Here is a 41168-nt window from a genome sequence, read left to right on the forward strand (position 1 = left end):
AAACGATCGCGGCTATAACGATATTTTAGTGGTAGATAACCTGAAAGATGGCACCAAGTTCATTAATCTGGCTGATCTAGATATCAGCGATTATATGGATAAAGAAGAATTCCTGATGAGTGTTGTCGCGGGGGATGATCTCGGTCCTATCGAAGCCGTTTTCCACGAAGGAGCGTGCTCTGCGACGACGGAGTGGGATGGTAAGTATATGATGGACAATAACTATCAATACTCCAAAGAACTCCTCCATTTCTGCCTAGAGCGCCAAATTCCTTTTCTCTATGCTTCTTCAGCGGCAACTTACGGCGGTCGCGATAGCGACTTCATCGAGGAGCGCCAATACGAGTCGCCATTAAATGTCTACGGCTATTCTAAAATGCTTTTCGACCATTATGTCAGAAGTATCCTGCCTGAAGCTGATTCGCCCGTCTGTGGATTCCGTTATTTCAACGTATATGGCCCCCGTGAAGGGCATAAAGGTAGCATGGCAAGCGTTGCCTTCCATTTAAATACACAAATTAACCAAGGCGAAAATCCGAAGCTGTTCGCTGGAAGTGAGCAATTCAAACGGGATTTTGTCTACGTGGAAGACGTCGCTAACGTGAATCTTTGGTGCTGGGAAAATGGTGTTTCCGGGATCTTCAATTGTGGTACGGGTCGTGCCGAATCCTTCCAAGTCGTTGCAGATGCTGTGTTGGCCCACCACCAACAAGGCGAAGTGGAATATGTTCCATTCCCAGAAAAACTTAAGGGCCGTTACCAAGCTTATACTCAAGCGGATCTCACTCGTCTTCGAGACGCCGGATACACTAAGGCCTTTAAAACCGTCACAGAAGGCGTCAGTGAATATATGCGTTGGTTAAATAAGCCAGAATAAAGTGGAAGCCTTACCGATGAAAATATTAGTAATCGCCCCCTCTTGGGTCGGTGACATGATGATGTCCCAAAGCCTTTATCAGACATTGAAAGCACAGTGGCCGCAGGCCACTATCGATGTAATGGCTCCCGCATGGTGTCGCCCACTACTGACCCGGATGCCTGAGGTAAACCAAGCGATAGCGATGCCGATTGGTCATGGAAGCTTAGCGCTGGGTGATCGTTATAAACTCGGTAAGGCACTACGTGACAACCACTACGATCAGGCTTACGTCCTCCCCAATTCTTTTAAATCTGCATTAATTCCCTGGTTCGCAAGAATAAAACGGCGTACCGGCTGGTTAGGTGAAATGCGTTATGGTTTATTAAATGATCATCGTCGCTTAGATAAAACCGCCTTTCCTTTAATGGTTGAGCGTTATATCGCCTTAGCCTACGATAAGAATAAAACAACTAGCGCAACCGCTTTGCCAAAACCTCTTGCACGCCCTGCCCTACTCGTGTCAGAGCGGGAGAAACTTGAAACGGCTGCGCTATTTAGTCTTCATGCCGATAGACCTATTGTTGGCTTCTGCCCAGGCGCTGAATTTGGGCCAGCAAAACGTTGGCCAGACTATCATTACGCAGAATTAGCGAAACAGCTTATTGCCAAAGGCTATCAGATTGCTTTATTCGGCTCGGCGAAGGATAACGAGGCTGGCGCAGAGATCATTGCAAAACTATCAAACGACGAAGCAACGCACTGTACTAATCTCGCAGGTAAAACAGAGCTTGATCAGGCCGTAATTCTTCTTGCACAGTGCCGCGCTGTCGTCACGAATGACTCTGGACTGATGCACGTCGCCGCGGCACTTGATCGCCCGCTCGTTGCGCTTTATGGGCCGAGTAGCCCTGATTTTACGCCCCCTCTCACGGATAAAGCACGGATTATTCGTTTGATTACCGGTTACCATAAGATTCGTAAGGGAGATGCCGAGCAAGGCTATCACCAAAGTTTGATCGATATTAATCCTTCACAGGTTACGCAAGCATTAGATGAGCTACTGGCTTGTGTTCAGGAGCAAGAATGCGCGTCCTGATCGTTAAGACCTCTTCGATGGGCGACGTTATTCATACTCTACCTGCGCTAACCGATGCACTGGAACATATTCCCTCGATTCGCTTCGATTGGGTAGTTGAAGAGGGTTTTAGTCAGATCCCGACTTGGCACCGTGCTGTCGATCGCGTGATCCCTGTAGCTGTCCGTCGTTGGCGAAAAAATTGGTTTCGCCACGATATTCGTGCAGAGCGTCGTCATTTTTATCAACAACTCACGAGCACCCATTACGATGCCATCATTGATGCACAAGGGTTGATTAAAAGCGCAGCTTTGATTACCCGAAAAAGCCGCGGGACCAAACACGGCCTCGACTGGCAAAGCGCTCGTGAACCCCTCGCCAGCTGGTGGTACACCCATACTTACCGTATGAGTAAACAGCAGCATGCTGTTGAAAAAATTCGCGCATTATTTGCAGAGAGCTTGGGCTACCAAAAACCCACTACTCAAGGCGATTACGCTATTGCTCAACATTTTGTCCGAAACCTTCCTGATGATGCCAATCAGTACCTTGTCTTTTTACATGCAACGACTCGTGATGATAAACACTGGCCAGAAAGTGCATGGGAGAGTCTGATTGATGCAGTGACGGCACGCGGAATGAGCGTAAAGCTACCTTGGGGTTCTCCGGTTGAGTACCAACGTGCCGTAAGGTTAGCTGAGGGTCGTTCTAACGTAGAAGTCTTACCGAAACTCTCCCTCAGTGAGGTCGCCACACAGTTAGCAGGGGCTAGAGGCGTCGTTTCCGTCGACACGGGGCTTAGCCATCTCACTGCTGCGTTAGACCGTCCCAATATCACGTTATATGGCCCGACTGATCCCTTACTCATCGGGGGGTACGGCAAAAACCAGTACGTTATTAAAGGACAACCAGAAGGCAAAATGAGTGAGATTGAACCCGTCCAGGTCCTGGAGAAGTTAAACTCGATTGGCTGTCTTTAGGTATGTAAGTCGTCTACTCCCCTCTCTCTGAGGAGGTGTAGACGCTTATAGCTGATTAAGGCTGATTATGCTGGAGTCTACGCAAACTTAAAAACATCCCCATCAAGAAAGCAGAGGCGATGGCAGTTTGAAAAATAAACGTCTCTTCTACCCAGCCCCTCACCAAGAAGTCCGAAAAAATAATAAGAAATAAGGTCAGGTAGCTGTATTTACTACTAGGAATAGCGTTTCGATATCCTCGCCATGCGGTAACGAGAATAGCCAGTACAACGCTGACTACAGAAAATAGCCCTAGCAGGCCACCTGCAAACCAATTTGAAAGAAAGAAGTTATGAGGACCGATAGGATCTCGGAAAAACCATTCCTGATGCTGTGGTAGGTTCGTGGCGTAAGCCTTAAGATAGACTTTATCGCCAATCCCAGTCCCTTTGACTGGATGCTGCATCACCATATCCCACGCTGCGCCTTGCGTCCCATTGCCAAAGCGGTGACTGCTTGATGTTTGCTCAAGTTTATAGGCGAGTACTGCTAAGCGATCGTGAAAAGCGGCAAAGAACCCAACACTACTAATCGCGATAATAACCGTAATAATGAGTGGCAATTTCCATTCACGGTTAAATACACACCAAAGTAATGACAATACAAATATAGCTAACCAAGCGCCACGTTGTAGCAGGCCTAACATTAGAAAACTATAAATAAGGCCTACGAAAATAAATGCAATTTTCGCCTTACTTCCTGGTGTTTTCCAAAGTAATAGAATAGCTGGCAAAGAAAAAATAAGGGCTTCAGCAATAAATCGATGGTTATAATTCGAGAAGGGATAAATACCCTGCCGATACTCAAGATAGTAAGCATAAAGTTCTTTACCCCCTGAAACGAGAAACATTATCCCCAGCCCAATCATGAGCGATCGACAAATTTCCTTACTATTCAGCTGACTAATGACCACAGCATAGACAATAGGTGTCAATATTGTCTTCTCAATGATGGTATTAGAAAAATACTTAATACTCATTGCAGAATCGATAGAGATAAAGCAAGAGTAAGTTCCCGCTATTAATAATAATACTAGAAACTTAAAAATGCTGCTCTTACATATATCTTTAATAACCCATCTTTCTTTGTAAGCAATACTCAGTGAAGTGATTATCGTTAAATAAAAAAATAGATGTTTATATCGAGTAATACCATCGACGAAAAAAAGCCCAACAAATAAAATGAATAGTAATGAGCACCATTTATTCATTCCTACTACTCGACTCAATATCGTTTTAATTTCGCTAATCATATAGTTACCTAACTAGGTCTAAGTCATATAGTATAATTATTATACTGACCATAAGGTATCACGCTAATATTACTATTCGCGTGAACTTGCCTTTCACTGTGGCAGCATACTATAAAGGAAAAATCTAGGGTATTCAAAAACACATCGATAGTAAGTGCTGCGATAATCATTTTACTCACCGCTTTCCTGCTTGAGTAGGGGGATGATGTCATACGGGATTGTAGTCGTAGTAGAAAGCGTAAAAAGGGGGGGGTTGATTCTTTCTTTCATAAACCTTAGTACTGCGATAATTTTTTGCGTATCTTGAGTCAGCTCAGAGGGCATAGCCGTCCCAGTTTGCTGATCGTAGAACCGCTGTCCGCCGTGAGTTAGGTCAAAACCAGCACAGACGATTTTTTTGTAGGCCAGAGAATAAGCCAGCTGAATCGCAGCATAAGCGACGGTTTTACAGTTGCAGTAACCAATCGTGATATCTTTAGAAAACCCTCTTATTCTTTTCTTTCTCGAGAAAGGAACCTCCATCACCACACTCGGATTCTGCGCGCAGAACAGAGCATACTTAATTTTTTTAAGCGGCCCCGATTTCTCTCGTTTATAGAGCTCTCTTAAGATAAAACAGTGTTCTACCAACCAATGTTGTAAGCTAGGCGGCGCTGAGTCGTAAACCTCTTGATTAATAAAGGTAAAGCGACTTTCCATAACGTGGCGCTTGAACTCTTCACATCGATGTAAGGGGAAGCGACCATCTGTGACCAGGTAGATGAAGGGGGCGATCCCCCGGTCAAGCAAATGACCTGCAGAGCCATTTACCGCGATAATATCTTTTGTACGCAGCAACGCCTCTGGGACTTGTGCCGCAGAGGGTCCCGAGAGAAAAAGTAAACACTCATCATGTTCTTTCTGCTCACGTAAATGCGCGAGTTGCGCTGAAGAAAAAAGTGTGGTCATCACTAACTCTACGCTGAACGCCCAATTAAACGTCCTTTGAACGCCTTGAACTTTTTACGAAACTGAGACTTTCGTTTCACCCATTGGTAGGAAAATCCGCGGTGAAAGTCACTAATACCGAAGTGCCTTTCAAGATCGATGAAGTCCTTTGCGGCCCGAAAACGTGAATAGTTTTTACCAGACAGATCGATAACTCTCACTTGGCCTTTCGACAGCATAAAGTTTTGCTTATGTGCATCATCGAAAATCACCCGATGTTCATGCAGAACCTTAACGCTTTCTAAGACCTCAGATTTGATCTTTTCGGTCAGCTCCCCTTTCTGAGCTAAGATATCCATCTCGACACCGGGTATATACTCAATAATCATGATAAACCGACTGGCGAAATTAAAAATTTTAGTCTCAGCGAGTAGATAGAAATCATTTGGAAAGGTTACGTCTCGTTGGCGGAGCATAGCTGTTTGTTTGAACAAGGTTAAATAATAGTCACCGCGGAAAAATGACTTTAAGAATCGTTCATTACGTTTTTCTTTCGGCGTAAAAACCTTCAAAACATACAGCTTGCCGTCTTTCTCCACTAAACTTACTTTGGTATCGGGAATACTCCTGAACACTTTCAGCGTAGTCAGTCGTGAATGAAGAAAATCCTCCAACATAGTCGTGAAGAATTGATCATCGCCATTGGTATAGACGGTGTAGCCTGCAAGTTTCGTTTTAGTGACCATAGCTCTTTATTTATCGCCGAGAAAGTAGTTTACGAAGTAAATATCTAAAAAAATACTCATATCCTTTAAGGATTTTTTTCTGGTATATCAGATGCTTATAGCAATATCGATATTGATATGTCGACGCTGGCAGCTGTAGAGGCTCGTCCTTCCATGGGGAATGCCTTTTCGCCTGTTGAAATGCCTGCGAGCTAGGATATTGTCCCCACAAGTGCCAAGGCTTGGTGGGGCCAATAAAATGCATGAAAATACAGTTAGGATTGAACTGCTTACGTTTCGCTGAGTTAAGCTCATAGTTCAGGCTATATTGCGTATTATAGACACTATTTAAGAACATTTTTTTGTCTGCTAGCGCTAAATTCAATAAATCTTGATCATAAAACGTCAATTTAGCATGCAGCGACTGATCGGCAACTAGCCTTAAAATGTGTGTCAGTACCGCTTCCTTACGCCACGCATCAAGGTTAATGAGCATGACTCCAGAATTAAAATAACCCTGTTCGAGTGCTTTACAGTCAAGCGTTTCGGCCTGATGCTGCCACCATATGGCATCCCTTTCGGGGACGACGGCAACAACATTATCCTGTAGATCTACCTCCAGTAACTCTGTTACATCGCCTTGGCATACAACGTCAGCATCAAGATATAGCATTTTAGATATCGAGAGAGAGAGCACCTCTGCCATCATAAAACGGTAGTAGATTGCCGAAGACCAGAGCCGGTTAGTCGGTAACTGTGCAAAATAGTCATTATCGAGTGTATAAAGCGTAATTCGCAGCTCGTGTTGTCGGGCAAGCTCGATAAGCTTTTGTTGATCGAGCTGTGACGTATCATTACTAAATAGATGGAAATGAAAACGTATTCCAGAATTACTGGCGGCTAGCGAGGCCATGGAAATTTCACACCCTAATAAAAAGTCGCCATCGGCGCCCCACCCGACATCTAGCTGAATATCGCTGTCTTCAACGCCGCAAGGGTTGAGCGTTGTACGTTGTTTAATAGCACGCTCACATGTCTGTAATAGAGGGTGAGTGTGTGTTATTTCAGCGGTCATAGCCACCCCTTCCATTAGAGGTTTTTCCTCAGCGTGCGCTGTTTAATTTTTTCGGCTCTCTTCTGCGCTTGGCGGATCAAATAGCTTTCTTGACGAAAAATATCTCGTACCGGCTGCCCGAAATATTCCGTTAAGAAATAGCAGTAGTCACGAAAGGAGAGCGCTAGAGGAAAACTCGAATAATACAACGCGATAAGATCTTTGTTTCGCCAACGCAGAGGTGTCTTCTTACGGATTTGCGCGCGATGTAGGTCAATCACCGAGAGCGTAGCATTGTCACGATTTTCATCGAAAGGGAGTGCGAGCAGGAAATGGCAGATATAACAATCCCGGTGGTTTAGCCCTGACTGGTGCATAGCGGCTACGGTTCGTGCCAATTGTTGAATAAGGTGGCGTTTAACGCGATAAGCGGGAGGTTGCGTTGCCCAGTTCGCGCAATAGTCTTCTAGACTTATCGCCGGGTTCAAGTCCTTGGTGATAATAAAGGATTCGCGCTGCAATGGGTTCCAGTGACGCTGACCATAGCCATAACAGCTCATCGTTGGGATTGCCGCGGCTTGAAGATGCTCAATCGCTTGCCACTCGTTTTTTGCGCCTAACACGGGTAAACGTAAGGTAATTAGATTCTTCAATACCTCTTTCAACGCTGTCCCGCGGTGATACTTAACGAAGTAGCTTTCACCGGCAAAATCGAAGCGCATCGTTTTCCTCGCCTCCACTTGCCGAAAGGTTTCACCTTGTAGCGCCAGAATTTCAGCATAAGGATCGCTATGCGCCCACGCTTGCTTAAAAGGCTGTTCGAGTTGCAGCATCTTTTGCTCTCTTTTCAATAATATCAGCCGCCTGTTCAGGCAAACCGTATACATCATGCTCATCGCAATAGCGACGTGCTCCCTGCGACCACGAGAGCAATTGCTCGGGATCTCTTAGCGCTGCGTCCAATGCCTGATTGAGGGTGTTCTGGCTAAACGGTTCGCCGATGACAACACCGTTCCCTGCAGCCTCAAGATAGGGCGCGTTACCACATACCTCTGTACAGATCACCGGGAGTTCGGAGGCTAAGGCTTCAATCAATACAATTCCTGCCGCCTCTTGGTATGCAGGATGAAGGAGTAGATCCGCCGCTGCCATTAATTGAGGAATATCGTCCCTACCTTGATAAAAATCAACATACGACGCTATCCCCAGCTTTTGCGCTGACTTCTGGTAAGTCACCGGACTATCCGCACCCACTACCCAAAATTTTACTCTATCCTTTCGCTCGGGAGGTAACGCAGCAATCGCCTCAAGGCTACGTTGTACCCCTTTGCGTCGAAAATCGGAGCCAACTTGAAGTAAGAATAGGGTCGAATCGGCGATCCCTAACGCCTGGCGTATCTCTTTACGGTTATGGCGTCGTTGATATGGTAAAAAAAGTTGTCGATCGATGCCTGGGGGAAGCAAATGAAATCGCTCATTAGGCGTCTGATAAAACTGTATAAAATCCGTTTTCTGTTGTGGCGTTAATACTAAAATTTCCGTACTTGCCTCAGCCGAGAAGACCGCTTTTTCTGCACGAAGATAACTACGATAACGCGGTGTTAAGGTATATAAAAAACCTTTTTCCCTCGCCGTTTTAGCGGCATAACAGACGTCTGCTGCGAAATAGAGATCAAGCCCCGGCATCTTATTGAAACCTACTAATACGTCGTCGGGAGAGTTCGCTCGATTCGCGGCAATCCACCGACTAAAATGTTGATTACGGGTATGGTTAGACATGCCTCGCTTAGGAACAATGATCACCTCAAAACCAGGACATTTTTCGCCTTGCCACTCAAAAGTATAAACGATTACCTGATGCCCCCGCTGCTGGCAAGCCAACGCAATTCGCCTAAAGTCTCTTTGTTGCCCTCCGTAAGGGAAATATTTATGCAAGCAAAACGCTATTTTCACGTAAATGTCCTCACCAAGGGCGTAAAGCGTCGACCCGTTATGCAAAGGCTATTGAGCGCAAGTAAAGTACCCAAATCCTGTAGCCATCGTCGGTCGCTGAGGTTCAGAGAACCTAGCAAATAATGACGAGTTTACACTAATTACAGGGTGGCGTGGGGGCTAATCGAGCTACCCTCTTCTCAGTATCTTGGTAAGATACACGAGCATAACGCGCTTTAGCTCGTATGTTGAGATACGCAGGGGATAATGTGAGATCGCTTTTTTTCTGGTAATATCAACGCCTTTATTCAATCTTTCAGGCCGACCGATAATATAATGCTGACTGCCGTCTATACCGTTTTACTCTATCTGATCCAACCTTTGATTTGGATAAGACTTTGGCGCCGTGGTAAGACACTGCCAGCCTACCGTTTACGATGGAAAGAGCGTTATGGATATTGTAAGGGCAAAGTTGTGCCTGGAGGAATTGTCCTGCACTCGGTCTCTGTAGGAGAAACCTTGGCAGCAATCCCTTTGGTCAGAGCGCTACAATACCGCTACCCTTCTATACCGATTACTGTCACCACCATGACACCTACGGGTTCGGAACGCGCACAATCCGCTTTTGGGAAAAACGTTTCTCACGTTTACCTGCCTTACGATCTGCCTACCGCAATTAATCGCTTTCTGGATACAGCGGCCCCCCGTCTCGTCATCATTATGGAGACCGAACTCTGGCCGAATATTATCCATACTCTACATCGTCGCCATATCCCGCTTATTATCGCGAATGCTCGGTTATCAGAGCGTTCTGCCAAGCGTTACAAAAAATTGGGGAACGAACTTGCAGAGCTTCTACAAAAAATAAGCTGTATTGCGGCGCAAAATACTGATGATGGCCAGCGTTTCTTAGCATTAGGCGCAAAACCGGAGCAACTCTCCGTGACGGGTAGTTTAAAGTTTGATATCTCCGTTACACCGGAATTGGCCGCAAAAGCTGTCGCACTGCGTCGGCAATGGGCTCCTCATCGTCCCGTGTGGATCGCTGCCAGTACGCATGAAGGTGAAGAACGCATTGTACTAGAGGCTCATCGTCAGCTACTCCAACAATTTCCTGACTTATTATTGATTTTGGTACCGCGTCATCCCGAACGGTTCCAACCGGTCAAAGAGCTAGCACATAAAGTCGGCTTCACACCGGTAATGCGTAGCGAGCAGCTCGTTCCCAGTACAAATGCACAAGTATTAATTGGTGATACGATGGGCGAACTGATGTTGTTATACGGGATTGCTGATATTGCTTTTGTAGGGGGGAGTTTAGTGGAGCGCGGCGGCCACAACCCATTGGAACCCGCCGCTCATGCGATTCCAGTGATAATGGGACCCCATACTTGGAATTTCAACGATATCTGCAGCAAGCTCGAAACTGCCCAAGGATTAATTACGGTTAACGACCAAGCCGCCTTAGTCCAAGAGATGTTACAGCTACTGGCTGATGCCGATCTCCGAAAGTATTATGGTCTGCATGCCGTAGATGTCTTACATCAAAACCAGGGCGCTCTGCAGCAGTTGTTGCAGCTTGTTGAGCCTTATCTTACTACTCACTCTCACTAGGAGTCTCTATGTCGATTGTGGCGATTTATCCGGGGACGTTTGATCCTCTAACCCTCGGGCATTTAGATATCATCCAGCGCAGCGCACGGCTTTTCGAACGCGTAGTGGTTGCGGTCGCATTGAATCCTAGTAAAAAACCTCTCTTCAGTTTAGAAGAGCGTGTGCAGCTCGCTAGGTATGCGACGGCCACTCTCGCGAACGTTCAGGTCGTCGGGTTCAATAGCTTATTAGCTCAGTTAGCGCTAGAACAGCATGCGAAGGTATTGATAAGGGGCGTTCGCTCCGTATCTGATTTCGACTACGAGCGGCAGCTGGCACAAGCCAACCAGCAACTGAACCCGCAACTCGACACTATTTTCATGACCCCTAATGAAAAGTATGCCTTTCTCTCCTCCACGATCGTGAAGGAAGTGGCGCGCCACCAAGGAGATATTACGACCTTTGTGACGTCAGAGATCCACCAAGCGGTCTTGAATAAATTTGCCCCACATTAGTGCTGGCAAGTTGGACACCAAAAGGTACTGCGCTGAGCATGTCGGCCAGACATAATCGGCGTGCCACACTGTAAACAAGGTTCTCCTGTTCGCCCATAAACATTGAGTTGTTGTGCGAAATACCCAGGTTTACCATCGCTCTGTAAAAAATCGCGTAAGGTAGTACCGCCTTGCTCAATCGAACGTTGTAGAACCGCTTTAATGCATGACACTAAGCGTTGGCTTTCTTCTTGATTCAACGCATTTGCCGCGCGATCCGGATGGATACCTGCTCGAAAAAGCGATTCGCTCGCATAAATATTTCCCACGCCAACCACTAATTTATTGTCCATTAACCAGGGTTTGATCGCGATTTTTTTAGTCGCTGACTTATTAATTAACCATTCAGCATTAAAGGCGTCGCTTAACGGTTCGGGTCCTAGGTGACTTAGGACTCGGCTTGTCGTGAGGTCAGTTTCCCATAACCAAGCGCCAAACCGGCGTGGATCGGTATAGCGTAGAGTCTTGCCATTGCTGAAGACTAAATCGACATGATCATGTTTTTCGGGCGGGGTGTCTTCGCTGAGGATACGCAAGCTACCAGACATACCAAGGTGAATGATGATCCAGCCGTGTTTGAGACCCATCAATAGGTATTTCGCACGCCGTTCTAAACTTAAAACGATTTCATCGCTAAGATGATAGATCTCTTCAGATACCGGCCAACGCAGTTGTGGGTGTCTTACCACTGCATAGAGCAGTGTCTCGCCCACAACATGAGGTGCGATACCGCGTCGGCTCGTTTCGACTTCAGGTAGTTCAGGCATCAGATATTCCCCCTTAGAAAACAAAAAACCCGACCATAAGGCCGGGTTTTTATAAGAATACTAAAATTATTTAATTTTAGCTTCTTTATACAGCACGTGCTCACGAACAACTGGATCAAACTTCTTAAGTTCCAGTTTTTCTGGCTTAGTGCGCTTGTTCTTCGTAGTGGTATAGAAGTGACCTGTACCAGCAGAGGAAACTAGCTTGATCTTCTCACGAATACCTTTAGCCATGATTCAGTTCCTTAGTACTTCTCACCACGGGTACGCATGTCTGCTAACACAGCATCAATACCCTTTTTATCGATTACACGCATACCTTTAGCAGATACACGCAAAGTAACAAAACGCTTCTCACTCTCAACCCAGAAACGGTGTGAGTGTAAGTTCGGAAGAAAACGGCGTTTCGTCGCGTTCATTGCGTGGGAACGGTTGTTACCCGCTACCGGACGCTTGCCAGTTACTTGGCAGACTCGTGACATGTCTTATCTCCAAAAATCAAAATCAGCTCGAGCTTTTCACTTAGGTTTTGGCCGCCTCGTCAGGCTTTTAACCTATCCAGGCGAGTTCAATGTGAACCCGCTGAGCAGGCCTAAACGCCAAACCCGAGATTCTCAAAGGTGGCGTAGTATACGCCCTGTCGGCCAAGTGCTCAAGACCCGAACAGATAAAGATCAGCCAGGATCGATGAAAAAGTATACTTTTTCGGTTAATTGTCTTTTTTTTAACCAATTTTTCATGGTTATAGCCATCCTCGCTGAGCAAACGAGAAAAATTCACCTCGACCAATAACAAAATGATCAAGTACCGCGATATTGAAGAGTCGACAGGCTTTTTGAATTTGTTGCGTGATATGTTTATCTGCTTCGCTCGGTTTAGCCACCCCAGAAGGATGGTTATGCGCTAAGATTATCGCCGCCGCATTATACCGTAAAGCCTCTTTGACTATCTCACGTGGATGTACCTCCACACTATTAATCGTCCCCTGAAACATCGCCTGCGCTTGTAAAACCCGATGGCGGTTATCAAGAAAGACAACCTGAAAGACTTCTCGCTCTAAATGCGCAAGTTGACTCAGGAGATAATGATAAGCCTCAGCGGGATCGGAAATCATCTCTTGGCAGAGTAGCTGCTCTTGGTAAAAACGCTTCGCAAGTTCAGCTATAGCATAGAGCTGGCACAACTTCGACTCACCTATTCCTTTGATGGCTGAGTATTGCTCTTGGCTCCCACTCATAACCGCTTGCAGGCTCCCGAAGTGAGAGAGCAGATGGTGTGCAAAATCGAGTACGGGCATTCCAGGACACCCTGTACGTAAAAAAAGCGCTAATAACTCACTATTCGTGAGGGCAGAAGCTCCCTTTGCCAATAGCTTTTCCCGCGGTTTTTCGGTCATAGTTACAGCCTCACATTGCCCTAAATACTCGATAAATTAAGTATTATTTATTCTCACTTAAAGCGTAAAATTATGGACTTGTGAGAGCACTCGTAGTTTTTTTTAGCAAAAAAAATTGACCATAAAAATCAAATAAATCATTATTATTCAATAGGATAATAGAATATCTAGAGTAACATGTTCTTTGTGATACCATATAATCCCTTTCTTTTCTGATGTTCGATTTCATACGATGGGAACCTTATGAGTAACCTGGCCAATAAACGTATTCTGCTTGGTGTCAGCGGAGGCATCGCCGCCTATAAAACCCCGGACTTGGTGCGTCGGTTACGCGAACAAGGCGCGAAGGTACGTGTCATGATGACCCATGCGGCCGAGGCTTTTATTACCCCACTCACGCTCCAAGCGGTAAGCGGTTACCCCGTATCGAATGATTTGCTCGACCCAAGCGCCGAAGCAGCGATGGGGCATATTGAGTTGGCAAAATGGGCCGATTTAGTCATCATTGCGCCAGCCTCTGCTGATCTGATTGCCCGTATCGCTCAGGGAATGGCTAACGATATTGTCACGACAACGTGTTTGGCGACAGCTGCTCCAATAGCTATTGTTCCGGCGATGAACCAACAAATGTATCGTTCCCCCCTGACAGCCAGCAATTTAGCCAAACTTCAGGAATATCGTTTTAAAATATGGGGGCCGGATCATGGCCAACAAGCTTGCGGGGATATTGGTCCGGGGAGAATGTTGGATCCCCTTTCCATTGTTGAGCATGCACTCGCTTGGGCTCACAGCGCACATGACTTAGCGCATCTTAATATTATGATTACGGCTGGACCCACCCGTGAGGCATTAGATCCCGTACGGTACATCAGCAATAAAAGTTCAGGTAAAATGGGGTTTGCCATCGCACAAGCTGCCGCGGCTCGCGGAGCGAATGTCACCTTAATCAGCGGTCCGGTTGAACTCACAACGCCCTCTGGCGTTATTCGTAAAGATGTTGTCTCGGCTCTCGAGATGCAAACCGCGGTAATGGACGATATTACCGCTCAGCATATTTTTATCGGTTGTGCGGCGGTTGCCGATTATCGTGCGATGGATATCGCAGAAGAAAAAATAAAAAAGACGGCTGATAAAGAGGGAATGACTCTCCAACTTATTAAAAACCCAGATATTATTGCTAACGTGGCGGCATTACCTGCCCCTAAACCTTGGGTGGTTGGATTTGCGGCAGAAACCCAGAATGTGGAAGAATACGCCCGACAAAAAAGAGAACGTAAAAACCTCGACTTGATTTGTGCCAATGACGTCTCTGGAACAACTCAAGGTTTCGACAGCGATAATAATGCCCTTCACCTTTTCTGGCAGGAGGGAGATAAACCGCTACCGCTGTGTAGCAAGCAACTCCTTGGCCAGCAATTATTAGACGAGATAGTCAACCTCTATGAAAAAGATCGACATAAAAATTCTTGACCCGCGCGTAGGAAAAGAATTTCCTCTACCTGCTTATGCTACCCCTGGCTCTGCAGGTCTTGACCTACGAGCATGTACTGACGGATCGGTAACACTTGCAGGGGGTAGCACCACGCTTATCCCGACAGGTCTCGCCATACATGTCGCCGATCCTCAGCTAGCCGCCGTTATCCTCCCCCGCTCAGGCCTAGGACATAAACATGGCATCGTCTTAGGGAATCTCGTCGGTTTGATCGACTCCGATTACCAAGGTCAACTGATGGTGTCTGTTTGGAACCGTAGCGAAGAGCCGTTTGTGATTGAACCTGGCGATCGCATTGCGCAGTTAGTCTTTGTCCCTGTGGTCCAAGCAGAATTCAATCTTGTTGAAGAATTCACGCAGACAGAACGCGGTGAAGGCGGATTCGGACATTCTGGTCGTCAGTAATCTTGCCCCTTTAGGTCACTTATCTCTGAGTATCCCCACCTTGTGGGGGCTCATCAGGATTTTTAGGAAGGTTAAAGGTATGGCAGAAAAGAAGAACACGCGGGGCAACCGACGTGAAGAGATCTTACAAGCATTAGCCCATATGTTGGAATCGGGTGATGGTAGTCAACGCATTACTACTGCAAAATTAGCCGCGAATGTTGGGGTTTCGGAAGCAGCGCTTTATCGACATTTCCCAAGTAAAACGAAGATGTTCGATAGTTTAATTGAGTTTATAGAGGACAGCTTAATTACTCGAATAAATCTAATTTTAAATGACGAAAAAGAGACGCTGTCGCGACTTAAGCTTATCGTTCAACTTATCTTAGGTTTTGGCGAGAAGAATCCTGGGCTAACGCGTATTATGACTGGCCACGCACTGATGTTCGAACAAGACCGTCTGCAAAGTCGTATAAACCAGCTTTTTGAACGTATTGAAGTTCAATTACGCCAGGTGCTGAAAGAAAAGAAAATGCGTGATGGTGAGGGGTTTCAGGTCGATGAAACGCTGTTAGCCAGCCAGCTTATTGCCTTTTGTGAAGGGTTATTATCACGCTATGTTCGCTCAGAGTTTCGCTATAAACCCACTGCAAATTTTGACCTTCGCTGGCCGTTAGTGGCCGCACAACTTAGCTAGCCTCATGAAGATAGCGGGTCGCCCCGCTATTATGACTAAATTCCGTACTGCTCACGGTACGCTTTGACCGCCACTAAGGCCTCAGCCATTGAGGGTTGCTCCTCAAGGTAACTGACCAAGTCGTTAAGTGTAATAATCGAAATGACCCGGCACTGATAATCCCGCTCTACCTCTTGAATAGCAGAGATATCGGCGCGTCCACGTTCTTGGCGATCGAGTGAGATAAGGACACCTGCAAGAGTTGCGTGATGAGCGGTGATGATTTCCATCGATTCACGGATAGCCGTACCTGCGGTAATCACGTCATCCACTAGCATAACCCGACCTTCGAGCGGGCTACCTACTAATAGTCCCCCCTCACCATGATCCTTAGCTTCTTTACGGTTGAAACAGTAAGGAAGGTCTCGGTGATGGTGATCGGCTAAAGCCACAGCAGTGGTCGTAGCGATCGGGATCCCCTTATAGGCCGGCCCGAACAGGAGATCAAAGTCGATCCCTGAATCGACCAATGCTTGGGCGTAGAAGCGGCCTAGTTGCGCGAGATCTCGACCCGTATTAAATAATCCAGCATTAAAAAAATACGGACTTTTACGACCTGATTTTAAAGTGAACTCGCCAAACTTTAAGACTTGTTTACGAATGGCAAATTCGATGAATTCACGCTGCCACGCTTTCATTATGTTTTCCCCATAAAAAAGCGACCCTATTGGTCGCTCGATTAACGTTATTGATTTAGCGCTGCTTTCTGCGCGGTAATGAGATCGTTGATCCCCTCTTTGGCGAGCGCCAATAGGGCAAGAAGTTCTTCGTGGCTAAAAGGCTCTCCCTCTGCGGTGCCTTGAACTTCGATCATCCGGCCATCTTCTAGCATCACGACATTCATATCTGTATCGGCCGCAGAATCCTCAACATACTCAAGGTCACAGCGCGCTTCGCCTGCAACAACCCCGACGGAAATTGCCGCAACCATCCCTTTCATGGGGTTCTTAGGCAATTTACCTTTGGCGACTAGCGCATTTAACGCATCTGCTAACGCGACACAAGCCCCCGTAATAGATGCAGTGCGGGTGCCTCCATCGGCCTGGATCACATCACAATCTAAGGTGATGGTATATTCGCCAAGCGCTTTTAAATCTACTGCAGCGCGTAATGAGCGCGCAATCAGACGTTGAATCTCCAGCGTACGGCCACCTTGTTTGCCCTTCGCGGCTTCGCGAGGCATGCGGCTATGTGTCGAGCGCGGTAGCATCCCGTACTCTGCGGTCACCCAACCTTGACCCTGTCCCTTTAAGAAACGAGGCACGCCTTCTTCAACGGTAGCGTTACAGAGAACTTTGGTTTCCCCAAACTCGACTAATACCGACCCTTCTGCGTGTTTTGTATAATGACGCGTGATGGTAACGGGACGGACTTGCTGTGCACTACGGCCTGCTGGACGCATAAATTCTCTCCGACTACGGTGAATAACGCTGCACAGTATACGGATTTCATTATTCAGTGTCTTGCTAGCGAAAAAATTTGCCGAGATTACAGATGAAAAAATTTGCCAGCTATGGCTAAATAATGCTCTTTCGCGAATGAAAAGTCTTGATATGTCGACCTTACTCCATTTTATCCTCGCCCTCGCCGTTATCGGGGCATTGGCATTACTGGTCAGCCACGATCGCCAGAACATTAGACCCCGCTACCTCCTACAGCTTCTCATTATAGAAGGCGGGATAGGCTGGTTCTGCTTACACTCCTCTGCAGGGTTGGCCTTGGTCGGCGGGGTGAGTGGCTTCTTCGAGGCGTTGCTTGGGTTTGCTGCACAGGGCACTGATTTCGTCTTTGGTGGCCTACATCAACAAGGTCTCGCCTTTGTGTTCCTTGGGGTACTCTGCCCGATTATTTTTATCTCTGCATTAATCGGTATTTTACAGCACTGGAAAATTTTACCCGTGTTGATCCGTATCGTCGGCACCTTGTTGTCGAAAATTAACGGTATGGGTAAGCTCGAATCCTTCAATGCGGTAAGTACCCTCATATTAGGGCAGTCAGAGAATTTTATCGCTTATAAAGGTATTCTTGCCGATATCCCCCCGAAGCGGCTATACACCATGGCGGCTACCGCGATGTCGACCGTCTCGCTATCGATTGTCGGCGCCTATATGTCGATGATCGATGCGCGTTATGTAGTGACCGCTCTGCTCCTAAATATGTTCAGTACATTTATCATATTGTCGATTATCAACCCAACACCTCATCACGAAGACGCGCCGATCTCTTTAGCTAAGCTTCATGAAAAACAAAGTTTTTTCGAGATGTTAGGAGAGTATATTCTTGCCGGATTCAAAGTGGCGATGATTATCCTCGCGATGCTGATTGGATTTATCGCCTTGATTAGTGCCATTAACGCGCTATTTTCAGCATTATTTGGATATAGCTTTCAACAGCTTCTCGGCTACGTGTTCTCCCCTCTCGCGTGGTTGGTGGGTATTCCCAAACAGGATGCATTAAGGGCAGGAAGCGTAATGGCCACTAAACTCGTGTCGAATGAATTTGTCGCGATGATCGATTTACAGAAGATGGCTGGCCAATTTACGACGAAAGGCCTCGGGATCCTATCCATTTTTTTAGTCTCTTTCGCTAATTTCGCCTCGATAGGTATTGTCGCGGGGGCGGTCAAAGGGCTTGATGAAAAACAGGGAAATACGGTCTCGCGCTATGGCTGGAAACTCGTCTATGGCTCAACGCTCGTCAGCCTACTCTCTGCGGCCTTCGCCAGTCTATTCCTCTAGCCACGATGTAGGCGCCCATGCGGCGCCTAAGATTAAAAGGCTACGCAAACGGGCTGATCAATACGCATGACAGAGTCTTGCGAGAAAAGCTGCCGATAACGAGCACGTATCTGGTCGATCGCCTGTGATTTCTCTTTGCTCCCCTGATAAATCAAGAGGACGCCCCGACTACTCTCTCTTACTCTTACGCCGTCATGGCCTAACCACTGCCCTGTTGCCTCGATCACCGATAATCCTTGTGGGAACGCTGGAGTGATGGCTTGATCAACGAACTGCTGCCACTGGTGTGGCGAAATAATACGCCCACCTGGCTGGCTTAAACCAAACCACAGTTGCGTTTGTTGCAATACCGTCCCCGTCTGGCAAGATTGTTGTGCCGAGATCGCCTCTGCATGCCTATCTTGGCATCCCGCCATCAGCACACAGCAAGAAAGTAATAACCCATAAGACTTTAGATTCATCGCCCCACCTTGGTCCATAAAGAAATCCCTATCCTAAGCGCTAATCACGGTTATTCCCATCGGTAAAAATGAGACGCTGTTTTCAAATCCCCTCGACCGCTATACTGAGGCTAATATTGACCAAAATGAGTAACGATTATGATCCGCAGTATGACCGCTTTTGCACGCCACGACATGAAAGGAGAATGGGGTAACGCCAGCTGGGAGCTACGTTCCGTCAACCAGCGTTATCTTGAAACCTATATTCGTCTTCCTGAGCAATTTCGTAGCTTAGAGCCAGTGATCCGCGATCGTATTCGTCAGCGTTTAACCCGTGGAAAGGTTGAGTGCCAACTTCGTTTCGACGCCAACCCTGGCGCCCAAGGCGAATTGACCCTAAACCAAACCTTGGCACAGCAGGTGATTAACGCCGCAAATTGGGTGAAATCCCGTACCGAAGAAGGGACTATCGACCCTGTCGATATCCTACGCTGGCCAGGTGTCATGAGTGCTGGAGAGCAGGATTTAGATACCATCAACCAGCAATTACTCGCAGGATTAGACCAAGCACTGAATGACTTCGTTGAAGCTCGTGAAACAGAAGGTGCAGCACTTAAGCAACTTATTGAGCAGCGCCTAGCCGCGGTAAGTCAAGAAGTGGCTAAGGTCAGATCAGAAATGCCCGCCGTGCTAGTTTGGCAGCGTGAGCGTCTAGTCAGTAAACTCGATGATGCCGCGATACAAGTAGACAGCCAACGGCTCGAGCAAGAACTGATTATGCTCGCTCAACGTATTGATGTCGCCGAAGAACTTGACCGCCTCGATGCACATATTAAAGAAACCTATAATATTCTGAAGAAGAAAGAAGCCGTTGGCCGCCGCCTCGATTTTATGATGCAAGAGTTCAATCGTGAATCTAATACCCTCGGGTCTAAATCGATTACTGCAACCATCACCACCTCAGCCATTGAATTGAAAGTACTGATCGAACAGATGCGTGAGCAGATTCAGAACATCGAGTAAGCACTCACAAAAAATCAGCCACCCGCACCAAATCCCCATAAGCCGCGCATTGTCGCGGTTTTTTATTATTAGCTATCGTAAAGACGCAATAAAGTGCATAGTTACCGTTTACGCCTAGGTGTACCCCTAAGCATCCATATGCACTTTTAGTGTGTACAAAGGATGGTTAAACCATAGCAACGAACGTTCTACGCTAGATACACAGAATCGTTGATTACTGGAATACAATGTCAGCGTGTCGTTACCTTCGGAATGATTGGCGAGGCTCACCAACGTCCAAACGATACTGCTAAAAAGGACATTTAATCATAAACGCCCATACTCTCGTTTAAGGGAAAATAAGTACTCAACTAGCAGAAGTAGAGAAGATCCCACAACAGACCTCATAAACAGTTGGAACGAGGAAAAAACCAGACGAAGATCATTCTGTTAGAGCAATTACACACCGCAAAAGCATCTGGCTTACCATGCTTGGATAATTAATTATGTACTTAGAGATGTTAGGACATTTCAATAAATCCCCTTCCAAATATTGTTTTAGCTCAAGATATATTGAATGTTATTAATGTAAATTTTTAATTTAAAAATAATTGTAGGATGAAATTAAAAGGAACTTAGTTATGCTTGAACCGATGGAAGGAAAATTAACCTTTAGAGCTGAAGGTAACAATATAAAGGGAAGCCATGATTATTCTCGCGTGATACACTGGCCTGGCTCAGCTAAGCAATGTACTTCAGCAAAATCAAAATCTGGTGTAACCATTGGCCGTGGTTATGATATGAGCAATAGAACTAGCCAAGTGATAATCAATGACCTAAGAAATGCGGGTATTAATATTGAGCAAGTCAAAAAAATCTCATTAGCGGCAGGTAAGCATAATTGTGATGCGCTATATTTCATAAATAAATATCGGGATGAAATAGGTGAGATAAGTGAAGAACAACAATTAAAATTATTCAAAATAACATACCCTTACTATGTAAATGACTCAGCTAGGTTTTATAAGAAATATTGTACCCATAACGCCTTAGAATGGAATAAACTAAATAGTAAGATAAGAGATGTTTTCATAGATATGAAATACCAAGGATCCTTGAAAAATTCTGATGTAAAACATTTCGAGAGAAATAATATAGACGAGGTGATAGAATTCATTTCATCTTCTCCATACTTACTTATATTCGAAAATGGAAGGGGAAGAATTAAATACCTCAGGAGATGATTATGATTCGTATGTTTTGTTTATTTATAATAATTAATTCTTTCATCGTAGTTGAATGTCAAGCAGGAGATATTATGGATAAATGTTCTTCTAAACCCTGGACCAATGATACTTATGCATGTATTTCCGAAGAGTCAACCATTTTGAACAAACGATATGAAAAAAGTTTTAAAAACCTATTAATAAAAATAGAGAGTGAAAAAAAATTCGTAACGAACTACACCGAACTTAAAAATGACCTCTTTTTATCTAAGAAAAAGTGGGAGTCATGGATTGATTCAGAATGTCTTACAGAAGCTGATATTTATGAAAAAGAGACAAGATTTTATGGAAGTGTATATGATATGTGTATCATAAAAAAACATACATCAAGAATAAATTATTATAATAATTTCAAATTCAATTGAAAGTATATTTAATTGTCTTATATATATTTTTTTGAAAACTCGCAACCCTAATGGTGCACGCTATCGAGAGCTTGCTACAGTACATTACTTCTCTAATATGTCTGGCAGTATCAAGTCTTATACGCTCACTCGACAAAATTCTACTAACCAAAGACAATCGATGTTCTGTTGTAATCTCCGTAGCCAGAGCGAAAAGATAACTCGTCAGCACTGTAGCGCTCTATTATTCGATGAGTTCCGTAGGTTATCTCGCATATTCTCTTTTTACGGCCCCTATAAGCAGGTGATCGGGAAAATGATAACCCATATGCAATGCCTTCACGAATAGATTGTTAGACAGGGCATTAGAGGAGCAGATATTAGGTGATAACACGAGAAATAGTACTCATTTTTTATTGGGAGAAGCTATAAAAAACTGTATCGATAAAAACTTACTTCTTTCCGTAAAAAACGGGAAAAATTCTGGTTTAGAATTCTGGGTTGATAGCGGAATATACCGTATAACTCAAGGCGGTCACTACGAGATAAGACAATATCATTGAATAAGATAAGTATTGTTAAAGCCTGACAAGTTATGAGGATGTTGATCAATCTTTACATCAATATCCTTGGTGTTTTTATGACTCACCTCTACTCCTGCCCCCACGATAATACGCTACCGAGAGGGCGTCCTAATGGTCACGAATATTTTTTGATAAAGTCCTCAATAATCGCCGCGAGTTCTTCTGTCGCTTCCAATGGCAGTAAGTGTCCACATCCTTCGAACACCTCATATTCGTAAGGCGAGAACTGATGTAGGGTGGAGGCTAGCTGCTGTGGAAGACGAGGGACGTTATCGTCTTTTTCTCCTAGCAGTAATAACGCGGGGAGGGACGCATTCGGATAGCGGTGCTCAAAATCTTCTTGGCTAGCCGTGTTGGCCCAATAAGGAAATGCCGCAGGGTTTGCTCGAAGTACATCATTAAGTGTGCGCTGCTGTAAGTCATCGCTGAGCGGTTTTTTATGCGATCCGGCTACAAACTTTTTGCTATGCTCCGGGGTGGCTTGCCATTGATATTGCATAGCAAATTGCTGGTCAGTCATCGGTTGTGGGCATAACGGTGAAGGCGCAGTAAGGATAAGACCCGCCACGTCCTCCGGTGTGTCGAGCGCCATCACTGCGGCGAGCTTACCGGTCATGGAGTGGCCGAGAAACCAAGGTTTATTCACGCCAAGATCACGCAAGGTCTCCCTCACCAGCATTGCCTGCTGCATAATTAGCGCAGGTGAGCGCTGAGCAGAGTCACCAAACCCCGGCATATCTATCGATACACAGTAAAAACGCTGCGAAAGGATCTCTATCACGGGAAGCCACGTTTGCGCGGAACCGCCTAAATAATGCATGAAAACTAAAGGTGGATGCTGTGGGTTACCTTTCTGAATCGACGTTAAGCTCATCCTAATCTCTCTGTATTGAGTTTCGTTACTCTTAAGCGTAATCGCTGCGCCCCAGACCTGCGGATATTTCTACAACAAAATGTGTCGTTATGGCTCCATACCCAAGAAAGCGTTAAGAATGACATGCTTTGTCATACTCTTTATAGCAATCCTGCGAGTTGCCCTAAATCACCTGACATGACAGCCCCTACACTATCGTTTAATTAATACAGTCGGTTGTCAGATATATCAAATCCGCCGCGTCGGATAACGTTGGAGCTGCTATGAAATTATTCGCTAACTGGAAAACGCTTTCTCTATTGTCACTTTCTGCTTTGATGGTGAGCCAATCGGTATTGGCGAATGGACCTGGTAGAGGGCCGGACGATCATGATGACCGAGGCCCCGCTCACGGTGAATATCGTCGTGATGATGCACCGCGACACTTCTCTTATCGTGGACATGACTTTGATCGCGGTCGGCCGGTTCCAGAAACGTTCCGGGGTCCCGATTACCGTATCGACGATTGGCGTGATCGAGGCCTGCCATCACCCCCTCATGGCCAGCACTGGGCCTATATCGATGGTAACTACCTCCTTGTTGCTGCCACGACTGGGATTATTACCTCAATAATTCTTAATGGTATGCACCCTTAATCTCTACGCACCTCGGGGAACCTCCTTGAGGTGCTTAAGCTATTTTTTAACTTTCTATATGCCTAATTGGTAGTTTGGCACTTTCCTTTATTCGATTAGATTTCTAAAAAACGAATAAGGAATATCTATGAAACGTCTACTCGCTAGTTTATTGGTTGCTGCAAGTCTCCCGCTCACCGCTTTCTCAGCGCCTGTCGTTATCGGATACCAAACCGGTGTTGATCCCTCGAAAGTCGCACAAGCAGATGGTGTATTCGATAAAACACTAGGCCAGCCTTTGGATTGGCGGCGCTTTAATAGTGGGCCAGAAGTCGTGGCAGCATTAGCTTCTGGCTCCATCCAGATCGGTAATTTAGGTTCTAGCCCTTTTGCTGCGGCCACCTCGCGTAAGCTTCCAATCGTTGCCTTTTTAGTGTCGACACAAATTCACAGTGCCGAAGCCTTAGTCGTGAGGAATGGTAGCCACATCTCGAGCTATCAAGACCTTAAAGGTAAAACACTCGCAACCCCTTTCGTATCAACGTCTCATTACAGCTTGCTCGGGGCCTTAAAACACTGGGGACTCAAACCGGGAGACGTCAAGATAGTGAACCTCAATCCTCCTGAGATTGCCGCAGCATGGAAGAGAGGCGATATTGACGGGGCCTTTGTTTGGTCTCCTGCGTTAAGTGAGATTGAGAAAACGGGCAAGGTACTGACTGATGCGAAACAGGTCGGTGAATGGGGTAATCCAACATTCGAAGTCTGGGTAGCTCGCAAGGACTTCGCCGAGCAACACCCTGAGATATTGGCTAAATACGCCCATGTTGTCCTCGATAGCTTCGACAATTATGCACAGCATCCCGAAGCCTATAGCGCCACCAGCGACAACGCTAAAAAAATTGCCAAGCTTGTGGGCGTCTCGGCACAGGATATCCCGCAGCTATTAGCAGGGAGCGTTTATCCCACCTATACACAGCAGCTGAGTCCTGCATTTCTTGGCGGCGGAACGGCTACCGCGACTAAGGCCACGGCTCAGTTTCTTGTCGAACAGCAACGTATCCCTGCGGTTCTCAACGATTACCAGCCTTTTATCAGCCCACATTATGTTGAGTTGAGTAAAACGCCATGAGCCAGCTACACATTGCGGGGGGACATTTATCATTCACCCATGATGGAAAACCCCGTCAACTGTTCGATGACATAAATTTATCGATTACCAAGGGGGAGAGCCTCGTTCTACTCGGGGCTTCTGGTTGTGGTAAGTCGACACTATTGAATGTCTTCGCAGGCTTCCAAGCTTTGGATAAGGGCCAGGTTATTCTTGACCATCAGCCCGTCACCTCTCCTTCCGGTCAAAGAGCCGTTGTGTTTCAGGACGATGCGCTATTACCTTGGCTGAATACTCTACACAACGTTGAGATAGGTCTAAAAATTCAAGGGTTCGCTAAAGCACAACGTCAACAGTTAGCCTATGACTATCTTGAACTCGTCGGACTGGAAGCCCATGCTCAACAACCGATACAAAAGCTTTCTGGTGGGCAGCGCCAACGTTTAGGCCTAGCACGCGCCCTTGCCGTTAAACCTGATTTCCTACTCCTTGATGAGCCCTTTGGTGCACTTGATGCGCTGACGCGCGAGAAGATGCAAGCCCTCCTGCTTACCATTTGGAAAGAGACAGGAGTGGGTGTTTTACTCATTACTCATAGTGTGGATGAGGCACTACTGCTCGCGACTGATTTATGCGTTTTACACGGCCCGCCAACGACTATCATCGATCGTGCTCAGCCATCCTTTGCACGACGCTTTTTAAAGGGTGAAACGGTGAGGAATATCAAAGCTGATCCTGAGTTTTCAGTCGCGAGGCAACAATTACTCGATCAATTATTGGAGGTGATATGAGTCTACTCCGCCATACCTCGGCGTCTTGGCGTCTGAATAATCACCTATGGAGTGTTTCCACGCTTACTGTAGTCGCCATCATCGGTGCATGGTTCACCGCGTCTTATCTAGGATGGATAAACACGCTGTTCTTTCCCTCTCCCGCCGAACTCTTTCTTGCCTTTAAACAGCTCTGGCAGCAAGGCTATCTCGATATCACCTTAGCCCAGCATATCAATGCAAGTTTACTACGGGTATTAACCGCCTTAGGCATCGCCCTAGTCACCGCTATCCCTCTCGGAATAGTGATGGGGCTTACCCCGATCATTCGGGCGATTTTTACCCCGATCCTCGATTTCTACCGACCTATCCCGCCTCTAGCCTATCTGCCCCTTATAGTGATTTGGTTAGGTATCGGCGAGGTATCGAAAATATTATTAATTTATTTAGCGATTTTCGCCCCACTGACCATCAGTACCGCAGAGGCTGTCCGTCGTGTTGAACCTCATCGTATACAAGCCGTTCGCTGCTTGGGAGCATCGTCCCTGCAAGTTATCCGCTTGGTAATCTTACCCAGTATTATTCCTGAGCTACTCACTGGTATTAGAATTTCGTTGGGGGTTGGCTGGTCGACGTTAGTTGCAGCAGAACTCATTGCCGCAAATCGTGGGCTAGGTTTCATGGTGCAATCTGCGGCACAATTTCTCTCAACCGATGTCGTGGTTGCAGGAATCATTATGATTGCGATAGTCGCTCTCTTAATTGAGCTACTACTGAGACAGTTACAAAAAAGATTCGCACGCTGGAGCCTCTATGACTATTAATGTAACCCCCTTGACCCGCTCTCTAGGCGCCAAAGTTCAAGGGCTTGATCTCACGCTATTCACTCCCGACACGGTGCAGCAGGTTTATGATCTACTGCTTCAGTACCAAGTCCTATTCTTTCGTGGCCAGAAGCTATCCCCTGCTACTCATGCGGCTCTCGCCGCGCAATTTGGTGACTTACATATTCATCCGATCTATCCGAAGGTCGAGACGCAGCCCGAAATATTGATCCTTGATACCGCCCTTAATGATTTGAGAGATAATGCGTTATGGCATACTGATGTCACCTTTATTGAACAGCCACCGCTGGGATCCATCCTCAATGCCATTCAGGTTCCTGAGTATGGTGGAGATACGTTGTGGGCCAGCAGTAGTGCGGCTTACGATGCGTTATCGCCACCTCTACAACAGCTGATCGATGGACTCTACGCGGAACACGATATCCAATTATCCTTCCCCGATGAGCGCTTTAGCTCCACCGCTGAGGATCAACAAAAGCTGATTAACGCTCGTCAAGAGCATCCACCGGTTATCCACCCTGTTGTACGTGTACACCCTGATACCGGTAAAAAAGGCCTATTCGTGACTCCCGGTTTTACCCGCCGTATATTAGGTGTTAACGCATCAGAAAGTCGTGCTTTGCTGGACCTGCTTTTCGCGCACAGTACACGTCCAGAGTTCTGCGTACGCTGGCAGTGGCAGGCCAATGACATCGTATTTTGGGATAATAGAATAACTCAGCATTACGCCTGCGATGACTATCGTCCGCAACGACGAATTATGCATCGTGCGACAATATTGGGGGACCGCCCTGTAGGGCCTTAATATAGAAACCCCCTCAATAACCTAATATTGAGGAGGCATAGATTAGAAGTCGTAGCGTAAACGAACCAGGTTCATATCGCCTTCTTTGTCAGTCGTTGATGCGAAGACATGTTCGTAATCGACACGGAAGCCGTAGTTAGCAAATAACGCCACCCCGACACCATTATCGATACGCTTGTAGTTGCGGCCATTCACATACTCAAGACGGTCACCCATCACATAAGGCATGACTGCTTTGACGCCCATCTGCTGGACAGGGAATTTATACCCGGCAAAATATTCCACGCCCCACGCATCGCCCGCAAAATAGTTATTCGCATTTTTAAGCTTAGTTTTCAGGAAGTTTTGGTAGTATCCGCCACCTGCTGAAATCGTCCAATTACCCGGCGTCCACCCTAAGGATGTGCCTACGATATTCTGGTTGTAGTCTTTGCTTTGCCCATGAGCATGATCGTAAACCGTCGCCTTGGTATAGTTCCAAGCGGTTCCCCAAGATAAATCTTTGGTAATGTGGTAATCGACACCTACAGAGCCGCCACCTTTACGCTTATAGCGCATTTTGTCGCTTGTCAGTAGCGGATCATCACCAAACAGATAAGAGGCATAGACATCGACATCACCAACTCGACCTTTGTACTTCAGCATTTTACGAGAGCGATAGGAACCATCATAGTCGCCGTTAACACCGTTACCCGGCGCCTGCGCTAACATATCGTCATCCCAAATATCGGTTTTCGCTCCCACCGCATCGTAATAGACACTGTTTTGCTGACCGAAGGTTAACTGCCCATATTGCTGGCTCTTCAAACCGGTAAACCACTGGCGGCGCGTGGTATTCGTTGCGCCCGAGGCGTAGTGATTATCCCAATTAAAGACTTTCGGGATATTCACCCCTAATTCGTAATAGTTGGTCCAATTTATATCTTGCGTCAGCGCATAGTCGACGCTAAAACGAAAACGCGTCCCGCCATCGAAACCGTTACGCTTATAAGAGGTATCCTTACCGCCGGTTTGGTGGTTGAACTGAGGACGAATACTGCCACCGACTTTGACATTCAGACGGCTAAGCGGATCACTTGCTTGAGGATCTTGCTTAAGTAACGTGATTTCTGCTTGGCTGACCGCGGGTAATCCCAGTAAACATAACGCCAAGACGGATGGCGAGAAAAGACGCGTTTTCATTAATTTAATTATCCTGTAAGAAAAAACTGAAATAGTCGAGCAAGGTGATTATCCTTACGCTTTATGACAAAAATATTACTTAATTAGAAAATTCTTAACACTACCGCACCAAACTGGTGCCTAATGAGCTAATAAGACTCAGAAATTAATAAATTGAATCGATAATTGCTTACCGAATAGTGTTTTTGTGCCGTTCATTCGTCTAGTTTTGTCAATTTTTGCATCGTTATCCACATAATTCCTAAGAATGGAACGGTTCTTGCTCAGCCTATAAAAAATTGTGGAGCAAGACGATGTCAAAATTAAATAATGAATCACTCCTGTATGGATTGAATGACCGCATACCTGTCATACCCGCTGTCTTTACTGCCGTCCAGCATATGTTGGCAAGTATTGTTGGTATTGTGACACCCCCCCTGATTATTGGTCAGGCCTTAGGGCTGACTCAGTGGTTACCCTACCTAATAAGCATGTCGTTGTTCGCATCGGGAGTGGGTACCGTTATTCAGGCGGTGCGATTTCGGAACATCGGCGCGGGGATGATTTGTCTACAAGGGACAAGCTTCGCATTTTTGGGCGTTATTATCGCAGGCGGCTTACTGCTTAAGCGGGAGGGTGACTCTGCGGAGCAAATACTGGCGATGATTTTCGGCTGCACGGTAGTTGCCGCTATTATTCCGCTAATCGTCAGTCAATTTATCCATTCCTTCTCGCGTTTGTTAACGCCGCTAGTCACCGGTATTGTAATTGTGCTGATCGGCATCAGTCTAATTCGAGTCAGTATTACCGACTGGGGCGGCGGGTTCGGTGCCGCCGATTTTGCATCCCCGCATAATCTTGGACTGGGGTTGTTTACACTGTTTATTATCGTACTGATGAACTGTAGTCGCCGCCCGTGGTGCAAGCTTTCTAGTATCGTGGTGGGAATCGTTGCTGGGACTCTTCTCGCCTCGCTTCTAGGAAAATTTCATCCACACTTTAGTCCCGATCTATTACCGATATTACCTAGCCCATTTCGGTTTGGTATCAGTTTCTCGTGGACGGTATTTATCCCTATCGCCTTGGTCTCTTTAATTTCGATTATTGAAACCGTCGGTGATTTAACCGCGAATTGCATGCTGTCCCAGCAACCGGTGGTGGGCGCAGAGTTTCAGAAAAGGATCCGCGCGGGCATCCTGGGGGACGGTGTCAGTTGTTTAGTGGCGGCAGTGTTCTCCTCATTTCCCAATACTACTTTCGCCCAAAATAATGGCGTCATCCAAATGACTCAGGTTGCCAGCCGCTATGCCGGCATATGGATTGGAGGGCTATTTATCCTATTGGGTCTATTTCCGCCCGTTAGCCAATTACTCGAACAGCTCCCCAAACCTGTATTGGGGGGTGCAACCTTGGTGATGTTTGGCAGCGTGGTAGCTGCTGGCATACGTATCATGACGCGAGAGACTTTAGATAGTCGAGGTATGCTCATCATCGCTCTCTCTTTCAGTGTCGGCATCGGTATTGAATCACAGCCAAATTTTCTGAGTGCCATGCCCCAATTCTTTCAAACACTTTTTCAGAATGCTGTGACCAGTGGTGGAACCCTCGCCCTGTTACTTAATTTGCTGTTACCCAAGACAAAGGAAAATAATGATGGCTAAACGCCTATGGATTAAACAACCGTTAGCTTGTTTTGATGGGACTCAGCACATAGAGAGCAACGGTATCGTAATCGAAGGGAATACGATCGTTGAAGTCCTCGCCGCCCAACAGCTCCCTTCTCGCCCATGTGAGAAGGTTTTCGATGCTCGCCAACACGTGGTGCTACCGGGGCTCATCAATACTCATCATCATTTCTATCAAACCTTAACCCGGGCTTGGGGGCCGGTTATCAATCAACCTCTTTTTCCGTGGCTACAGACCCTCTATCCCGTGTGGGCAAAACTGACTCCGCAAGCACTCCGCGTCGCGAGCGAAGTTGCCCTGGCAGAGCTACTACTTTCTGGCTGCACGACCACCAGCGATCATCACTACCTGTTCCCTGTTGGCATGGAGGAGGCGATCGATATACAAGTTGCCGCCGTGAATCATCTGGGAATGCGAGCCACCTTAAGTCGAGGGTCGATGAGTTTAGGAGAAAAGTCGGGGGGATTACCCCCGGAAGAGACCGTGCAAGCCGCTGAGACCATTTTACACGATAGCCAGCGCTTGATTGATCGTTACCACGATAGTCGAGAGGGCGCGATGATCAATATCGCTCTCGCTCCATGTTCCCCCTTCTCCGTCACCCCCGAAATCATGCGGGAAAGTGCCATGTTGGCGAAAGAGAAGGGCGTACGACTGCATACCCATTTGGCGGAAACACTCGACGAAGAGGCCTTCTGCCTTCAACGCTTTGGTTTACGCACCGTCGATTACTTGGAGTCAGTCGGTTGGTTGAGTCAGAGAACTTGGCTGGCACACGGGATCCATTTCAATGATGAAGAAATTAGCCGTTTGGGGAAAGAAGGCGTTGCCATTAGCCATTGTCCAGTTTCTAATATGCGGCTTGCTTCCGGCATATGTAGGACACTGGACCTACTCGACGCCGGAGCCACCATCAGTTTAGGTGTAGATGGGTCTGCTTCGAACGATGCGTCCAATATGATGTACGAAGCACGGCAAGCGCTTTATCTACAGCGATTGCGCTACGGTACGCAAACGATTACGCCGGAGCTTGTTTTAGGGTGGGCGACACGAGGAGGGGCAAAAACACTAGGTAGGACAGATATCGGGGAAATAAAAGTCGGTAAACAGGCCGATTTCGCATTATTCACATTAGAAGATATACGTTTTAGCGGAAGCCATGATCCTTTAGCCGCTTTACTACTCTGCGGTGCCGACCGTGCCGATAGAGTCATGGTGGCAGGAAAATGGCGGGTGATAGAGGGCGAAATAGTGAATATAGATCTCCCTGCGCTCCTTAATCATCATCGCGCAGCCGCAAAAAATTTGATCAATTTATAACAACATTTTTTATATTTAGGTAGGGAATAACATGCATACATCACCGCTATTATCTCAAACAAGATATTCTGGTCATCGCCTGGCCGGTTATCTGGTACTGAGTACACTACTGCCATTTTGTAGTTTCGCCGCCTCCAGCGAGATGACCCCAGCTTCAACGCTCGAAGAGGCCATCACTCAAGGTAAGGTGAGTGGAAGCCTTCGCTCCATGTATTATTCAACACATAACGCCTATTTCGTACAAGGGTTGAATCAGGACACCATCAGCTACGGTGGCTTTTTGAAATATGAAACGGCTCCTCTTGATGGATTTAACTTAGGGGTAAGCGGAATTTTTGTACGCGGTATTAACCATGGTGCAGCCAGTCAAACTGTGGGCGAACTGGGCGATAACCAAACAAATATTGGTGAGGCGTGGTTACAATGGCAAAACGATGATTTCCGTATTACCGCCGGGAATCAACAGCTCGATATCCCCTTCTTAGGTAATTACGATTGGCGTATCACCCCAATGATTTATCAAGCAGTGGATGCCGAATACGGACATGGCGAGGATTTTATCCGTGCGACCAAGGTTTTCCGCTACAAATCTTGGGGGAGTGATCGCCAGCAGCGTTACACTGCGTATAACTCGGACGAAAAGACCAATGGAATGTGGTCGTTGGGAGCGGGGCATCATTGGGACATTAACGATGTCCACCTAAATGGGGTCGCCTGGTATGAAAATTACAACGATTATAGCGATATTTTCTATACCGAAGGCCATGCCCAATGGAATCAAGCACCAATGCAGCCCGATATCGGTATTCAATATCTGCGTGGTACGGGTAATGGTAAAGATGTTGCAGGACCGGTAAATAGCCAAAGTGTCGGCTGGCAGCTCTCATTAAATTTACTGAGTAATCTAAACTGGAAACTCGGCTATGATTACTTAGCGAATAATGCCAGTGGTCATCAATACCCATTGGTCACACCTTACTCGCATAATGCCTCCTCAGGCCCTTATTTCGCACAACCCTTCTTTACCAGTACTCAAGACCTAGGCAATGGTAACGCTTGGGCCACTAGCTTGAATTATAGCGCGACAGAACAAGTGACCGTAGGAACCCGCTATTCATGGATGGACCTCAAGCCTGCAAACAGCAGTGGTAGCTTACGTCAATCCGAATATCTGATTTATGGTATTTACAGTTTTGGCGGTGCATTGAAGGGCTTAAGCCTGACTGATTTTGCAGGAGTGCAAACATCGCCGCTCTATAAGAAAAATTTTTGGCAAAACCGTGTAGCGCTACAATACGATTTCTAATATGAGGCGGGTGCCCACCGGGCACCCGCAATATCGAACAATATATTTGAACAAAGGGAGCAAAACTATTAACTATCCGTCGTTCGGTAAATAAGCCATGCTTAATATACTCACCCTACGCAGGATACAAAATAATGAAGAAGATCATCCCTCTCCTACTCCCTATTATTACCGCAAGCGCACTGTATAGCACGGCGTCACACGCTGCGGCTCTTGACTATCAACTCGATGCTGCCCATACCTCGATCGTCGTGAGTTGGGATCACTTTGGTTTTTCCCACCCGACCGCTGATATTCCAGGGGCAACAGGGAAGATTAATTTTGACCCGCAACATCCGGCTACCTCATCGGTAAACGTTTCTATTCCGGTGAGTAATATCGACACCCATGTCCCGGCCTTAACCAAAGAGTTCCAAGGCAGTGAATACTTCGATACTACCAAATATTCTACAGCGACCTTCACCAGTACTAAAGTGATCCCACGTGGTGAGCATAAGTATGAAGTTCAAGGAAATTTAACGCTGAAAGGTATTACCAAACCGGTCACCCTTCATGCCACTCTGAATAAGATCGGTGAGCACGCCATGGTGAAGAAGCAAGCGGTAGGCTTTGATGCTACCGGTACGCTAAAACGCTCTGATTTCGGTATCGACAAGTATGTCCCTGCGGTCGGTGACACAATTGCGTTATCGATCTCTACTGAGGCCTACGCCAAGTAGTATTACATCGTTCCCAGTAATCCTCTTATTGGGAACAATTTTTCGCTCTCTCCCTTCTCTGAGCAAGAATTTGTATTATCCTTAGTATCATTCATTTTTCAAATAAGTAAGGATAATTTGTGGGATATTACGAATTCACTTTCCTCAAATTACTGATCGGCTTCTGCGTTCTTATTGCCCACCTCAATCTTACCGGTAAGACCCAGCTTTCACAGATGACGCCTATCGATTTTATTGGCAACTTCGTCCTAGGTGGGATTATCGGCGGCGTCATCTACAGTGACACCATTCCTCTGAAACAGTATGTGATCTTACTATTACTGGGAGTGTTACTGATTAGCGCATTAAATTTTGCCAGTAAGCATATCTCGTCAATACGTACGATCACCATCGGTGATCCGATTCCCATTATGAAGAATGGTAACTTTATTCTTGAGAACGTCCTAAAAAGCCGTAATAAACTCGATATTGTCAGCTTAACCTCTCAACTACATTCTTTGGGTATCAACTCGTTTGAAGAGGTGCGCTATGCGCAAGTCGAACCCGGTGGGCAACTCAGTGTGATCACCAAAGAAGCCACGATGTTTTCAGTTTTGGTGATAAAAACCGGTGAAATGCGTCAGCATGGTCTAGAGATTATTGAGAAGGATGAGGACTGGTTGAAGGCTAAGCTTGAGGAAAAAAACCTAACCGTGGAAGACGTCTTTTTAGGCGAGTTTTGGAAGAGTGAGCTAGTCCTACATCTCTATAATGGAAAGAAAGAGACTATTTAGTGACCGCATTTAAATAAAGGTAATAGAAATGAAAAATAAACTGTTACTCCCGCTTATCGGCTTAGGTTCTCTCGCTTTACTCTCGGCTTGTCAAACCCTAACACCACCTCGGGGTATTAAGCCTATCTCACCCTTTGATATTCAGAAATATCAAGGCAGGTGGTTTGAAGTCGCTAGGCTCGAAAATCGATTCGAGAAAGGTCTGACTCATGTTACAGCAACTTATCGCCTACAAGACGATGGTACAGTAGCGGTCATTAACCGCGGATTTAATCCAAAAAAAGGCCAATGGTCAGAGAGTATCGGAAAGGCCCGCTTTACAGGGAGTGCTGATCGCGCTGCGTTAAAAGTCTCTTTCTTCGGACCTTTCTACGCAAGCTACAATGTTATTGCCCTAGATGATAACTACCAGACAGCTTTAGTCTGTGGGCCGGACAGAAGCTACCTCTGGCTGCTCTCCCGACAACGCCACTTAACGCCTGCTTTGCGTCAAACCATGTTGGCTAAAGCAAAGCAGGCCGGATTTGCGACCGAGCAGTTAATCTGGACGGATCAAGAGTAAGCGAATAGAGCGGGCGAGCCACCGGTGTGGATGAACAGCAATGGACCGTCTTGCGCGAAGCGTTGGGTAGAGATACCCGTTAGTAAGCCAGCCATCGCTTTGGCGGTATAAACCGGGTCAAGGAAGATCCCCTCAAGTTGCGCTAATAAGTTTAACGCATCATTACCGCTATCATTAGTATAACCGTAACCGGGAGCATAGAAGTCATCCCATAACTCAAGCGGTTGCTTAAGCGTCACACCGAGTGCCTGAGCGACCGATTGGCGCAGCGTGTCGACTACGGAAAGTTGTTGGGCGACATCGCGTGAAACCGTGACACCCACCAAGGGAACCTGCGGTAAGTAATGTTCTAAGCCTACCGACAAGCCTGCATGCGTTCCACCGCTCCCCGATGCCACGACCACCGCAGCAAGGTCTGGGATATCTTCCACCTGATGCGCGATCTCTTGCGCGCAACCAATATAGCCTAGGCTTCCCAATAAATTAGAACCACCGACAGGAATGATATAAGGGCGAAAGCCCTGCGCTTGAAGTAACTCAGCCTGTGCAGCGAGCTGCTCGGTCAGAGACTGCCCAATCTGAGCCGCTTGTACATTAACACCCAGCAGATCGAGGAGTAAGCGATTGCCGTTCTTTAGGTAGTTATCACTGGCCTCTTGCAAGGGGTTTTCTAAAATAGCCATACATTTCAGGCCAAGCTTTGCTGCAACCGCCGCGGTTTGTCGCACATGATTAGACTGGACAGCCCCCGCAGTAACAAGTACGTCAGCGCCCTCTTGGAGCGCCTCTGCCGCTAAAAATTCCAATTTACGTAACTTGTTGCCGCCAAGGCCCAGCGGCGTTAAATCATCACGCTTGATATAGATATCGCGTTCAGCGTAATCAGAAAGTCGCGGTAAATATTCAATAGGGGTTGGTGCACCCACTAATTCTATCTTTGGGTAATTATCTATTAACATTATTATCCACCTATTCGCTTAGTGCGCCTCGTCCCAGTTATCGCCAAGACCTGTATCGACCTGTAAGGGAACCGCTAACGTCACGCAGTTTTCCATGATCTCACGGACGGTGTGAGTTGCAGTCTCTACAAGATCTTGATGAACTTCAAAGACCAATTCATCGTGGACCTGCATGATCATTTTAATACGGTTCGGATCTTGACTTGCCAACCACTGATCCACGCCGATCATCGCCCGTTTAATAATATCGGCAGCCGTGCCCTGCATCGGCGCATTGATGGCGGCACGCTCAGCGGCTTTGCGACGGATAGCATTACTGGATTTAATATCGGGTAGATAGAGGCGACGGCCTTCAATCGTTTCAACATAGCCCTTCTCTGCAGCACTCCGCCGCGTGGTCTCCATATAGGTCAATACGCCCGGGTAGCGTTCGAAATAAAGATCCATGTATTTCTTAGCTTCGCCAGGGGAAATGCCTAATTGCCGCGATAAACCGAATGAGCTCATGCCATAAATCAGACCAAAATTAATCGCTTTTGCGCTACGACGTTGCTCACCAGAGACTTTCTCTACAGGGACGCCGAAGACTTCGGAAGCTGTTGCCCTGTGGATATCTTCGCCTTTAGCGAAAGCGTCCAACAGACCTTTATCTTGAGAGAGATGTGCCATGATACGTAGCTCGATTTGCGAGTAGTCCGCGGCTAAAATTTTATGATCGGGACTCGCAATAAACGCCTGACGAATACGCCGTCCTTCATCATTACGTACTGGGATATTTTGTAAGTTAGGATCGGTAGAAGAAAGCCTTCCCGTCGCCGTAATCGCTTGATGATAAGACGTATGTAGTCGTCCCGTAACAGGGCTTATCATCAGTGGCAATTTGTCCGTATAGGTAGATTTTAGCTTCGAAAGCCCGCGATGTTCTAAAATCACTTTCGGTAAGGGATAGTCGAGTGCTAACTCCGCAAGTACCTCTTCACTGGTAGAGGGCGCGCCACCCGGCGTTTTCTTCGTCGGCTTAATTCCTTGTTTTTCAAACAAGATGGTCTGTAGTTGCTTAGGGGAAGAAAGGTTAAAACTTTCCCCAGCCAGCTCGTGCGCTTTCTTTTCTATCTCGTCTAAACGTAGAGCTAGCTCTTGAGAATGGGCAGAGAGAATCAGTGGCTCGATTAATACGCCATTACGTTCGATTTTCGAGATAACAGGAACGAGTGGCATCTCGATTTCATCAAATACTTTCTTTGGACCAGGCTCTTTTTCTAATAATGGCCAGATTTTATGATGCAGTTGTAATGTGACGTCAGCATCTTCCGCGGCATACCGCGCGGCTTGATCGAGGGATATTTGGTTAAAGGTTAGCTGTTTTTTCCCTTTACCGGCAATCTCTTCGAAAGTAATCGTCTTATGTCCTAGCCAGCGTTGAGATAGGCTATCCATATCGTGTTTACCGGCCACACTGTTGTAAAGATAGGATTCGAGCATCGTATCAAAACGAATACCTTTTAACTCAATACCATAATTAAGTAATACCCCTCGGTCATATTTTAGGTTCTGACCAACCTTTGCCAGATTTTCGTCTTCCAGTAGGGGTTTAAATTGGGCAAGAACATCGTCACGATTAAGTTGCTCAGGAGCATCAAGATAATCGTGGGCAACAGGCAGGTAAGCGGCTTCACCTGCGGTTGTCGCGAATGAGAGTCCGACGATTTCTGCAGAGTAAGAGTCAAGCGACGTGGTTTCAAGGTCGAACGAGAACAGCTCGCTAGCGCGTAATTTTTCTAACCACTCAGTCAATTGAGATTGCTCAAAAATAGTGTGGTAATTATCTGCAGATAACGTGACTTCCGCGACAGCTGGCGTTTGCTCAGGCGTACTATTTTTGGTGTTGGGGGACGATGATTTACCGGCTAACCAGCTGTTGTTCTCAACATCGCTCACCCAACGCTTAAATTCGAAGCGAGCAAAGAGTTCGAGAAGCTGTGCTTGGTCCAATGGGCTCACCTGCAATTGTTCACAGTTCAGCTCAAGCTCTACATCGGTTTTGATGGTGGCAAGTTGATAAGAGAGCATAGCCATCTCTTGGTTTTCAGCCAACTTCTTACCCATTGTTTTGGCGCCGCGAAAGCTTAAGGTTGCCACCTTATCGAGATCATTATAGATGGTCTGTAGACTACCCAGCCCCTGTAACAGTGCCTGTGCGGTTTTTTCGCCAACGCCTGCGACGCCAGGTATGTTATCCGAGGAGTCACCCATCAGTGCGAGATAGTCGATAATCAGTTCTGGAGGAATACCGTATTTTTCATTGACCTCTGCAGGGCCGAGTACCGTATTATTCATAGTGTTGATCAGTGTAATATGAGGACTGACGAGTTGCGCCATATCCTTATCTCCTGTGCTGATCAGCACGTCTCGTCCTTCACGCTCGGCCTCACGAGCAAGTGTCCCGATCACATCGTCCGCTTCGACACCAGAAATTGCGAGCAGCGGTAAGCCCATCGCCTTGACCATCTGATGTAACGGCTCTATCTGCGATCGTAAATCGTCCGGCATCGGAGGTCGGTGCGACTTATATTCCGCAAAAAGCTCGTCACGGAACGTTTTTCCCTTAGCATCAAATACCACCGCAACATGACTAGGTTGATATTGCAGCAACAAGCTACGCAACATATTCAATACACCATACATTGCTCCTGTCGGTTCTCCTACACTATTGGTTAGTGGCGGAAAAGCATGGAATGCTCGATAGAGATAAGAAGAACCATCTACAAGGATCAGTGGGTTTTGTGCGATTTGAGCCATAGGTATTAATTTCTGCGTTGGACCGTGGATAAGCGTTAGCATGCCACAGAATAGAATGAATGTTGATCGAAGTTGGGCAGTTCGATCACATAAAATAATACTTAAGATCCTGTGGATAACTCTGTGGATCTATTTATTACACTAATTACATCTTGACTTAACTAGACAATATAAAGATATATAAATCATTTTAAACAACAAGTTATGATTAATACCTAGTGCTTCATTTACATTTCGGCATATCAAGGTTATGTGAATAAATACATCATCTCTTCATCTAGAAGGAAGGGACCTCTGACGCATACAGCGCTCAGAGGCCTTAATTACGCTTACTTGTTCAACAGGAACTTAGTAACATTGACATAGTCTGCTGAGAAGTTAGCCAACGAGCTGGTATCAAGACCTGCGTTGTTGATTTGGTATTTGCCGTTAATAAATAGAGCTGGTACGCCATTGATATTAAAATCGGCCGCGGCTTTTTCTTGCTGGCTGACCAACGCTTTGACCGCGAAGCTATTCCATGCTGAGTCATAGGCTTCAGAAGTAATACCAGCCGCTTTGATGAAAACGGCTTTTAGGGTTTGTTGGTCCTTGATCGTTTGAGACTTCTGTAAGTCATCAAAAATAGGATCCATCACTTTATCCTCGACACCTAGCGCCATCGCGACTGCCCAGGCATGGGTAAGGATTGGGCCGTAATCGCCACCTAGGAAATCAACATGGTAACGCGTCAATTTTACGTTTGCCGGTAAGCCTTGTTCGACGGCTTGGTTAATTTTATAAGTCCGCTCAAAATCGTAACAATGCGGACAGAAAAACGAGAAAAATTCGACCACTTTTGGTGCGCCATTGACCGGCTTCTCAACAGCCTGATATTGCTTACCTTCGGTAAAGGTCGCCGCAGAGGCACCGAAGGCCAGCATTGCCCCAAATAGAGCAAATAATACTTTTTTCATTTTTTACTTATCTCCAAATTAATAATCAAAATTGAGGCATCACCAGCGAGGGTGGAGATTGCAGTAACGCAATTTGCGTTTTCATTTGAGCAATCTGCCGACGCCAAAAGTCCACCTCATTAAACCAAGGGAAAGCTCTAGGGAAAGCAGGGTCATGCCAGCGTCTGACTACCCATGCAAGATAATAAACCATGCGCATCGCACGTAAAGGTTCAATCAGTGACAATTCATTAATGTTGAATTCGGTCAGCTCTGTGTAACATTCTAGCAGAATATCCCATTGGACTCGCTGCTCATTCAAATCACCGCTGACCAGCATCCATAGATCTTGTACGGCTGGACCATTACGCGCGTCATCTAAATCAACGAACAATGGTTGATCACGCCACAGTATATTACCCGGGTGACAGTCACCGTGTAATCGTAAAGGTTCCCAATCTGTATGCCATACTTTCGCAAGCTGCTTGCCGAGTTCAGTCAGCGTATCGAGGAAGTCCGTTTTCAATACAGCAGGGATGAGCGAGCTTTCATGTAATAGCGCAGAAGGTTGCTGAAAGTATTCATCGAAGCCAAGAGTGGGCCGATGTTGGAAACAGTATTGTCGACCTACTTGATGGATACGCGCCAAGGTTTGTGCTGCTTGTTCCAGATGCTCGTAATTATCAATTTCATATTGCCGCCCACCTAGGCTGGGAAAGAGCGCAAACCCTATTCCTTCTACCTGTTGAAGGGTTGTCCCATGGTAAGTGAGTGGGGCAGCCACTGAGATATTCGCATCGGCAAGTTCTTGCGTAAACTGATGTTCTTCCAGGAGTTGGTCCACCGACCAGCGCTGTGGACGATAGAACTTAGCGACATAGCGCACGCGATCTTCATCGCTAAATTGCCAGACACGATTTTCGTAGCTATTAAGTGGGGTTAATCCCGATTCAACACGAATACCCGTGTTCCATAACGCGTCGAGCACGGTCTCTGGATCGAGAGTTTGGAAATTGAAGCTCGGTTGACTCATAATCTCTGCAATAATATAAGAAACTGAATGGCAGGATATCATTATCGTATCCTAGCGACCTGATTATTTGCGCTATTTATTGAGAAGGTCTTATGGTGATTAGTGGTGTTATTTTAGCCGGCGGTGCCGGTCGCCGCATGGCGGGTAAGGATAAGGGGTTACTCCTCTGGCGAGGAAAGGCTCTGATTGATCACACCATCGAGCAGTTTGCTCCACAGGTCAGTGAGTTAGTTATCAATGCAAATCGCAATCACTCCCGCTATCAGCAGCGCGGTTTTTCTGTGGTTCAAGATAAGCTCACAGAACGACTGGGCCCTTTAGCAGGAATCGAAGCAGGTTTGCAAGCCACGCTATCGCCTTGGTTAGCGGTTACCCCTTGTGATAGTCCCTTATTTCCTAATGACTTGGTAAAACGGCTCTATCAATTCGTCCAAGAAAAACAATTGCCCGTAGCGTGGGTCCGTCAAAAGGATCGCGATCATCCGCTGTTTTGTCTTATTAATCGAGCGCTACAGGCCCCATTACAAGATTTTCTTTATCTTCAAGGACGGCGTAAGGTGCTAGACTTTTTTAATGCTCACGGCATGGCATTACCATTTAGCGAGGAACTTCCCCATTTTGCAAATTTTAACGATAGTGCGTCGTTAAAATAAAAAAGTTCCAATGCAAAAAGGCCATCCTTACGGATGGCCTTTTTGTCTATTTGGATGCCTGGCAGTTCCCTACTCTCGCATGGG

45 protein-coding genes (1 of these 45 running past the window's edge) are annotated in these 41168 nt (G+C 46.5%); 26 read left to right on the plus strand and 19 right to left on the minus strand.

Annotation, left to right across the window (positions count from 1 at the left end):
* The 3 genes in view from rfaD to rfaC are tightly spaced (at most 16 nt apart) and all read left to right on the plus strand, a layout consistent with a single transcriptional unit that may run on beyond the window.
* On the plus strand, nt 1–877 hold the 3' portion of the coding sequence (gene rfaD / locus HGT70_RS13410) for an ADP-glyceromanno-heptose 6-epimerase (RefSeq protein WP_071433104.1). The gene continues 56 nt to the left of window position 1, outside the view; 877 of the gene's 933 nt are visible here — the last part of the coding sequence; its start codon lies beyond the left edge, outside the window; it ends in the stop codon at nt 875–877.
* A gap of 16 nt (nt 878–893) precedes the next feature.
* Nucleotides 894–1955, plus strand: coding sequence for an ADP-heptose--LPS heptosyltransferase RfaF (rfaF, locus tag HGT70_RS13415; RefSeq protein WP_214196181.1), 1062 nt, complete (start codon nt 894–896; stop codon nt 1953–1955).
* Nucleotides 1943–2914, plus strand: a complete 972-nt coding sequence (gene rfaC / locus HGT70_RS13420; RefSeq protein WP_214196182.1) for a lipopolysaccharide heptosyltransferase RfaC — start codon at nt 1943–1945, stop codon at nt 2912–2914. The genes rfaF and rfaC overlap by 13 nt, the downstream gene beginning before the upstream one ends.
* Nucleotides 2915–2969: 55 nt before the next feature.
* Here rfaC and rfaL read toward each other — a convergent pair whose 3' ends face one another.
* From rfaL to HGT70_RS13450, 6 genes are all read right to left on the minus strand, one after another.
* On the minus strand, nt 2970–4205 hold the full coding sequence (rfaL, locus tag HGT70_RS13425; protein ID WP_214196183.1) for an O-antigen ligase RfaL: 1236 nt from the start codon (nt 4203–4205) through the stop codon (nt 2970–2972).
* A gap of 171 nt (nt 4206–4376) precedes the next feature.
* Nucleotides 4377–5153, minus strand: coding sequence for a 3-deoxy-D-manno-oct-2-ulosonate III transferase WaaZ (gene waaZ / locus HGT70_RS13430; RefSeq protein ID WP_071433096.1), 777 nt, complete (start codon nt 5151–5153; stop codon nt 4377–4379).
* A gap of 8 nt (nt 5154–5161) precedes the next feature.
* Nucleotides 5162–5878 (minus strand): lipopolysaccharide core heptose(II) kinase RfaY, encoded by a 717-nt coding sequence (locus tag HGT70_RS13435; protein WP_071433094.1) that lies wholly within the window; start codon nt 5876–5878, stop codon nt 5162–5164.
* Between the two features lie 10 nt (nt 5879–5888).
* Nucleotides 5889–6932 (minus strand): glycosyltransferase, encoded by a 1044-nt coding sequence (locus HGT70_RS13440; RefSeq protein WP_214196184.1) that lies wholly within the window; start codon nt 6930–6932, stop codon nt 5889–5891.
* Nucleotides 6933–6946: 14 nt separating this feature from the next.
* Complete coding sequence (gene rfaP / locus HGT70_RS13445) at nt 6947–7744, minus strand: lipopolysaccharide core heptose(I) kinase RfaP (RefSeq protein WP_071433092.1); 798 nt, start codon at nt 7742–7744, stop codon at nt 6947–6949.
* Nucleotides 7719–8864 carry a glycosyltransferase family 4 protein gene (locus HGT70_RS13450; RefSeq protein ID WP_071433090.1) on the minus strand — a complete coding sequence of 382 codons (1146 nt, stop codon included), beginning with the start codon at nt 8862–8864 and terminating at the stop codon, nt 7719–7721. Before HGT70_RS13450 ends, rfaP begins: the two co-directional genes overlap by 26 nt.
* A gap of 315 nt (nt 8865–9179) precedes the next feature.
* Here HGT70_RS13450 and waaA point away from each other — a divergent pair, with 315 nt between their 5' ends.
* Both waaA and coaD read left to right on the plus strand, forming a co-directional pair.
* Nucleotides 9180–10457: a lipid IV(A) 3-deoxy-D-manno-octulosonic acid transferase gene (gene waaA, locus HGT70_RS13455; RefSeq protein ID WP_214196185.1), complete on the plus strand. Its 1278-nt coding sequence runs from the start codon at nt 9180–9182 to the stop codon at nt 10455–10457.
* Between the two features lie 8 nt (nt 10458–10465).
* On the plus strand, nt 10466–10951 hold the full coding sequence (coaD, locus tag HGT70_RS13460) for a pantetheine-phosphate adenylyltransferase (RefSeq protein ID WP_071433088.1): 486 nt from the start codon (nt 10466–10468) through the stop codon (nt 10949–10951).
* On the opposite strand, the gene mutM is transcribed toward coaD, so the two are convergent.
* From mutM to radC, 4 genes are all read right to left on the minus strand, one after another.
* The gene (mutM, locus tag HGT70_RS13465) at nt 10948–11757 is read right to left on the minus strand and encodes a bifunctional DNA-formamidopyrimidine glycosylase/DNA-(apurinic or apyrimidinic site) lyase (RefSeq protein ID WP_214196186.1); all 810 of its coding nucleotides are present in this window, start codon (nt 11755–11757) and stop codon (nt 10948–10950) included. The two genes, coaD and mutM, sit on opposite strands and share 4 nt — an antisense overlap.
* A 66-nt stretch (nt 11758–11823) precedes the next feature.
* Nucleotides 11824–11991, minus strand: coding sequence for a 50S ribosomal protein L33 (rpmG, locus tag HGT70_RS13470; RefSeq protein ID WP_048913020.1), 168 nt, complete (start codon nt 11989–11991; stop codon nt 11824–11826).
* Between the two features lie 11 nt (nt 11992–12002).
* On the minus strand, nt 12003–12239 hold the full coding sequence (rpmB, locus tag HGT70_RS13475) for a 50S ribosomal protein L28 (protein WP_071433085.1): 237 nt from the start codon (nt 12237–12239) through the stop codon (nt 12003–12005).
* A gap of 260 nt (nt 12240–12499) precedes the next feature.
* Complete coding sequence (gene radC / locus HGT70_RS13480; protein WP_214196187.1) at nt 12500–13153, minus strand: RadC family protein; 654 nt, start codon at nt 13151–13153, stop codon at nt 12500–12502.
* Between the two features lie 243 nt (nt 13154–13396).
* Here radC and coaBC point away from each other — a divergent pair, with 243 nt between their 5' ends.
* The 3 genes from coaBC to slmA all read left to right on the plus strand — a co-directional run bounded on the left by coaBC (nt 13397) and on the right by slmA (nt 15726).
* A complete protein-coding gene (coaBC, locus tag HGT70_RS13485) occupies nt 13397–14623 on the plus strand; it encodes a bifunctional phosphopantothenoylcysteine decarboxylase/phosphopantothenate--cysteine ligase CoaBC (protein WP_071433080.1) in 1227 nt (408 codons plus the stop codon).
* Nucleotides 14595–15050: a dUTP diphosphatase gene (gene dut / locus HGT70_RS13490; RefSeq protein ID WP_071433078.1), complete on the plus strand. Its 456-nt coding sequence runs from the start codon at nt 14595–14597 to the stop codon at nt 15048–15050. The genes coaBC and dut overlap by 29 nt, the downstream gene beginning before the upstream one ends.
* A gap of 79 nt (nt 15051–15129) precedes the next feature.
* On the plus strand, nt 15130–15726 hold the full coding sequence (gene slmA, locus HGT70_RS13495; RefSeq protein ID WP_071433076.1) for a nucleoid occlusion factor SlmA: 597 nt from the start codon (nt 15130–15132) through the stop codon (nt 15724–15726).
* Nucleotides 15727–15761: 35 nt separating this feature from the next.
* Here slmA and pyrE read toward each other — a convergent pair whose 3' ends face one another.
* Together pyrE and rph are read right to left on the minus strand one after the other, a co-directional pair.
* Entirely contained in the window at nt 15762–16403 is a 642-nt protein-coding gene (pyrE, locus tag HGT70_RS13500) for an orotate phosphoribosyltransferase (RefSeq protein ID WP_071433075.1), read from the minus strand.
* Between the two features lie 47 nt (nt 16404–16450).
* The gene (rph, locus tag HGT70_RS13505) at nt 16451–17167 is read right to left on the minus strand and encodes a ribonuclease PH (protein ID WP_071433072.1); all 717 of its coding nucleotides are present in this window, start codon (nt 17165–17167) and stop codon (nt 16451–16453) included.
* Nucleotides 17168–17318: 151 nt separating this feature from the next.
* On the opposite strand from rph, the gene HGT70_RS13510 reads away from it, so the two are divergent.
* The gene (locus HGT70_RS13510) at nt 17319–18503 is read left to right on the plus strand and encodes a NupC/NupG family nucleoside CNT transporter (protein ID WP_214196204.1); all 1185 of its coding nucleotides are present in this window, start codon (nt 17319–17321) and stop codon (nt 18501–18503) included.
* Between the two features lie 32 nt (nt 18504–18535).
* Here HGT70_RS13510 and HGT70_RS13515 read toward each other — a convergent pair whose 3' ends face one another.
* Nucleotides 18536–18964: a DUF3574 domain-containing protein gene (locus tag HGT70_RS13515; RefSeq protein ID WP_214196188.1), complete on the minus strand. Its 429-nt coding sequence runs from the start codon at nt 18962–18964 to the stop codon at nt 18536–18538.
* Between the two features lie 138 nt (nt 18965–19102).
* Here HGT70_RS13515 and HGT70_RS13520 point away from each other — a divergent pair, with 138 nt between their 5' ends.
* The 5 genes from HGT70_RS13520 to HGT70_RS16655 all read left to right on the plus strand — a co-directional run bounded on the left by HGT70_RS13520 (nt 19103) and on the right by HGT70_RS16655 (nt 22138).
* On the plus strand, nt 19103–19966 hold the full coding sequence (locus HGT70_RS13520) for a YicC/YloC family endoribonuclease (protein WP_214196189.1): 864 nt from the start codon (nt 19103–19105) through the stop codon (nt 19964–19966).
* A gap of 620 nt (nt 19967–20586) precedes the next feature.
* Nucleotides 20587–21189, plus strand: coding sequence for a pesticin C-terminus-like muramidase (locus HGT70_RS13525; protein WP_214196190.1), 603 nt, complete (start codon nt 20587–20589; stop codon nt 21187–21189).
* Between the two features lie 2 nt (nt 21190–21191).
* Nucleotides 21192–21596 (plus strand): lysozyme inhibitor LprI family protein, encoded by a 405-nt coding sequence (locus HGT70_RS13530; RefSeq protein WP_214196191.1) that lies wholly within the window; start codon nt 21192–21194, stop codon nt 21594–21596.
* 31 nt (nt 21597–21627) lie between these two features.
* The gene (locus HGT70_RS16885; RefSeq protein ID WP_157725411.1) at nt 21628–21924 is read left to right on the plus strand and encodes a DUF3289 family protein; all 297 of its coding nucleotides are present in this window, start codon (nt 21628–21630) and stop codon (nt 21922–21924) included.
* Between the two features lie 67 nt (nt 21925–21991).
* Nucleotides 21992–22138 (plus strand): DUF943 family protein, encoded by a 147-nt coding sequence (locus HGT70_RS16655; RefSeq protein WP_241650109.1) that lies wholly within the window; start codon nt 21992–21994, stop codon nt 22136–22138.
* A 136-nt stretch (nt 22139–22274) separates the two neighbouring features.
* Here HGT70_RS16655 and HGT70_RS13545 read toward each other — a convergent pair whose 3' ends face one another.
* Nucleotides 22275–23033, minus strand: coding sequence for an alpha/beta fold hydrolase (locus HGT70_RS13545; protein WP_214196192.1), 759 nt, complete (start codon nt 23031–23033; stop codon nt 22275–22277).
* A 263-nt stretch (nt 23034–23296) separates the two neighbouring features.
* Between HGT70_RS13545 and HGT70_RS13550 the strand changes: the two genes are divergently transcribed.
* From HGT70_RS13550 to tauD, 5 genes are all read left to right on the plus strand, one after another.
* Complete coding sequence (locus tag HGT70_RS13550; RefSeq protein ID WP_071433061.1) at nt 23297–23668, plus strand: RcnB family protein; 372 nt, start codon at nt 23297–23299, stop codon at nt 23666–23668.
* Between the two features lie 127 nt (nt 23669–23795).
* Complete coding sequence (gene tauA / locus HGT70_RS13555; RefSeq protein ID WP_071433059.1) at nt 23796–24779, plus strand: taurine ABC transporter substrate-binding protein; 984 nt, start codon at nt 23796–23798, stop codon at nt 24777–24779.
* Nucleotides 24776–25549, plus strand: a complete 774-nt coding sequence (locus tag HGT70_RS13560; protein ID WP_071433057.1) for a taurine ABC transporter ATP-binding protein — start codon at nt 24776–24778, stop codon at nt 25547–25549. The genes tauA and HGT70_RS13560 overlap by 4 nt, the downstream gene beginning before the upstream one ends.
* Nucleotides 25546–26352 carry an ABC transporter permease subunit gene (locus HGT70_RS13565; protein WP_214196193.1) on the plus strand — a complete coding sequence of 269 codons (807 nt, stop codon included), beginning with the start codon at nt 25546–25548 and terminating at the stop codon, nt 26350–26352. Before HGT70_RS13560 ends, HGT70_RS13565 begins: the two co-directional genes overlap by 4 nt.
* Nucleotides 26342–27178, plus strand: a complete 837-nt coding sequence (gene tauD / locus HGT70_RS13570; protein ID WP_071433053.1) for a taurine dioxygenase — start codon at nt 26342–26344, stop codon at nt 27176–27178. The genes HGT70_RS13565 and tauD overlap by 11 nt, the downstream gene beginning before the upstream one ends.
* A gap of 42 nt (nt 27179–27220) precedes the next feature.
* On the opposite strand, the gene HGT70_RS13575 is transcribed toward tauD, so the two are convergent.
* Entirely contained in the window at nt 27221–28360 is a 1140-nt protein-coding gene (locus HGT70_RS13575) for a porin (protein WP_071433051.1), read from the minus strand.
* 293 nt (nt 28361–28653) lie between these two features.
* On the opposite strand from HGT70_RS13575, the gene HGT70_RS13580 reads away from it, so the two are divergent.
* The 6 genes from HGT70_RS13580 to HGT70_RS13605 all read left to right on the plus strand — a co-directional run bounded on the left by HGT70_RS13580 (nt 28654) and on the right by HGT70_RS13605 (nt 34705).
* Complete coding sequence (locus HGT70_RS13580) at nt 28654–30000, plus strand: nucleobase:cation symporter-2 family protein (RefSeq protein ID WP_214196194.1); 1347 nt, start codon at nt 28654–28656, stop codon at nt 29998–30000.
* Complete coding sequence (locus HGT70_RS13585) at nt 29990–31345, plus strand: 8-oxoguanine deaminase (RefSeq protein ID WP_214196195.1); 1356 nt, start codon at nt 29990–29992, stop codon at nt 31343–31345. Before HGT70_RS13580 ends, HGT70_RS13585 begins: the two co-directional genes overlap by 11 nt.
* A gap of 31 nt (nt 31346–31376) precedes the next feature.
* Nucleotides 31377–32651 carry a TonB-dependent receptor gene (locus HGT70_RS13590; protein WP_214196196.1) on the plus strand — a complete coding sequence of 425 codons (1275 nt, stop codon included), beginning with the start codon at nt 31377–31379 and terminating at the stop codon, nt 32649–32651.
* 134 nt (nt 32652–32785) lie between these two features.
* Nucleotides 32786–33370 (plus strand): YceI family protein, encoded by a 585-nt coding sequence (locus HGT70_RS13595; protein WP_214196197.1) that lies wholly within the window; start codon nt 32786–32788, stop codon nt 33368–33370.
* A gap of 119 nt (nt 33371–33489) precedes the next feature.
* Nucleotides 33490–34143: a DUF421 domain-containing protein gene (locus HGT70_RS13600; RefSeq protein ID WP_241570089.1), complete on the plus strand. Its 654-nt coding sequence runs from the start codon at nt 33490–33492 to the stop codon at nt 34141–34143.
* A 28-nt stretch (nt 34144–34171) separates the two neighbouring features.
* On the plus strand, nt 34172–34705 hold the full coding sequence (locus tag HGT70_RS13605) for a lipocalin family protein (protein ID WP_214196198.1): 534 nt from the start codon (nt 34172–34174) through the stop codon (nt 34703–34705).
* On the opposite strand, the gene HGT70_RS13610 is transcribed toward HGT70_RS13605, so the two are convergent.
* The 4 genes from HGT70_RS13610 to HGT70_RS13625 all read right to left on the minus strand — a co-directional run bounded on the left by HGT70_RS13610 (nt 34696) and on the right by HGT70_RS13625 (nt 40431).
* Nucleotides 34696–35664: a D-cysteine desulfhydrase gene (locus tag HGT70_RS13610; RefSeq protein ID WP_214196199.1), complete on the minus strand. Its 969-nt coding sequence runs from the start codon at nt 35662–35664 to the stop codon at nt 34696–34698. The two genes, HGT70_RS13605 and HGT70_RS13610, sit on opposite strands and share 10 nt — an antisense overlap.
* A gap of 18 nt (nt 35665–35682) precedes the next feature.
* Nucleotides 35683–38463 carry a DNA polymerase I gene (polA, locus tag HGT70_RS13615; protein WP_214196200.1) on the minus strand — a complete coding sequence of 927 codons (2781 nt, stop codon included), beginning with the start codon at nt 38461–38463 and terminating at the stop codon, nt 35683–35685.
* A 329-nt stretch (nt 38464–38792) separates the two neighbouring features.
* A complete protein-coding gene (gene dsbA, locus HGT70_RS13620) occupies nt 38793–39419 on the minus strand; it encodes a thiol:disulfide interchange protein DsbA (protein WP_214196201.1) in 627 nt (208 codons plus the stop codon).
* Between the two features lie 25 nt (nt 39420–39444).
* Nucleotides 39445–40431, minus strand: coding sequence for a serine/threonine protein kinase (locus tag HGT70_RS13625; RefSeq protein ID WP_071435170.1), 987 nt, complete (start codon nt 40429–40431; stop codon nt 39445–39447).
* 92 nt (nt 40432–40523) lie between these two features.
* Between HGT70_RS13625 and mobA the strand changes: the two genes are divergently transcribed.
* Nucleotides 40524–41084 (plus strand): molybdenum cofactor guanylyltransferase MobA, encoded by a 561-nt coding sequence (gene mobA, locus HGT70_RS13630; RefSeq protein WP_214196202.1) that lies wholly within the window; start codon nt 40524–40526, stop codon nt 41082–41084.
* The last annotated feature ends 84 nt before the right edge of the window (nt 41085–41168 follow it).

The sequence above is a fragment of the Rosenbergiella collisarenosi genome (assembly GCF_018494085.1).
In the GTDB taxonomy this organism is placed as follows: Bacteria; Pseudomonadota; Gammaproteobacteria; order Enterobacterales; family Enterobacteriaceae; genus Rosenbergiella; species Rosenbergiella collisarenosi.

What these genes read in the sequence shown, in the direction of transcription:
- rfaF (WP_214196181.1), top strand. Translation starts at nt 894, where the DNA reads ATGAAAATATTAGTAATCGCCCCCTCTTGGGTCGGTGACATGATGATG.
- rfaC (WP_214196182.1), top strand. Translation starts at nt 1,943, where the DNA reads ATGCGCGTCCTGATCGTTAAGACCTCTTCGATGGGCGACGTTATTCAT.
- rfaL (WP_214196183.1), bottom strand. Translation starts at nt 4,205, where the DNA reads ATGATTAGCGAAATTAAAACGATATTGAGTCGAGTAGTAGGAATGAAT.
- waaZ (WP_071433096.1), bottom strand. Translation starts at nt 5,153, where the DNA reads ATGACCACACTTTTTTCTTCAGCGCAACTCGCGCATTTACGTGAGCAG.
- HGT70_RS13435 (WP_071433094.1), bottom strand. Translation starts at nt 5,878, where the DNA reads ATGGTCACTAAAACGAAACTTGCAGGCTACACCGTCTATACCAATGGC.
- HGT70_RS13440 (WP_214196184.1), bottom strand. Translation starts at nt 6,932, where the DNA reads ATGACCGCTGAAATAACACACACTCACCCTCTATTACAGACATGTGAG.
- rfaP (WP_071433092.1), bottom strand. Translation starts at nt 7,744, where the DNA reads ATGCTGCAACTCGAACAGCCTTTTAAGCAAGCGTGGGCGCATAGCGAT.
- waaA (WP_214196185.1), top strand. Translation starts at nt 9,180, where the DNA reads ATGCTGACTGCCGTCTATACCGTTTTACTCTATCTGATCCAACCTTTG.
- coaD (WP_071433088.1), top strand. Translation starts at nt 10,466, where the DNA reads ATGTCGATTGTGGCGATTTATCCGGGGACGTTTGATCCTCTAACCCTC.
- mutM (WP_214196186.1), bottom strand. Translation starts at nt 11,757, where the DNA reads ATGCCTGAACTACCTGAAGTCGAAACGAGCCGACGCGGTATCGCACCT.
- rpmG (WP_048913020.1), bottom strand. Translation starts at nt 11,991, where the DNA reads ATGGCTAAAGGTATTCGTGAGAAGATCAAGCTAGTTTCCTCTGCTGGT.
- rpmB (WP_071433085.1), bottom strand. Translation starts at nt 12,239, where the DNA reads ATGTCACGAGTCTGCCAAGTAACTGGCAAGCGTCCGGTAGCGGGTAAC.
- radC (WP_214196187.1), bottom strand. Translation starts at nt 13,153, where the DNA reads ATGACCGAAAAACCGCGGGAAAAGCTATTGGCAAAGGGAGCTTCTGCC.
- coaBC (WP_071433080.1), top strand. Translation starts at nt 13,397, where the DNA reads ATGAGTAACCTGGCCAATAAACGTATTCTGCTTGGTGTCAGCGGAGGC.
- dut (WP_071433078.1), top strand. Translation starts at nt 14,595, where the DNA reads ATGAAAAAGATCGACATAAAAATTCTTGACCCGCGCGTAGGAAAAGAA.
- slmA (WP_071433076.1), top strand. Translation starts at nt 15,130, where the DNA reads ATGGCAGAAAAGAAGAACACGCGGGGCAACCGACGTGAAGAGATCTTA.
- pyrE (WP_071433075.1), bottom strand. Translation starts at nt 16,403, where the DNA reads ATGAAAGCGTGGCAGCGTGAATTCATCGAATTTGCCATTCGTAAACAA.
- rph (WP_071433072.1), bottom strand. Translation starts at nt 17,167, where the DNA reads ATGCGTCCAGCAGGCCGTAGTGCACAGCAAGTCCGTCCCGTTACCATC.
- HGT70_RS13510 (WP_214196204.1), top strand. Translation starts at nt 17,319, where the DNA reads ATGTCGACCTTACTCCATTTTATCCTCGCCCTCGCCGTTATCGGGGCA.
- HGT70_RS13515 (WP_214196188.1), bottom strand. Translation starts at nt 18,964, where the DNA reads ATGAATCTAAAGTCTTATGGGTTATTACTTTCTTGCTGTGTGCTGATG.
- HGT70_RS13520 (WP_214196189.1), top strand. Translation starts at nt 19,103, where the DNA reads ATGATCCGCAGTATGACCGCTTTTGCACGCCACGACATGAAAGGAGAA.
- HGT70_RS13525 (WP_214196190.1), top strand. Translation starts at nt 20,587, where the DNA reads ATGCTTGAACCGATGGAAGGAAAATTAACCTTTAGAGCTGAAGGTAAC.
- HGT70_RS13530 (WP_214196191.1), top strand. Translation starts at nt 21,192, where the DNA reads ATGATTCGTATGTTTTGTTTATTTATAATAATTAATTCTTTCATCGTA.
- HGT70_RS13545 (WP_214196192.1), bottom strand. Translation starts at nt 23,033, where the DNA reads ATGAGCTTAACGTCGATTCAGAAAGGTAACCCACAGCATCCACCTTTA.
- HGT70_RS13550 (WP_071433061.1), top strand. Translation starts at nt 23,297, where the DNA reads ATGAAATTATTCGCTAACTGGAAAACGCTTTCTCTATTGTCACTTTCT.
- tauA (WP_071433059.1), top strand. Translation starts at nt 23,796, where the DNA reads ATGAAACGTCTACTCGCTAGTTTATTGGTTGCTGCAAGTCTCCCGCTC.
- HGT70_RS13560 (WP_071433057.1), top strand. Translation starts at nt 24,776, where the DNA reads ATGAGCCAGCTACACATTGCGGGGGGACATTTATCATTCACCCATGAT.
- HGT70_RS13565 (WP_214196193.1), top strand. Translation starts at nt 25,546, where the DNA reads ATGAGTCTACTCCGCCATACCTCGGCGTCTTGGCGTCTGAATAATCAC.
- tauD (WP_071433053.1), top strand. Translation starts at nt 26,342, where the DNA reads ATGACTATTAATGTAACCCCCTTGACCCGCTCTCTAGGCGCCAAAGTT.
- HGT70_RS13575 (WP_071433051.1), bottom strand. Translation starts at nt 28,360, where the DNA reads ATGAAAACGCGTCTTTTCTCGCCATCCGTCTTGGCGTTATGTTTACTG.
- HGT70_RS13580 (WP_214196194.1), top strand. Translation starts at nt 28,654, where the DNA reads ATGTCAAAATTAAATAATGAATCACTCCTGTATGGATTGAATGACCGC.
- HGT70_RS13585 (WP_214196195.1), top strand. Translation starts at nt 29,990, where the DNA reads ATGATGGCTAAACGCCTATGGATTAAACAACCGTTAGCTTGTTTTGAT.
- HGT70_RS13590 (WP_214196196.1), top strand. Translation starts at nt 31,377, where the DNA reads ATGCATACATCACCGCTATTATCTCAAACAAGATATTCTGGTCATCGC.
- HGT70_RS13595 (WP_214196197.1), top strand. Translation starts at nt 32,786, where the DNA reads ATGAAGAAGATCATCCCTCTCCTACTCCCTATTATTACCGCAAGCGCA.
- HGT70_RS13605 (WP_214196198.1), top strand. Translation starts at nt 34,172, where the DNA reads ATGAAAAATAAACTGTTACTCCCGCTTATCGGCTTAGGTTCTCTCGCT.
- HGT70_RS13610 (WP_214196199.1), bottom strand. Translation starts at nt 35,664, where the DNA reads ATGTTAATAGATAATTACCCAAAGATAGAATTAGTGGGTGCACCAACC.
- polA (WP_214196200.1), bottom strand. Translation starts at nt 38,463, where the DNA reads ATGGCTCAAATCGCACAAAACCCACTGATCCTTGTAGATGGTTCTTCT.
- dsbA (WP_214196201.1), bottom strand. Translation starts at nt 39,419, where the DNA reads ATGAAAAAAGTATTATTTGCTCTATTTGGGGCAATGCTGGCCTTCGGT.
- HGT70_RS13625 (WP_071435170.1), bottom strand. Translation starts at nt 40,431, where the DNA reads ATGAGTCAACCGAGCTTCAATTTCCAAACTCTCGATCCAGAGACCGTG.
- mobA (WP_214196202.1), top strand. Translation starts at nt 40,524, where the DNA reads ATGGTGATTAGTGGTGTTATTTTAGCCGGCGGTGCCGGTCGCCGCATG.